General features: G+C 60.2%; 52 protein-coding genes (1 of these 52 only partly in view). 19 read left to right on the plus strand and 33 right to left on the minus strand.

The features are described 5' to 3' along the window. The 5 genes in view from LIS66_RS22880 to LIS66_RS22900 are tightly spaced (at most 10 nt apart) and all read right to left on the minus strand, a layout consistent with a single transcriptional unit that may run on beyond the window. Positions 1-2,474, minus strand: the 5' portion of a protein-coding gene (locus LIS66_RS22880; protein ID WP_227973094.1) for a pilus assembly protein. The gene continues 616 nt to the left of window position 1, outside the view; the window shows 2,474 of its 3,090 coding nt (coding positions 1-2,474); its start codon is at positions 2,472-2,474; the stop codon falls past the left edge of the window. Beyond that, positions 2,461-2,940: a pilus assembly PilX family protein gene (locus LIS66_RS22885; RefSeq protein ID WP_042610495.1), complete on the minus strand. Its 480-nt coding sequence runs from the start codon at positions 2,938-2,940 to the stop codon at positions 2,461-2,463. Before LIS66_RS22885 ends, LIS66_RS22880 begins: the two co-directional genes overlap by 14 nt. Before the next feature lie 10 nt (positions 2,941-2,950). Beyond that, positions 2,951-3,664, minus strand: a complete 714-nt coding sequence (locus LIS66_RS22890; RefSeq protein ID WP_227973095.1) for a PilW family protein — start codon at positions 3,662-3,664, stop codon at positions 2,951-2,953. Further along, on the minus strand, positions 3,661-4,110 hold the full coding sequence (pilV, locus tag LIS66_RS22895) for a type IV pilus modification protein PilV (RefSeq protein ID WP_064364111.1): 450 nt from the start codon (positions 4,108-4,110) through the stop codon (positions 3,661-3,663). Before pilV ends, LIS66_RS22890 begins: the two co-directional genes overlap by 4 nt. Next, complete coding sequence (locus tag LIS66_RS22900; protein WP_042610498.1) at positions 4,107-4,580, minus strand: GspH/FimT family pseudopilin; 474 nt, start codon at positions 4,578-4,580, stop codon at positions 4,107-4,109. The genes pilV and LIS66_RS22900 overlap by 4 nt, the downstream gene beginning before the upstream one ends. Positions 4,581-4,710: 130 nt before the next feature. On the opposite strand from LIS66_RS22900, the gene LIS66_RS22905 reads away from it, so the two are divergent. Then, positions 4,711-5,280 carry a GspH/FimT family pseudopilin gene (locus tag LIS66_RS22905; RefSeq protein WP_065615654.1) on the plus strand — a complete coding sequence of 190 codons (570 nt, stop codon included), beginning with the start codon at positions 4,711-4,713 and terminating at the stop codon, positions 5,278-5,280. On the opposite strand, the gene ispH is transcribed toward LIS66_RS22905, so the two are convergent. The 6 genes from ispH to murJ form a co-directional block, all read right to left on the minus strand. Beyond that, a complete protein-coding gene (ispH, locus tag LIS66_RS22910) occupies positions 5,237-6,181 on the minus strand; it encodes a 4-hydroxy-3-methylbut-2-enyl diphosphate reductase (RefSeq protein WP_042610500.1) in 945 nt (314 codons plus the stop codon). The genes LIS66_RS22905 and ispH overlap by 44 nt on opposite strands. 174 nt (positions 6,182-6,355) lie before the next feature. After that, positions 6,356-6,808, minus strand: coding sequence for an FKBP-type peptidyl-prolyl cis-trans isomerase (gene fkpB / locus LIS66_RS22915; RefSeq protein WP_016773128.1), 453 nt, complete (start codon positions 6,806-6,808; stop codon positions 6,356-6,358). Further along, positions 6,801-7,313, minus strand: a complete 513-nt coding sequence (lspA, locus tag LIS66_RS22920; RefSeq protein ID WP_042610501.1) for a signal peptidase II — start codon at positions 7,311-7,313, stop codon at positions 6,801-6,803. The genes fkpB and lspA overlap by 8 nt, the downstream gene beginning before the upstream one ends. Then, the gene (ileS, locus tag LIS66_RS22925) at positions 7,306-10,137 is read right to left on the minus strand and encodes an isoleucine--tRNA ligase (RefSeq protein ID WP_042610502.1); all 2,832 of its coding nucleotides are present in this window, start codon (positions 10,135-10,137) and stop codon (positions 7,306-7,308) included. Before ileS ends, lspA begins: the two co-directional genes overlap by 8 nt. Positions 10,138-10,150: 13 nt before the next feature. Further along, the gene (ribF, locus tag LIS66_RS22930; RefSeq protein WP_016773125.1) at positions 10,151-11,089 is read right to left on the minus strand and encodes a bifunctional riboflavin kinase/FAD synthetase; all 939 of its coding nucleotides are present in this window, start codon (positions 11,087-11,089) and stop codon (positions 10,151-10,153) included. Between the two features lie 129 nt (positions 11,090-11,218). Further along, positions 11,219-12,757, minus strand: coding sequence for a murein biosynthesis integral membrane protein MurJ (gene murJ / locus LIS66_RS22935; RefSeq protein ID WP_227973096.1), 1,539 nt, complete (start codon positions 12,755-12,757; stop codon positions 11,219-11,221). 252 nt (positions 12,758-13,009) lie between these two features. On the opposite strand from murJ, the gene rpsT reads away from it, so the two are divergent. Continuing rightward, a complete protein-coding gene (rpsT, locus tag LIS66_RS22940; protein WP_003228351.1) occupies positions 13,010-13,282 on the plus strand; it encodes a 30S ribosomal protein S20 in 273 nt (90 codons plus the stop codon). Positions 13,283-13,463: 181 nt separating this feature from the next. Here the strand turns inward: rpsT and LIS66_RS22945 are convergent, their stop codons facing one another. The 5 genes from LIS66_RS22945 to rplU form a co-directional block, all read right to left on the minus strand. Continuing rightward, entirely contained in the window at positions 13,464-13,931 is a 468-nt protein-coding gene (locus LIS66_RS22945; protein WP_227973097.1) for a CreA family protein, read from the minus strand. 10 nt (positions 13,932-13,941) lie between these two features. Continuing rightward, on the minus strand, positions 13,942-15,060 hold the full coding sequence (proB, locus tag LIS66_RS22950) for a glutamate 5-kinase (protein ID WP_042610505.1): 1,119 nt from the start codon (positions 15,058-15,060) through the stop codon (positions 13,942-13,944). 137 nt (positions 15,061-15,197) lie between these two features. Beyond that, entirely contained in the window at positions 15,198-16,421 is a 1,224-nt protein-coding gene (gene cgtA / locus LIS66_RS22955; protein ID WP_227973098.1) for an Obg family GTPase CgtA, read from the minus strand. A gap of 193 nt (positions 16,422-16,614) precedes the next feature. Continuing rightward, the gene (rpmA, locus tag LIS66_RS22960; protein WP_016773121.1) at positions 16,615-16,872 is read right to left on the minus strand and encodes a 50S ribosomal protein L27; all 258 of its coding nucleotides are present in this window, start codon (positions 16,870-16,872) and stop codon (positions 16,615-16,617) included. A gap of 35 nt (positions 16,873-16,907) precedes the next feature. Continuing rightward, complete coding sequence (gene rplU / locus LIS66_RS22965) at positions 16,908-17,219, minus strand: 50S ribosomal protein L21 (protein WP_007924746.1); 312 nt, start codon at positions 17,217-17,219, stop codon at positions 16,908-16,910. A 379-nt stretch (positions 17,220-17,598) separates the two neighbouring features. Here rplU and LIS66_RS22970 point away from each other — a divergent pair, with 379 nt between their 5' ends. From LIS66_RS22970 to LIS66_RS22980, 3 genes are all read left to right on the plus strand, one after another. Next, positions 17,599-18,567, plus strand: coding sequence for a polyprenyl synthetase family protein (locus LIS66_RS22970; protein WP_016773120.1), 969 nt, complete (start codon positions 17,599-17,601; stop codon positions 18,565-18,567). A 182-nt stretch (positions 18,568-18,749) separates the two neighbouring features. Beyond that, positions 18,750-19,091, plus strand: a complete 342-nt coding sequence (locus LIS66_RS22975) for a zinc ribbon domain-containing protein YjdM (protein WP_016773119.1) — start codon at positions 18,750-18,752, stop codon at positions 19,089-19,091. A gap of 204 nt (positions 19,092-19,295) precedes the next feature. After that, the gene (locus LIS66_RS22980) at positions 19,296-19,553 is read left to right on the plus strand and encodes a hypothetical protein (protein ID WP_016773118.1); all 258 of its coding nucleotides are present in this window, start codon (positions 19,296-19,298) and stop codon (positions 19,551-19,553) included. A 130-nt stretch (positions 19,554-19,683) separates the two neighbouring features. Here the strand turns inward: LIS66_RS22980 and LIS66_RS22985 are convergent, their stop codons facing one another. The 3 genes from LIS66_RS22985 to LIS66_RS22995 form a co-directional block, all read right to left on the minus strand. Next, positions 19,684-20,301, minus strand: a complete 618-nt coding sequence (locus tag LIS66_RS22985; RefSeq protein ID WP_016773117.1) for an FKBP-type peptidyl-prolyl cis-trans isomerase — start codon at positions 20,299-20,301, stop codon at positions 19,684-19,686. Between the two features lie 120 nt (positions 20,302-20,421). Then, entirely contained in the window at positions 20,422-20,727 is a 306-nt protein-coding gene (locus LIS66_RS22990) for a DUF6482 family protein (RefSeq protein ID WP_042610506.1), read from the minus strand. A gap of 132 nt (positions 20,728-20,859) precedes the next feature. Then, positions 20,860-21,348, minus strand: coding sequence for a TIGR00645 family protein (locus tag LIS66_RS22995; protein WP_016773116.1), 489 nt, complete (start codon positions 21,346-21,348; stop codon positions 20,860-20,862). A gap of 160 nt (positions 21,349-21,508) precedes the next feature. On the opposite strand from LIS66_RS22995, the gene LIS66_RS23000 reads away from it, so the two are divergent. Then, the gene (locus LIS66_RS23000) at positions 21,509-23,338 is read left to right on the plus strand and encodes a hypothetical protein (protein WP_227973099.1); all 1,830 of its coding nucleotides are present in this window, start codon (positions 21,509-21,511) and stop codon (positions 23,336-23,338) included. On the opposite strand, the gene LIS66_RS23005 is transcribed toward LIS66_RS23000, so the two are convergent. Next, positions 23,335-23,655 carry a hypothetical protein gene (locus tag LIS66_RS23005; protein WP_016773114.1) on the minus strand — a complete coding sequence of 107 codons (321 nt, stop codon included), beginning with the start codon at positions 23,653-23,655 and terminating at the stop codon, positions 23,335-23,337. The genes LIS66_RS23000 and LIS66_RS23005 overlap by 4 nt on opposite strands. A gap of 321 nt (positions 23,656-23,976) precedes the next feature. Then, the gene (locus tag LIS66_RS23010) at positions 23,977-26,415 is read right to left on the minus strand and encodes a Lon protease family protein (RefSeq protein ID WP_042610508.1); all 2,439 of its coding nucleotides are present in this window, start codon (positions 26,413-26,415) and stop codon (positions 23,977-23,979) included. A 302-nt stretch (positions 26,416-26,717) separates the two neighbouring features. On the opposite strand from LIS66_RS23010, the gene LIS66_RS23015 reads away from it, so the two are divergent. The 4 genes from LIS66_RS23015 (at position 26,718) to LIS66_RS23030 (ending at position 30,383) form a co-directional block, all read left to right on the plus strand. Continuing rightward, on the plus strand, positions 26,718-27,206 hold the full coding sequence (locus LIS66_RS23015) for a DUF3015 domain-containing protein (RefSeq protein WP_007909797.1): 489 nt from the start codon (positions 26,718-26,720) through the stop codon (positions 27,204-27,206). 191 nt (positions 27,207-27,397) lie between these two features. After that, a complete protein-coding gene (locus LIS66_RS23020) occupies positions 27,398-29,251 on the plus strand; it encodes a DUF4105 domain-containing protein (RefSeq protein ID WP_227973100.1) in 1,854 nt (617 codons plus the stop codon). Between the two features lie 210 nt (positions 29,252-29,461). Beyond that, positions 29,462-29,818 (plus strand): hypothetical protein, encoded by a 357-nt coding sequence (locus LIS66_RS23025; protein WP_064364103.1) that lies wholly within the window; start codon positions 29,462-29,464, stop codon positions 29,816-29,818. 70 nt (positions 29,819-29,888) lie between these two features. Further along, positions 29,889-30,383 (plus strand): GreA/GreB family elongation factor, encoded by a 495-nt coding sequence (locus LIS66_RS23030; protein ID WP_042610511.1) that lies wholly within the window; start codon positions 29,889-29,891, stop codon positions 30,381-30,383. Here LIS66_RS23030 and gdhA read toward each other — a convergent pair. Both gdhA and ettA read right to left on the minus strand, forming a co-directional pair. Beyond that, a complete protein-coding gene (gene gdhA, locus LIS66_RS23035; protein ID WP_065615650.1) occupies positions 30,380-31,717 on the minus strand; it encodes an NADP-specific glutamate dehydrogenase in 1,338 nt (445 codons plus the stop codon). The two genes, LIS66_RS23030 and gdhA, sit on opposite strands and share 4 nt — an antisense overlap. Positions 31,718-32,065: 348 nt before the next feature. Next, on the minus strand, positions 32,066-33,730 hold the full coding sequence (gene ettA / locus LIS66_RS23040) for an energy-dependent translational throttle protein EttA (RefSeq protein WP_016773108.1): 1,665 nt from the start codon (positions 33,728-33,730) through the stop codon (positions 32,066-32,068). Between the two features lie 286 nt (positions 33,731-34,016). On the opposite strand from ettA, the gene morA reads away from it, so the two are divergent. The 5 genes from morA to LIS66_RS23065 all read left to right on the plus strand — a co-directional run bounded on the left by morA (position 34,017) and on the right by LIS66_RS23065 (position 42,472). Then, positions 34,017-37,865, plus strand: a complete 3,849-nt coding sequence (morA, locus tag LIS66_RS23045; protein WP_227973101.1) for a cyclic di-GMP receptor MorA — start codon at positions 34,017-34,019, stop codon at positions 37,863-37,865. A 234-nt stretch (positions 37,866-38,099) separates the two neighbouring features. Then, positions 38,100-39,353: a serine hydroxymethyltransferase gene (gene glyA / locus LIS66_RS23050; protein WP_039761726.1), complete on the plus strand. Its 1,254-nt coding sequence runs from the start codon at positions 38,100-38,102 to the stop codon at positions 39,351-39,353. A 328-nt stretch (positions 39,354-39,681) separates the two neighbouring features. Further along, positions 39,682-40,995, plus strand: coding sequence for a C4-dicarboxylate transporter DctA (locus LIS66_RS23055; protein ID WP_227973102.1), 1,314 nt, complete (start codon positions 39,682-39,684; stop codon positions 40,993-40,995). A 49-nt stretch (positions 40,996-41,044) separates the two neighbouring features. Beyond that, entirely contained in the window at positions 41,045-41,749 is a 705-nt protein-coding gene (locus LIS66_RS23060; protein WP_227973103.1) for a FadR/GntR family transcriptional regulator, read from the plus strand. Between the two features lie 18 nt (positions 41,750-41,767). Beyond that, positions 41,768-42,472 carry a GntR family transcriptional regulator gene (locus LIS66_RS23065; RefSeq protein ID WP_227973104.1) on the plus strand — a complete coding sequence of 235 codons (705 nt, stop codon included), beginning with the start codon at positions 41,768-41,770 and terminating at the stop codon, positions 42,470-42,472. Between the two features lie 98 nt (positions 42,473-42,570). Here LIS66_RS23065 and yjiA read toward each other — a convergent pair whose 3' ends face one another. From yjiA to LIS66_RS23080, 3 genes are all read right to left on the minus strand, one after another. After that, entirely contained in the window at positions 42,571-43,542 is a 972-nt protein-coding gene (gene yjiA, locus LIS66_RS23070) for a GTPase (RefSeq protein WP_064364097.1), read from the minus strand. Between the two features lie 151 nt (positions 43,543-43,693). Beyond that, positions 43,694-43,891 (minus strand): YbdD/YjiX family protein, encoded by a 198-nt coding sequence (locus LIS66_RS23075; RefSeq protein WP_003228401.1) that lies wholly within the window; start codon positions 43,889-43,891, stop codon positions 43,694-43,696. 15 nt (positions 43,892-43,906) lie between these two features. Beyond that, on the minus strand, positions 43,907-45,973 hold the full coding sequence (locus LIS66_RS23080; RefSeq protein WP_042610518.1) for a carbon starvation CstA family protein: 2,067 nt from the start codon (positions 45,971-45,973) through the stop codon (positions 43,907-43,909). A gap of 160 nt (positions 45,974-46,133) precedes the next feature. Between LIS66_RS23080 and LIS66_RS23085 the strand changes: the two genes are divergently transcribed. Beyond that, the gene (locus tag LIS66_RS23085) at positions 46,134-46,502 is read left to right on the plus strand and encodes a PilZ domain-containing protein (RefSeq protein WP_065615646.1); all 369 of its coding nucleotides are present in this window, start codon (positions 46,134-46,136) and stop codon (positions 46,500-46,502) included. Positions 46,503-46,621: 119 nt separating this feature from the next. On the opposite strand, the gene radA is transcribed toward LIS66_RS23085, so the two are convergent. Genes radA through katB form a run of 3 tightly spaced genes read right to left on the minus strand, consistent with a single transcriptional unit; the run spans position 46,622 to position 50,184 of the window. Beyond that, positions 46,622-47,989 carry a DNA repair protein RadA gene (gene radA / locus LIS66_RS23090; protein WP_003228407.1) on the minus strand — a complete coding sequence of 456 codons (1,368 nt, stop codon included), beginning with the start codon at positions 47,987-47,989 and terminating at the stop codon, positions 46,622-46,624. A 47-nt stretch (positions 47,990-48,036) separates the two neighbouring features. Then, on the minus strand, positions 48,037-48,582 hold the full coding sequence (locus tag LIS66_RS23095; RefSeq protein ID WP_042610520.1) for an ankyrin repeat domain-containing protein: 546 nt from the start codon (positions 48,580-48,582) through the stop codon (positions 48,037-48,039). A gap of 60 nt (positions 48,583-48,642) precedes the next feature. Further along, positions 48,643-50,184, minus strand: a complete 1,542-nt coding sequence (katB, locus tag LIS66_RS23100; protein WP_042610521.1) for a catalase KatB — start codon at positions 50,182-50,184, stop codon at positions 48,643-48,645. Positions 50,185-50,469: 285 nt separating this feature from the next. On the opposite strand from katB, the gene mscL reads away from it, so the two are divergent. Next, positions 50,470-50,883, plus strand: coding sequence for a large-conductance mechanosensitive channel protein MscL (mscL, locus tag LIS66_RS23105; protein ID WP_024014404.1), 414 nt, complete (start codon positions 50,470-50,472; stop codon positions 50,881-50,883). A 45-nt stretch (positions 50,884-50,928) separates the two neighbouring features. On the opposite strand, the gene LIS66_RS23110 is transcribed toward mscL, so the two are convergent. Next, positions 50,929-51,705, minus strand: a complete 777-nt coding sequence (locus tag LIS66_RS23110; protein ID WP_083353606.1) for a ferredoxin--NADP reductase — start codon at positions 51,703-51,705, stop codon at positions 50,929-50,931. Positions 51,706-52,020: 315 nt separating this feature from the next. On the opposite strand from LIS66_RS23110, the gene LIS66_RS23115 reads away from it, so the two are divergent. Then, positions 52,021-52,731, plus strand: a complete 711-nt coding sequence (locus LIS66_RS23115; protein ID WP_064364093.1) for an autoinducer binding domain-containing protein — start codon at positions 52,021-52,023, stop codon at positions 52,729-52,731. 174 nt (positions 52,732-52,905) lie between these two features. Next, entirely contained in the window at positions 52,906-54,030 is a 1,125-nt protein-coding gene (locus tag LIS66_RS23120; protein ID WP_227973105.1) for a methyltransferase, read from the plus strand. A gap of 71 nt (positions 54,031-54,101) precedes the next feature. On the opposite strand, the gene LIS66_RS23125 is transcribed toward LIS66_RS23120, so the two are convergent. The 3 genes from LIS66_RS23125 to LIS66_RS23135 form a co-directional block, all read right to left on the minus strand. Beyond that, positions 54,102-54,269, minus strand: coding sequence for a DUF2474 domain-containing protein (locus LIS66_RS23125; protein ID WP_016773090.1), 168 nt, complete (start codon positions 54,267-54,269; stop codon positions 54,102-54,104). An 84-nt stretch (positions 54,270-54,353) separates the two neighbouring features. After that, positions 54,354-55,361, minus strand: coding sequence for a cytochrome d ubiquinol oxidase subunit II (gene cydB, locus LIS66_RS23130; protein ID WP_042610525.1), 1,008 nt, complete (start codon positions 55,359-55,361; stop codon positions 54,354-54,356). Between the two features lie 3 nt (positions 55,362-55,364). Then, the gene (locus tag LIS66_RS23135; RefSeq protein WP_042610526.1) at positions 55,365-56,810 is read right to left on the minus strand and encodes a cytochrome ubiquinol oxidase subunit I; all 1,446 of its coding nucleotides are present in this window, start codon (positions 56,808-56,810) and stop codon (positions 55,365-55,367) included. Between the last annotated feature and the right edge of the window lie 54 nt (positions 56,811-56,864).

The raw sequence follows: 56,864 nt of genomic DNA on the forward strand, positions 1-56,864 counted from the left end.
CCCTGAGCGTTATCCGCCAGCAGCGGTTGCGCGGTGATCGGCTGCGTTGCCCCGCCCGGCGCGGTGAACAAAGGCTTGCCGGCAAACGCCACGCCCCAGCTTTCCGGCGCCGTCGCGCTCAGGTCGAATTTCCACATGCGTCCTTTCAGGTCGCCAGCGTAGGCCGCCTGTACCACGTTCGAAGAGTTCACCCTGAGTTCCACGGATGACAGACCGTTGCTGGTTTCCGTGCTGTCGACGACGATTTTCCTGATCAGCGAACCATCCAGCGCATCCAGTACATACAACGCTGCAACCCCCGAATTGCTGCCGTAGCCATTGGCGATGAAAGTCGCCCAGCGACCATTGGCCAAGCGTGCCACTTCCGGCCTGGCATAGGCGTAACCCAGATCATTGAACGCATTCGCCGTGTTGGCCGTGGCCGGCGCACTGACTTCCCACAGTGCCCTGATCACGTTCCCTGCCGAGGCATCGAACAGTTGCAGCCCATAGAAGGTTTTGCCGCCGGCCCCCGTTCCGCCAATGGCCAGGGTTTTCCAGGTGGTACCGGCCTGCGCATCGAACACGCCGACCTGACCATCCACCAGAAATTTGTGGCTGACGCCGTTGACGTAGTTGGTGTCCGCGATCAGTCGCAGGGACGGCAGCACGCTGGAGGGCATATAGGCATAACGACGGGTGCCGTTCGCCGAATTGATCACATTGACGAAACCGTCGTTGGCGTTGACCACCAGACTGGTGTTCATGTTCGCAGCCTTGGTCGTCAGGTAGTTGGTGTAGCTGCTGTCACCCGTCAAATCGGATGCGGTCTTGTCCGAAGGCGACGCGAGCACCAGCGGCGAATTGATGATGTCGCCGAGCAGCGCACTACGCACCTTGAGCCCGGCCTTGTTGGTACCTTTGCTCCACTCGACCAGATCATTGCCGCTGATACCGGTGGGCAGGCCCTGATTCAGCGTGGTCTGCTGGGCTGGGGAAAAGCTGCCGAATGCCAGAGCAATTGGCGCATTGCTCGCGGTGTTCCATGACTGGAAAGTCGGCGCCGTGGCAGAGGGCACGATCGTGGTGTCGGTCGACCATTGCGCCGCCGAGGTATTTACCGTGCCGGTCGAGGTAAACCCGAACCACCTGATCGTGCCGCGCCAATCCTTGGGATCGTAAGTGGTCTGGTAAAAACTGCTGCCACTGCTCAAGGTGCTGCTGCTGGCGACGCCGGCGCCACCGGAGCCGGCCTTGGAAGTGATATCGCTCAATGCCGACGATAACGCCGCATTGAGCCCGGAGCTGTCGGTCGCCTGGTAGTACCTGCCCTGCCCATAACTGGCGGCGTCGGACAACATGTCGTTATCCGCAGCGAAACCCACGGTGTAGGTGTTCATGTTCTGCCGGGGAAAATCCACCGCGTTCCAGCTCTTGCCGGCGGCGTCGGTACCGGTCGAGCGCATGTCGATGTCGAAGGCGAATTTGGCAATGTCATCCAGATACAGGGTGTCGCCTTCGCCGTCACCGTTGAGGTTGTCGCCATCGTTATTCACGCCATCCCAGTTCGGTAAGCGACTGCCTCCCAGCGGATCGTTAGTCGGGAACGTCCGGTCGTAAGTCGGCAAGCCATCGGTGATTACCACGCCGTAGTTTTTCTGGCAGCGATATTGAATCGGGCTGGTATAGGTCGCCGGCGTGACGTTGTAATACGGCGCCAGGCCACGCATATAGCGAGTCACTTCGTAATAGCTCTCGGCCAACGGTGTATTGGCCACGGCATTCAAGCCGTTGATCGATGAAATCAGCGCATTGTAGTTAGCGTCCGCCTGGGCCTGGGTCACACTGCCGGTAACCGGCGACAGATCGGTGATCGAGCGCGCGATGAAGCCACCATTGCCCGGGTTGCTGCTGGTGGCCGGGTTGAACGTCGACAGGCCCATGCGCAGGGTGCGGTTGCTGCTGACCAGTGCGGTGGAAACGTTGCGCGCGACGTTCATCCGGTAATCGTTGGGAATCGCCCCCGTGGTGAAGTCGCGGGTGCCGGTGCTGTTGGCGAGGCTGACTATGTAGGAAATGTAATCGGCGGAATACCGAGTGTTCTCGTTGCCTACGGGGTCGGGGAGCTTGAGGCACAAGGGCGCCACGCTGTTGTTGTAGAACGCATAGGCGCCTCCCGAGCACCCGGAGGTCGGCAGGCTCGATAGAAACACTGTGTCGCCGGTGATCTGTGGAGCATTGAGTGCAGAGCACAATCCGAGAAAAGCATTGCACTGCCGGGCGGGTGTGCGGTTGACGTTCGGGTCGAATCCGGCGGCGTAGATAATGCTGTTCATACTGCCGGAGTCGTCGATCAGCAGCATCACGTTCGGCGCCACCGCAGCCGCGCTCAGCAGCGGCGAATCGGAAGGCGTGAATGCCCACGCCGGCGCCGCCAGATAGAAACTCAGGAGCATGCCGATCAGCAGCGAGGCGCAGCGCTCAATACTTCGCATAGATACTCTCCACCACGCTACGCGAATTGCCGGCGATGCCGACTGCGGTGACTCGATACAACGTCGCCGAGGTGTTACTTGGCACGTTCACTGCCGTCAGGGTCGTGCCGATGTTCTGCACGCCATAGAAGCCATTACCGGCGGCGACCCAGGTCACCCCCGAGGTCGAATTGAAGCCGGCCGAACTGACCACTGACGACTCCGCCGGCGGCAGGCATTGGGTCGTGCCGCTGCACACGGCCAACGAGTAACTGTCCAGCTGCACCGCGCTTTCGCCAACACGCAACGCCGCTTCCGCAGACTGGAACGATTGATTGCGCAGGCTCACGCTGCCGGCCATTTTTTCTTGCAGGTTGGCGCTCTGCATCGACGACAAGCCAATCAACGTGAGCAACAGCAGAAACACCAGACTGACCAGCAAGACCATGCCGCGCTGTGCCTGACGTTGTTGCAAGGAAATCCTCATCACCGCCCCCTCACTGCAAGCGATTGCGCAATGCCGCAACCACGTTGAAGGTTTGATTGCGCACCCGGTTGTTCGGGTCGGTGAGGGTCAGGCTCAGACGCACACTGCGGATGCGCGCGGGATCGCCGGGATTGCTGCTGTAAGTGGAGGCCGCCACGTCGGTCGCGGAGCTGGCCAGGCCGAAGGTGACGTTGAAGGCGCTGACGTTGTTCACCAGCACTTGCTGCGCGGGATTGCCGCTGCCGGTGCCCATGAGGATCTGGTTATTGCTGAAGCTGTAGATCAGGCGCCGGATCGGGAAAGCGATTTGCCCCGTGGTTGGGCTGCGCAATCCGCTGTAGGCGACCGCGCTGTTGCGACAGTCTGAAATCACTGTCCAGGTCGGCGTTCCCCCGCCGCTGCCGACATCGGCGGTGACCATGGTCAGCTTGAGACTGGCGTTATCCCAGCTGATCGGGGTGAGCTGCGCGGCGTTGAAGTCGCCCGCGCTGCTCGAATCAGTGATGGTGCCGAGACAGCCGAACATGCCGACCATGCGGATTTCCTGAATCATCTTGCTGAGGACGAAACGCGCGTCCTCCTGCATCGCCGCGGCGCTGTTCTGACTGACGTAGGTGTTTTTCGCGGCAATGAAGATCTGCACCACACCCAGCACGACAATCAGCCCCAAAGCCAATGCGATCAGCAACTCGATCAAACCGAAACCACGGCTGGCATGCTTCATGGCGTGGCCACCGGATCGACCGCCGCCCGACTGGTCAGCACGAAACTGCGCTGGGCACTGGCAGCGTTGGCGGCGCGCGCATCGCTCCAGGTAATGGTGATGGTATAGACACGCTGGTTGAGGGTGATGCTGCCCGTCGCGGTCGGACCGCCAAAGTTGGCGATGTTGGTGGTGAAGTCGTAGAGATCCTGATCCCGCGCCACGCTGAGGTTGCCCGAGGTCGGCGGTGTAGTGGTGTAGTCGGCGCCGGAATTGGCGCGAATGCGGTCCATCATGTCGTAGGCAATGAAGCTCGCCTGACTGGTCATCCGCGAACTGTCGGTGTACTTCAGCGCATTGAGTTGCACTGCCGCCGCCCCCAACAGGCCGACAGTGAGAATCAGCAACGCGACCAGCACTTCGATCAGCGTCATGCCCTCCTGTGCGATTTTGCTCCCTGCCCTCATCCGCAATTTCCACCCAGTTGAATGCGTCCGTTCAAACACACGTTCAGCGTCCTGCTTTGCGTGCCCAGCGTGTAACCGATGACTACCGCCGTCGACGGTGCCGCCAGACCACCAAGATTGTTGAAATCCAGTGCGGTCACTCCTAAAGGTAGCGTCAGAGTCGCCCCGCTGCTCATCGCTGGAACAACCCGCAACACATTGGCTGGATTGCCAGTACTGTCGTAGACCGCCAGCTCACCGGTCCAGACGCTGCCGCCAGCGGTCGGACGCAAACGCGTGGTCACGCCGCGATTGATCGCTTCGAGGCGAGCAAAATTGATTGCGCGCTGCAGGTCGCCGACTTCGGTATCCGCCTTGCTGCTCTGAATCGTACGGGTAAAGGCCGGCACCGCCAGCGTGATCAGTACCAGGAACACGGCGATGGCGACCAGCAACTCGACCAGCGTGAAACCTTTTGTACGAAGATCCATCGATGCCCTCCGTTGCCGTCGGCTATACCTGCTTCTACACGCTAGAACATTCGCTCGGCACATGCCGACTGATTTGCCCTGCGCGGCGCACGGATTGCGCTGCTCACACCACTCCACGGAGGGATTTTTCATGCCGCAACACGGTTTCAGCCTGATTGAACTGCTTATGGGACTGGCGATTGGCGCAATTGTTCTGCTGCTGGTCAGCCCGGCGTTCGCTGCGCTCAAGGAAGCAACTCAACGCGATCATGCAGCGCAATCGCTGATCGAAGGTATTCGCCACGCCCGCACACTGGCTATGACACACAATCACAACGTGGTGATCCATGGCATCGACGGCGACTGGAGCCGTGGCTGGCGAATCATTCTGGATCTGAGCGGCAAGGGTTCGGAGGACAGCAGCAATCCGCTGCTGGTTGAACGTGCCAGTGAGGCGAAGGTGCCGATTGTCGGCAACTGGTGGGTGAGCCGCTATGTGCGGTTCAGTCATCTGGGGCAACCGCTGATGCCGGGACGGCGATTTCAGGCGGGGACAATACACATCTGCTCGCCGCGCGCACCGGTCAGCCAGCGGCAGATCGTGCTGGCGGCGACCGGTCGCGTGCGCCTGAGCAGTCAGGAGACCGAACAGGCGCTGTGCGACAGCAGCAGGAACGTCAGATCGAGCGGACGCGCAGCTCTTTCGGCATCGAAAACGTGATGTTCTCTTCACGGCCGGCCAGCTCATCGGCACCGGTCGCGCCCCAGGCCTGCAATTGCTGAATGACGCCACGCACCAGCACTTCCGGTGCCGAGGCGCCGGCGGTGATGCCGATGCGCTCGACGCCGTCGAACCAGCTCTGTTGCAGGTCTTCGGCACCGTCGATCAGGTAGGCCGGGGTCGCCATGCGTTCAGCCAGTTCACGCAGACGGTTGGAGTTGGAGCTGTTCGGGCTGCCGACCACCAGTACCACGTCGCACTCGTCGGCCAGTTGCTTGACGGCGTCTTGACGGTTTTGCGTGGCGTAGCAAATGTCGTCCTTGCGCGGACCGCCGATCGCCGGGAAGCGCGTGCGCAGGGCATCGATGACGCGGCTGGTGTCGTCCATCGACAACGTCGTCTGGGTGACGAAGGCGAGTTTTTCCGGGTTGCGCACTTGCAACTCGGCCACGTCCTTCTCGTCTTCGACAAGATAGATCGCACCGCCATTGCTGGCATCGTACTGACCCATGGTGCCTTCGACTTCCGGGTGACCGGCGTGGCCGATCAGGATGCACTCGCGACCGTCTCGGCTGTATTTGGCGACTTCGATGTGCACCTTGGTCACCAGCGGGCAGGTTGCATCGAAAACCTTCAAACCACGACCGGCGGCTTCGTTGCGCACGGCTTGCGAAACACCGTGGGCGCTGAAGATGACGATGACGTCATCGGGCACCTGATCGAGCTCTTCGACGAAAATCGCGCCACGGCTGCGCAGGTCTTCAACGACGAACTTGTTGTGCACCACTTCGTGACGCACGTAGATCGGCGGCCCGAAGACTTCCAGGGCGCGGTTGACGATTTCGATCGCCCGGTCCACACCGGCGCAGAAGCCACGGGGGTTGGCGAGTTTGATTTGCATGCTGTGCCTCGTGTCTTGCGCGCAAGAAATAACGAATTCTGTGGAAAACAGTGTGGGAGCGACGGTGCGACGATTCGACCTGCTCGCGAAAGCGGTGTGTCAGACAACACCAACGTTGAATGTCATTCAGCATTCGCGAGCAGGCTCGCTCCCACATTGGTTTTGCATTATTACTCAGATCGCTTTGACGCTGATGATCTCGACGTCAAAGGTCAGCGTCTTGCCGGCCAGAGGGTGGTTGAAGTCGACGGTCACCTGCGTGTCGTCGAATTCCTTCACCACACCTGGCAATTCAGTATTGGCCGCATCGTTGAAGATCACCAGCAGGCCCGGTGACAACTCCATGTCGGTGAACTGCGAACGCGGGATGGTCTGCACGTTCTGCGGGTTCGGCTGACCGAAGGCGTTTTCCGGCTCGACGGTCAGGGTGCGCTTGTCGCCGGCCTTGAAGCCGAACAGTGCGGCTTCGAAACCCGGCAGCAGGTTGCCGTCGCCGACCTTGAAGGTGGCCGGGGCCTTGTCGAACGTACTGTCGACGGTATCACCGTTTTCCAGGCGCAGGGCAAAGTGCAGCGTGACTTCGGTGTTCTGGCCGATGCGTTGCTCAGTCGATAGCGGTTCAGTCATGAGCGGCCTCTTCGGTTTTCTTCGATTTGAACATGTCCAGCGCCAGCATGATCGCGCCGACGGTGATCGCGCTGTCGGCAATGTTGAACGCCGGGAAATACCAGCGGTTCTGCCAGTGCACCAGAATGAAGTCGATCACATGGCCCAGGGCAATGCGGTCATACAGGTTGCCCAGCGCGCCACCCAGCACCAGCGCCAGGGCGACGGCCAGCCAGGTGTCGTTGCGGCCCAGGCGCTTGAGCCAGACCACCAGCACGGCACTGACGACAATGGCGATCAGGGCAAACAGCCAGCGCTGCCAGCCGGAGCTGTCCGCGAGGAAGCTGAAGGCGGCGCCGGTGTTGTAGGCCAGGGTCCAGCTGAACAGATCGGGAATGATCACGATCTGCTGGAACATTTCGAGCTTGCTTTCGAAGTAGAACTTGCTGGCCTGGTCAATGACCAGGACCAGCAGGCTCAACCACAGCCAGCTCAGCCGTCCGAAACGGCCAACGGCATCAGGCATAGTGACGAACCTCGCCAGCGCCGCTGATGTTGTCGACGCAACGACCGCAGATTTCCGGATGCTCCGGGTTCACGCCGACGTCTTCGCGGCAGTGCCAGCAACGTGCGCATTTCGGGAAGGCCGATTTGACGATCTTCAGTTTCAGACCACTGACTTCGGTGACCACGGCATCGGCCGGAGCCTGCACGAATGGCGCAACGCTGGCAGTCGAGGTGATCAGGACAAAGCGCAGCTCGTTGCTCAGCTTGGCCAGATCGGCGCTCAGCGCTTCTTCGGCAAACAGCGTTACTTCGGCCTGCAGGTTGCCACCGACGGCTTTCGCCGCACGCTGGATTTCCATCTCTTTGTTGACCGCGACTTTCACTTCCATGATGCGATCCCAGTAGGCGCGACCCAGCTCGAAGCCTTCCGGCAGCTCGGTCAGACCTTCGTACCAGGTGTTGAGCATGACGGATTCGTTACGCTCGCCTGGCAGGTATTGCCACAGCTCATCGGCAGTGAAGGCGAGGATCGGCGCGATCCAGCGCACCAGCGCTTCGGAGATGTGGAACAGCGCGGTCTGGCACGAGCGCCGTGCCTTGCTGTCGGCGCCGGTGGTGTACTGGCGGTCCTTGATGATGTCGAGGTAGAAACCACCCAGCTCCTGCACGCAGAAGTTGTGGATCTTCGAGTAGACGTTCCAGAAACGGTATTCGCCGTAGTGCTCTTGCAACTCGCGTTGCAGCAGCAGCGTGCGATCCACCGCCCAGCGATCCAGCGCCAGCATGTCTTCGGCCGGCAGCAGGTCGGTGGCCGGGTTGAAACCGGTCAGGTTGGAAAGCAGGAAGCGCGCGGTGTTACGGATACGACGATAAGCGTCGGCGCTGCGCTGCAGGATCTGCTCGGACACCGCCATTTCGCCGGAGTAGTCGGTCGAAGCGACCCACAGACGCATGATGTCGGCGCCCAGGGTGTCGTTGACCTTCTGCGGCGCGATCACGTTGCCCAGCGATTTGGACATCTTGCGGCCGGACTCGTCGACGGTGAAGCCGTGCGTCAGCAGTTCGCGGTACGGCGCGTGGTTGTCGATGGCGCAACCGGTCAGCAAGGACGAGTGGAACCAGCCACGGTGCTGGTCGGAACCTTCCAGGTACAGGTCGGCACGCGGGCCGCTCTCGTGACCCATCGGGTGCGAACCGCGCAGGACGTGCCAGTGCGTGGTGCCCGAGTCGAACCAGACGTCGAGGGTGTCGCTGATCTTGTCGTACTGAGGCGCTTCATCGCCGAGCAGTTCGGCGGCGTCGAGTTTGAACCAGGCCTCGATGCCTTCGACTTCAACGCGTTTGGCGACTTCTTCCATCAGCTCGACGGTACGCGGGTGCAGCTCGCCGCTTTCCTTGTTGAGGAAGAACGGGATCGGCACGCCCCAGTTGCGCTGACGCGAGATGCACCAGTCCGGACGGTTGGCGATCATCGAGTGCAGGCGCGCCTGGCCCCAGGCCGGGACGAACCTGGTGTCTTCAATGGCTTTGAGCGAGCGCACGCGCAGGGTGTCGCCGCTGGTTGGCTCCTTGTCCATGCCGATGAACCACTGCGCGGTGGCGCGATAGATCAGCGGGGTCTTGTGGCGCCAGCAGTGCATGTAGCTGTGTTCGATGACGGTGGTGTGCATCAGCGCACCGACTTCGGTCAGTTTTTCGACGATGGCCGGGTTGGCCTTCCAGATGAACTGGCCGCCGAAGAATTCCAGCGACGGCACGTACACGCCGTTGCTCTGTACCGGGTTGAGGATGTCGTCGTTGACCATGCCGTATTTCTTGCAGGTCACGAAGTCGTCCACGCCATAGGCCGGGGCGGAGTGAACCACGCCGGTGCCAGCGCCCAGTTCGACGTAGTCAGCCAGGTACACCGGCGACAGGCGATCGTAGAACGGGTGACGGAAGTTGATCAGCTCCAGTTCTTTACCGGTGGTGGTGGCGATGACCGAACCTTCCACGCCATAGCGCGCCAGGCAGGCTTCGACCAGCTCTTCAGCCAGCACCAGCAGCTTGTCGCCGATATCGACCAGCGCGTAGTTGAATTCCGGGTGCACGTTCAACGCCTGGTTGGCCGGGATGGTCCACGGGGTGGTGGTCCAGATCACGATCGCAGCAGGTTTGCCCAGCGAGGCCAGACCGAACGCGGCAGCCAGTTTGGCCTCGTCAGCGATCGGGAAGGCCACGTCGATGGTCGAGGACTTCTTGTTCTCGTACTCGACTTCCGCTTCAGCCAGGGCCGAACCGCAGTCGAAGCACCAGTTCACGGGCTTCAGGCCCTTGAACACGAAACCACCCTTGACAATCTCGGCGAGGGCGCGGATTTCACCGGCCTCGTTCTTGAAATCCATGGTCTTGTACGGGTTGGCGAAGTCGCCCAGCACGCCGAGGCGGATGAACTCGGACTTCTGCCCTTCGATCTGCTCAGTGGCGTAGGCACGGCACAGCTCGCGGGTTTTATCCGCGCCGAGGTTCTTGCCGTGGGTCACTTCAACCTTGTGCTCGATCGGCAGGCCATGGCAGTCCCAGCCCGGGACGTATGGCGCGTCGAAACCCGACAGGGTTTTCGAGCGGATGATCATGTCTTTGAGAATCTTGTTCAGTGCGTGACCGATGTGGATCGTGCCGTTGGCGTACGGAGGGCCGTCGTGCAGGACGAACTTCGGACGATCCTTGCCAATCTCGCGCAACTTTCCGTACAGGCCAATACTGTCCCAGCGCTGCAGGATCTGCGGTTCGCGCTGTGGCAGGCCGGCCTTCATTGGGAAGGCGGTGTCCGGAAGGTTTAGCGTGGCTTTATAGTCGGTCATTTAAGGCTCTTCATTAGCGATGGGCGCTAGGTGCGGCTAGTGCACGGGCGGTGGCGACATCCGCATTGATCGCCGTTTTCAATGCCTCCAGAGAGGCGAAGCGCTGCTCTTCACGCAGCTTTTGGTGGAAAACCACCGTCAAACGCCGGTCATACAGATCGCCGGCAAAATCTAACAGATGGACCTCGAGGTGGGCTTTGCCATCCCCTTGCACCGTGGGGCGCACGCCGATATTGGCGACGCCGGGCCAGGTCTTGCCGTCGATGTCGACATTCACCAGATACACCCCGGTGAACGGCACGCGACGACGCTTGAGTTGAATGTTGGCAGTGGGTGTTCCCAATTGCCGGGCCAGTTTCTGGCCATGCAGCACGCGACCGGCGATGCGGTACGGACGACCGAGCAAGCGTTCGGCCAAGGCAAAATCGGCGGCGGCCAAAGCATTGCGCACTTGCGTGCTGCTGACGCGAATGCCATCCAGCTCGACGGTTTGCGCGGCTTCGACGGTGAATCCGTGTACCTGCCCGGCCTGCATGAGGAAATCGAAATCGCCGAGGCGGTCGCAGCCGAAGCGGAAATCGTCACCGACCTCCAGATGCTGCACGCCAAGGCCATCGACCAGAATGGTATCGACGAATTCACTGGCGCTAAGCTTGCTCAACCGCTGGTTGAAAGCCAGGCACAACACCCGGTCGACGCCTTCGGCAGCCAGCAACTGCAGCTTGTCACGCAACCGCGCCAGACGCGCCGGTGCGGTGTCGGGAGCAAAGAACTCCCGTGGCTGCGGCTCGAAAATCACCACGCAGCTGGGTACGCCCAACTCGAGCGCACGCTCACGCAGCCGGGCCAGGATAGCCTGGTGACCACGGTGAACACCGTCAAAGTTGCCAATAGTGGCGACGCAGCCCCGATGCTGGGGGCGCAAGTTGTGGAGGCCTCGAACCAGCTGCATAACGCGCTTCTTGCTCATAAAGTGGTCGATTATAACCACACCCGACGGCCGACGACAGGCAACACCGTAACGCAAAGTGAACGAGCCGACAAAACCGTCGACCCGTGCCTGTCGATAAAGGCTGAAACCTTAGCTCAAGGCCTTGCGATTGAAGTCGCGCAGGCGGAAACCCAGCAGCAGCAACATACCGAAATACGCCACCACCCCGGCCACCACCAGCGCGCCCAGGCGCAAGAAGCGCTCGAGCATGTGCCCCTCATCCCAGGCGGGCATGAAATGCATGCCGGCCAGCAACACCGCGGACATCACCGTCACCGCAACAACCAGTTTGAAACCGAACTTGCCCCAGCCCGGCTGCGGTTGATACATCTTCTGCTTGCGCAGTTGATAGAACAGCAACCCGGCGTTGAGGCAAGCACCGGCACTGATCGCCAGCGCCAGACCGGCGTGGGCCAGCGGCCCGATCAGCGCCAGGTTGAACAACTGGGTGCAGACCAGCGTGAAGATTGCGATTTTCACCGGCGTACGGATGTTCTGTTGCGCATAAAAGCCCGGCGCCAGCACCTTGATCACGATAATCCCGAGCAGGCCGACCGAATAGGCGATCAGCGCACGCTGGGTCATCTCGGCATCGAAGCCACTGAACTGACCGTACTGGAACAGCGAAACGGTCAGCGGTTCGGCGAGAATTCCCAGCGCCAGCGCGCACGGCAGCACCAGCACAAAGCACAGGCGCAGCCCCCAGTCGAGGATGCGTGAATACTCGTGGCGATCCTTGCTCGCGTAGGTCTTGGCCAGCGTTGGCAGCAGAATCGTACCGAGCGCCACACCCAACACGCCCGAGGGCAACTCCATCAAACGGTCGGCGTAGTACATCCACGACACTGAACCTGCGACCAGAAACGAGGCGAAGATGGTGTTGATGATCAGCGAGATCTGACTGACCGACACACCGAGAATCGCCGGCAGCATCTGCTTCATCACCCGCCACACGCCGCTGTCGCGCAGGTTCAGGCGCGGCAGCACGAGCATGCCGATCTTTTTCAGGTGCGGCAGCTGATACAGCAATTGCGCCAGACCGCCGACCAACACCGCCCAGCCAAGGGCCATGACCGGCGGATCGAAGTACGGCGTGAGGAACAGCGAAAACACGATCATGCTGACGTTGAGCAGAGTCGGCACGAACGCCGGCACCGAGAAGCGGTTCCAGGTGTTGAGGATCGCGCCGGCCAGCGACGACAGCGAGATCAGCAATATATAAGGAAAGGTCACCCGCAACAGATCGGAGGTGAGCTGGAATTTATCCGGGGTATCGGTAAAACCCGGCGCCGTGGCCCAGATCACCCAGGGCGCGGCGATCATGCCCAGCGCCGTCACTACCGCCAACACCAGCGTCAACAGGCCCGACACATAGGCAATAAAGGTGCGCGTCGCCTCTTCGCCCTGCTGACTTTTATATTCGGCCAGAATCGGCACGAAAGCCTGGGAGAAAGCGCCTTCGGCAAAGATCCGCCGCAGCAGGTTGGGCAGTTTGAAAGCGATAAAGAAGGCGTCCGTGGCCATCCCGGCGCCGAATGTCCGCGCGATCAGCGTGTCACGAACAAAACCCAGAATCCGGGAAAGCATCGTGATAGAGCTGACGGCGGCCAACGATTTGAGCAGATTCATTGAGAGAGTTTGTGCCTGTCGATAAACAGCAGGCGAACAATGCGCCCACTTGTGCGATACTCCGCGCCGCAACAGCACAGAGCCAAAGCTCGCGAGTTTACAGGTCAAGCGCCGGAAATAAATATCCCGCCTCTTTATACCTACCACTTAGCGGAACGATTCAAGTGCCCTTGACAAGACAAGTCTTCATCGGCATGATTCGCGGCCTATTTTGTTTGCTATTTCCTAAAAAGTCTTTCGAGGAGCTCGACGGTGGCCAACTCACCTTCCGCCAAAAAACGTGCAAAACAGGCTGAGAAGCGTCGCAGCCACAACGCCAGCCTGCGTTCCATGGTTCGTACCTACATCAAGAATGTAGTTAAGGCCATCGACGCAAAAGACGCTGAAAAAGCTCAAGCTGCATACGTTCTGGCTGTGCCAGTTATCGACCGTATGGCCGATAAAGGCATCATCCACAAGAACAAGGCTGCTCGTCATAAGAGCCGTCTGAATGGCCACGTCAAAGCGCTGAAAGAAGCCGCTTAATCGACGTAGTCATTAAAAAACCGACCTCAGGGTCGGTTTTTTATTGCCTGGGATTCAACAAGCTACAGGCAAAAAAAGTAGGAGTGAGCCTGCTCGCGATGGCGGCGCATCAGTCGATGCAATTGTTGACTGATACACAGCTATCGCGAGCAGGCTCACTCCTACAATTGGTTTTGCTGTGTTATGGCTGCACAGGCACCCACGGCAGAATCGGGATGGCAGTGACCGCATTCTGCGGACTGCCTTCGATCAGGCGATCGCTGTAGACCAGATACACCAGGGTGTTGCGCTTCTTGTCGAGGAAACGCACGACCTGCATGGTCTTGAACACCAGCGAGGTGCGCTCCTTGAATACCTCGTCGCCATCCTTCAGCTCGCCCTTGAACCTGATCGGCCCGACCTGACGACAAGCGATCGATGCCTCGGCGCGATCCTCTGCCAGACCGAGACCACCCTTTACCCCGCCGGTCTTGGCGCGTGACAGGTAGCAGGTCACGCCCTCGACTTTCGGATCGTCGAACGCCTCGACCACGATCCGATCATTCGGCCCGACAAATTTGAACACCGTCGACACCTGACCGATCTCCTCGGCCGAGGCCAGCAGTGGCATGGCCATCAGCAGACCCAACAATCCTTTCGCTACACGCATCGAATTTTCCCTAGACCAGAATCAGGTTGTCACGGTGAACCAGTTCCGGCTCCGCCATGTAACCGAGCAAACCGACAATCGCATCCGACGACTGACCGATGATTTTTTGCGCCTCCAGGGCGCTGTAATTGGCCAGCCCCCGCGCGATCTCACGACCGTCCGGCGCCACGCAGACCACCATCTCACCACGCCGGAAACTGCCCTGAACCAGTTTCACCCCTACCGGCAGCAGACTTTTGTTGCCCTTGGACAACGCCGACACTGCCCCCTCATCCAGCACCAGAGTGCCACGGGTTTGCAGATGCCCGGCCAGCCACTGCTTGCGCGCAGCGAGCATGCCGCGCTCAGGCGACAGCAGCGTACCGATGCGCTCGCCCGCCTTCAGGCGATCGAGCACGCGCTCAAGCCGCCCACCGACGATGATGGTGTGCGCCCCGGAACGCGCCGCCAGGCGCGCCGCGCGCAACTTGGTCTGCATGCCGCCGCGCCCTAGGGCACCGCCGGTACCGCCGGCGACCGCATCGAGCGTCGGATCATCGGCGCGCGCTTCATAAATCAACTGCGCATCAGGATTGTTGCGCGGATCGGCGTCGAACATGCCGTCGCGATCGGTGAGGATCACCAGCAGATCGGCCTCGACCAGATTGGCCACCAGCGCCGCCAGCGTGTCGTTGTCGCCGAAACGGATTTCGTCGGTCACCACGGTATCGTTTTCGTTGATCACCGGAATGACTTTCAACTCGACCAACGCACGCAAGGTGCTGCGGGCGTTGAGGTAGCGCTTGCGGTCAGACAGGTCGTCGTGGGTCAGGAGAATCTGCGCGGTGTGCCGGCCATGCTCGGCGAAGCTCGATTCCCACGCCTGCACCAGGCCCATCTGACCGATCGCAGCGGCCGCCTGCAACTCGTGCATGGCACTGGGTCGCGAGGTCCAGCCCAAGCGGCTCATGCCGGCCGCCACCGCCCCGGAGGACACCAGCACCAGCTCGACGCCCGCTTCATGCAGCGCCACCATCTGCTCGACCCAGACACTCATTGCCGCGCGATCCAGCCCTTTGCCATCAGCTGTCAGCAAAGCGCTGCCGATCTTCACGACCCAACGCTGCGCACCTGTCACCTTGCTCCGCATCATCTTCAACCTTAGCTTGAGGGCAGCGCGACCTGGCACTGCCCGTGACGTTAATCGTGGCGATTGCTGACCAACGATCGATTTCCGGATACTAAAACGCCGCTCGATTGAGCGGCGTTCAAGTTTATCGCAACGGATCAGTCACGCACGTAAATGATTTCCGGGCCGTCTTCGTCATCCACATCTTCTTCGTCCCAGTCATCGTCGCCGATGTCATGGACCGACTTCACGCCACTGCGGCGCAGGGCACGCTTGTCGTCCAGCGCCTGCAACTGCGCACGGGCTTCGTCTTCGATGCGCTGATCGAGATCGGCCAGCTCTTCCTTGTACGCAGGATCTGCGGCCAGGCGATCGGCACGGTCTTCCATATAACGCATGATGTCGTGGCACAGACGCTCGGTACCGATCTTGGCGATGGCCGAGATCACGTACACCGGACCGGTCCATTCCAGACGATCGACGATTTCCTTGACGCGGGCATCGTGCTCTTCTTCAAGGATCTGGTCGCACTTGTTCAGCACCAGCCAGCGATCACGCTCGGCCAGCGAAGGGCTGAACTTGATCAGCTCGTTGACGATCACTTCAGCCGCGTCCGGAGCACTGGAATCATCCAGTGGCGCCATGTCGACGAGGTGCAGCAGCAGACGCGTACGCGCAAGGTGCTTGAGGAAGCGAATGCCCAGGCCGGCACCGTCGGAAGCGCCTTCGATCAGACCCGGAATGTCGGCAATGACGAAACTCTTCCAGCGATCGACGCTGACCACACCGAGGTTCGGCACCAGCGTGGTGAACGGGTAGTCCGCGACTTTAGGCTTGGCCGCCGAGACCGAACGGATAAAGGTACTTTTACCGGCATTCGGCAAACCCAGCAGACCGACGTCGGCCAGCACTTTCATTTCCAGTTTCAGGTCGCGCTGCTCGCCCGGCTTGCCCGGCGTGGTCTGACGCGGCGCACGGTTGGTACTGGATTTGAAACGGGTGTTGCCCAGACCGTGCCAGCCGCCCTGCACTACCATCAGTTTCTGGCCGGCCTTGGTCAGGTCGCCGATCACTTCCTGAGTGACGGAGTCGATCACGGTGGTGCCGACCGGCACGCGCAGGATCAGATCTTCACCCTTCTTGCCGGTGCAGTCGGTGCTGCCGCCGTTGGAGCCACGCTCGGCATCGAAGTGGCGGGTGTAACGGTAGTCGACCAGGGTGTTGAGGTTTTCGTCGGCCATCATGTAGATGGAACCGCCGTCACCGCCATCACCACCGTTCGGGCCACCGTTCTCGATGAATTTTTCCCGACGGAAACTCATGGCACCGTTGCCACCGTCACCAGCCTTTACGCGAATCGATACTTCATCAACAAACTTCATAACCAACGCCTCTCGCCGTACGGACGAGCCGAAAAACAATCAAGACATAAGACTCTTGCAAAAATGAGCGCAGCGACCCCAAGACACGACCTGCATCGCACGCCGACAGCCCATACAAACAGCTTTGCAAGAGACTCACCCCACAAACGAAAAAGCCCCGTCGCAAGACAGGGCTTCTCCAGCGATCTCGCGATTAAGCCGCGATTACGCTCACGTAACGACGACCGAAGGCGCCCTTTACTTCGAACTTGATCACGCCTTCGATTTTAGCGAAGAGAGTGTGATCCTTACCCATGCCAACGCCGTAGCCAGCGTGGAATTGGGTGCCGCGCTGACGCACGATGATGTTGCCGGCCTTGATGACCTGGCCGCCATACATCTTCACGCCAAGGCGTTTGGCTTCTGAGTCGCGACCGTTACGGGTACTACCACCAGCTTTTTTGTGTGCCATGAGTTCAATTCTCCTAGTGAGGAATTAGGCTGTAATTAAGCCTGAATACCGGTGATTTTGATCTCGGTGAACCACTGGCGGTGGCCCATACGCTTCATGTGGTGCTTACGGCGACGGAACTTGATGATGCGGACTTTATCGTGACGACCTTGGGAGATCACTTCAGCCTTGACGGTTGCGCCAGCAACAACTGGTGCGCCGATGTTCACGTCGTCGCCATTGGCGACCAGCAGAACGCGATCAAAAGTCACGGATTCGCCAGTAGCGATTTCCAGTTTTTCGATCTTCAGGTATTCACCTTCAGCGACCTTGTATTGCTTACCGCCGGTAACGATTACTGCGTACATGGTATTTCTCCGATAATCCTGCTCACCCAGCTCTTTATAAGAAGAGGTATTGGCTGGCATGGCTGCATGGGGCTGGAACGGCCCAAGTGCAATTGCGTAAGGCAGGTGCTGCCCAGGAAGTTCAGGGTGCGCGATTGTACGCAAGCAATCTGCGTCGCGCAAGTGGCCGACAGGCACTGTGAAAGCGTCGCGAGCGAAGGCAAGACAAGGAAAAAACAGGCGAGGAAGCGGAGTTTACGGGTTGTAAATGAGCATTCCGAGCCTGTTTTTGACGCAGGATTGCCGAGCGCAGCAGCTTTCACAGTGCCTGATCGTGCCTTGACAGGTCTGGGTGGGGGTCCTAGCATGCCGCGCAACCCTTCTGGAGCGACTCTCGCTGATGCAACCCCAAGCTTTCTACCGCGCGGTGGCGGACGATTTTAGCGCCGTCGACGGCATCATCAAGAAGCAGCTGACGTCTCGAGTGCCGCTGGTATCGAAAATCGGCGATTACATCACTTCGGCCGGCGGCAAACGCCTGCGTCCTTTATTAGTGTTGCTGTGTGGCAAGGCCCTGGGTCGCGAAGGCGACGACATGCGCCTGCTGGCCGCCACCATCGAATTCCTGCACACCGCGACCTTGCTGCATGACGACGTCGTCGACATGTCCGGCATGCGCCGTGGCCGCTCGACCGCCAACGCCATGTGGGGCAACGCTCCAAGCGTGCTGGTCGGCGATTTCCTGTATTCGCGCTCGTTCGAAATGATGGTCGAACTGGGCTCGATGCCGGTCATGAAGATTCTGTCGCAAGCCACGCGCATCATCGCTGAAGGCGAAGTGTTGCAGCTGTCCAAGGTGCGTGACGCCAGCACCAGCGAAGAAACCTACATGGAAGTCATCCGCGGCAAGACCGCGATGCTCTTCGAAGCATCGACCCACAGCGCCGCCGCCCTGGCCGGCGCCACCGCCGAGCAGAGCGAAGCCCTGCGCACCTTCGGCGATCACCTGGGTGTGGCATTCCAGCTGGTTGATGACCTGCTTGACTACAAAGGCGACGCGGAAACCCTGGGCAAGAACGTCGGTGACGATCTGGCCGAAGGCAAGCCGACCCTGCCGCTGATCTACACCATGCGCGAAGGCACGGCCGAACAGGCAGCACTCGTGCGTCAGGCGATCCAGAAAGGCGGAATCGAAGACCTCGAAAGCATCCGCATCGCCGTCGAAGCGTCGGGATCGCTGGAATACACCGCGCAACTGGCCCGCGATTACGTGGCCCGTGCAATCAAGTGCCTGGAAGCGCTGCCGGCCAGCGAATATCGCGATGCACTGGTTGAACTGAGCGAGTTCGCGGTCGCCCGCACGCACTGATTCATCCCCTGTGGGAGCGAGCCTGCTCGCGAAAGCGTTCTGCCAGCTGACAGTTATGTTGTCTGGCAGGACGCCTTCGCGAGCAGGGTCGCTCCCACAGTTGTTTCTGCGCTATGCCCTTCGCAGCCTAAAACCCTATACAATGTGCGCCCTTTAGCCCTCCTGATACCCAAGGAACCTTAGTGAGCACGTTGCCACCCTGCCCGAAATGCAATTCCGAATACACCTACGAAGACGGCACCCAATTGGTCTGCCCCGAGTGCGCCCACGAGTGGTCTGCCAGCGGCGAAGCCGAAGTGGCGGCCGATGATGCCGTGAAGAAAGATTCGGTCGGCAACGTCCTGCAGGACGGCGACACCATCACCGTGATAAAGGATCTCAAGGTCAAGGGCACCTCGCTGGTGGTCAAGGTCGGCACCAAGGTCAAGAACATCCGCCTGTGCGATGGCGATCACGACATCGACTGCAAGATCGACGGCATCGGCCCGATGAAGCTCAAATCCGAGTTCGTCAGAAAAGTCTGAGCCTTGTGTCATCCATCCCGCGCCAGCCGTGGGATGGAGCGTTGCCCTCCCCGCTTCAGCTCAATGAATCCGCGCATGGCCATCAGCCAGCCATTTTGACCTGACACAACCTTTACCTGGAAAAATCCACGATCCGCCAATAGGCACTTGCTATTTGATGAATAAGAATTATTCTCATTGAAACCTTTCAAGGAGATGAGACCCATGACTTATTTGATCGACGCCTGGCTGGATCGCCCACACCCGTACCTCAGAATCCTCCATCGGGAAACCGGCGAAGTCTGTGCGGTGCTTGAAGAAGAAGCCTTGCATGAACTGCAGGATCAAGGTGATCTGGACGTCAGCAGCCTCAATTCCAGCGAGCCGCTGGTGCTCAAGGAGCTGGTGCGCAATCTGTTCCTGTTCTGCTATGCCCGGGCATTGCGCCCGACCAATGAGCTGCACAACAAGATCGAAATATGAACCGCGGTCAAAACTGTAGGAGTGAGCCTGCTCGCGATAGCGGTGTGTCAGCCAGCCAATCAACAACTGACACACCGCGTTCGCGAGCAGGCTCACTCCTACATTGGTCTGCCATCAAGCAGGCTGGGGATTACAGAACGTCCAGCAGCTCGACGTCGAACACCAGAACGCTGTGCGGCGGGATGCTGCCCACGCCTTGTGCGCCGTAAGCCAGTTCGCTCGGCACGTACAGGCGCCATTTGCTGCCGGCGTTCATCAGTTGCAGGGCTTCGGTCCAGCCAGCGATCACGCCGCCAACCGGGAACTCGGCAGGCTGGCCGCGCTCGTAGGAGCTGTCGAACACAGTGCCGTCGATCAGCGTGCCGTGGTAGTGCGTGCGCACCTGATCTTCACGGGTCGGCTTGGCGCCGTCGCCCTGGGTCAGCACTTCGAATTGCAGGCCGGAAGCCAGGGTGGTGATGCCGTCACGCTTGGCGTTTTCCGCGAGGAAAGCCAGGCCTTCGCCAGCCGCGGCCTCAGCCTTGGCAGCCGCTTCGGCTTGCATGATTTCGCGGATCACCTTGAAGCTGGCGGACATTTCTTCCTGGCCAACACGGCTTGGCTTGCCGGCGAAAGCGTCGGTCAGACCGGCCAGGATCGCGTCCAGGCTGACACCCGGTGGCGGGTTGTCGCGCAGCTGGTCGCCAAGTTGACGGCCGATACCGTAGCTGACGCGGGTTTCGTCGGTGGACAGATTTACTTCGGACATGACACTGCTCCGCTGTGCGGACGGCCACAGGACTTGCCGTGCGTGCACAGCGCGTCCCGGCGCGCCCGGAACCAAAAGGGCGAGCAGACTAGCACAGATACCCCGGGCCTGGGGCCGGCCCTACAGCGCCGAGCGCCAGGCCAGCGGCACTTTCAGGCTTTCATTGATGCCACCGCCCAAACCGCACATTTCGTCGTGCACCGAGGTGTGCACCAGATTGAACGGCAGCACCGGAAACGCATGCAGCATGTCCCGCGCGTGCTCGACGGAACGAAGAGTCAAGGTTTTGCCCAGCGGATCATGCAGCGGATGAGCCGCCCCGTGCATGCGCGCTTCCAGCAGATAGATCCCGCCTTCCATGGAAATCAGATTCAACTCATCGACCTTGCCGGCGATGGCATACGCGTTCAACTCTTGCAGGTTCATGGAAGCACCTCAAACGGTGGAGAATCGCACCATTACAGAGTTAGGCCGCTGCGCTTGAAAGCACAAGCCACAAACGAAACCGCCCGTCTGTTTCGCAACAGACGGGCGGTTCTTTGTAACTCGAAGGGTTGATCAGTGCTTGGTGACCTTGTCGAGGTAACCCATGGCGAACGCGGACACCACAAATGTCATGTGAATGATCACGTACCACATCAGGTGCTCGGGATCGACATTCTTGGCGTCCATGAAGATACGCAGCAAGTGGATCGAGGAAATCGCCACGATCGACGCTGCGACTTTCATCTTCAGCGACGACGAGTCCATGGTGCCCAGCCAGCTGAGCTTCTCTTTGCCTTCGTCGATATCCAGTTGCGAGACGAAGTTCTCATAACCGGAAATCATCACCATCACCAGCAGACCACCCACCAGCGCCATGTCGATCAGCGACAGCAGCACCAGAATCAGGTCCGATTCGGCCATCGCGAAGACGTTGGGCAGGATATGGATGATTTCCTGGAAGAACTTCAATGCCAGCGCCAGCAAACCGAGGGACAGGCCGATGTAGATCGGCGCCAGCAGCCAGCGGGTGGCGTACATTGCATTTTCAATAAAGCGTTCCATTGAATCTCACACAAGGGGCTGGAAATGGCGGCGAGTATAACAGCCCGCTGTGACAGCCAGAAACCGCCGGAAAATCCGCCACCTGCGTGTGTGTGACAAAGTTTTTCTGCTAGTGTCCAAGGCATTGACAGCCCAATGACAGTGGACAGGACGCGTGGAAATGGATGTGCGATCAGCCTTGACGACTGCCGGAATCTGCCTTGCCTTGCTCATCGGTGGTTGCTCGCCCGGCGATGAAAAGCACGTCGCCAACCTTGATGAAAAGACCGCCACCTTCGAACAGTCGCTGGACGCGATCAGCGATCCGAAGCTCAAGGACGCCATCACCGAACTCGGCGGTTCGCTGCTGTTGCTGGAACGGGCCCGACTCAAGCTCGACGACATCACGCCGCACACTGAATACGGCGCCGACGCCCTCGCCGTGCTCAAGCACTACCCTACCCCGCAGGCGCTGGTCGATACGTTCATCAATGGCCTGTTCGTGCTGCACAAGGACGCCAGCTCGGATTACCTCACCGACCTGCAACCGGTGTTTCCTTTCAACCTGAACATTCCCGGCGGTTTTCTGTTCCCGCACGGCATCGAGTGGCACTCGGTGACGCTGAGCAACAAACGCGTGATCGCCTGGCAGCCGGAGTGGTCGGAAACCGATCCGGGCATTCAGCTCAGCCCGTCCAGCTCCAACGTGACCAACCCCGATGATCTGACGGTGACCTACCCGTTCATCGATGGCCTCAACGTCGACAAGAAAAGCCTGCCACAACCGGTCAGCCTGCAAGGCCAGGTCGAAGTGATCGCGCCCCGGCGGCTGTACAGCTTCGACCTGACGCAGAAAGACGTCGGCCAGACCCGCAGCAATGACAACCTCAGCGTCAAACTGCTCAAGCTGGAGAAGAACTACGCCGAGGTCGAAGTCAGCAACAGCCTGCCATTGGCCGCAGAGGTCGCTGAGGCCCGCATCAATCCGCTCATCGTTCAGGCCCGCGACGCCAGCGGCCAATACCTGGTGCGCGCCGGTTCGATCAACGAGAGCCCGGAGCAGGTCGAGTTTTATCAGCACCAACTCACCCAGCTACAGAAGCAGAAGAGCTGGAGCGACGCCCTGGAAAAACAGCTCAGCGACGATCAGCAAGCCTTCGAGAAAGAGCATCCGCGCCGTTACAACAAGGTGTATTTCCACGGCCCGATCGACACACTGGAAGTCAGCGTGCTCGACTTCTCCTCGGCGACAGTGACGCGCAAACCGCTGGACCTGCCGGTTCGCACCTTCGATCCGCACACCACGGCCAAAGCCGTGCAGCCGCTTGACCTGCCGGTGGTGGTTTACGACGATCTCGCCGCGAACTGGCTCAAAGGCGCGGACCTGACCGAAGAACAACTGAAGGCCGGCGTGCGCATTCATCAATCCGTGGAAGAGCCGAGCGCGGCGCGTATCGAGTTTTCCCACCGCCGCACTTTCAACGACGAACTGCTTGGCGACGAACTCAACCCCGGCGTCAGCCCGGTAACCTTCTTCACGGAAAAGCGCGGCGGCAAACTCGACGAGCCGATCGAGCTGCCACCCGAGGCGTACCAGGTCGATCCGCTGCAAGCGACGATTACTTATGATCTGAATCTGTTTCCGGAAACCCCGGCGATCGCCGTGGGCTCGATGCCGCTGTTTCTGGCCACGGTGGCGAAGCAATCCTACGACGCGCAGTCATTGCCCAAAGGCCTGGCGATCAAGGACAACACGCTGGTGGTCGACCTGAAAGCCTTCCCGCCCAACGAGTGGCGTTTCTTCGTCAAGGACGACAGCGGCCATTATCTCAAGCAGATTCTCTCGGTCAGCCACGACGCCAGCACCGAAGGCCCGGCGCTACTCGGCGTGCACTACTTTTACGGTCGCCCGACTCGCGTGGAAACCTATCAGCGCACCGACCTCGTCACCGTGCAATACGGCTTCGAGGTCAAGCTCGACAAGGCGCCGGTGGACCAGACGGCGCCTTAACCGTTGAGGCTGCGCCCACGGCCGCCGTTGATCTGCCGCAACTGAGCTTGCAGATGCAGGCTCCAGATCTGCGGGTCATCGGCCAGTTCGTAGCCATGCAAGGTCAGGCTTTCAACGATGGTGTCGAGAATAGACTCGGCCGCCACCGGGCCGTGGAACGGGCCTTGGGCTTTGATCGCGGAAGGTTGTTCGCCGGCCATGCCGGCCGCGAAGAGCAGCGTCCACATGCCGTTGTCGCCGGCCAGCGGCTTGACGGCGCATTCGATCCGGGTCACCAGACCCAGGCATTGACGGGTGAGACAGAGGTTGCGCGACATGGCGGCGACCCTCGGTAAAGCCGGTATTCAGCCCCACGGGAGGACTGGCTCGATCCAGTGATACTGTCGATATCCTTGACCTGAGAATAGAAGAAAAGTGTCCCGCGCAAGCCAAATGGAACCAGAAGGCGCCGAATGGTCATTGTGTGAAGTTTGGCGCCAGAGTCGTGACGCATTCCCCGAAGATCAATGCAAAACCTGATCTGCAAAACAAATGTAGGAGTGAGCCTGCTCGCGATGGCGGAGTGTCAGGCGACTTTTTGTCGACTGATACTCCGCCATCGCGAGCAGGCTCACTCCTACAGTTTGACCGCGCTTGGCTTAAGCGGGTTTGGCTTCGGCGAGGGCCTCTTGCGCCAGTTCCTTCTCGGCCTCTTTCAGGTCCTCTTCGCTGATCATCTCGGCGATATCGCGCAGGCGCTCGACCACGCGGGCATTGATGCTGCCTTCGGGGAATTCGCCATCGGCATTCGGCTCACCGGCCGGCTCGCCAACCAGCAGGCTCAACGCCTCATCGGCCTGCCGCACTGCGTAGACATGGAACTGCCCGGCGCGTACGGCGGCGAGGACTTTCTCGTCGAGCATCAGCGTGGCGACGTTGGCCTGAGGAATGATCGCGCCCTGCTCGCCAGTCAGGCCGCGCGCTTCGCAGAGGCGGAAGAAGCCTTCAATCTTCTCGTTGACCCCGCCGACCGCCTGCACCTCACCGAACTGGTTGATCGAACCGGTGATGGCGAAGCACTGTTTGAGCGGCGTTTTCGACAGCGCCGAAATCAGCGTGCACGCCTCGCCCAGCGACGCACTGTCGCCATCGACGTAGCCGTAGGACTGCTCGAGGGCGATGCTCGCCGAGATCGCCAGCGGGAATTCCTGCGCGTAACGGCTGCCCAGATAGCCGGTGAGAATCATCACGCCCTTGGAGTGGATCGGCTGGCCGAGGTTGACCTCACGCTCGATGTCGACGATACCGCTGCCGCCCGGGTACACCGTGGCGGAGATCCGCGCCGGCACACCGAACGCCGAGTCGCCGACTTCCAGCACCGTCAGACCGTTGCACTTGCCGACCGCCGCACCATCGGTGTCGATGAGGATGATCCCGGCGAGCATGTCGTCGAGGATCCGCGCCGAGACGCGCCCGGTGCGGGTGGCCTTGGCTTTCAAAGCTCGCTCGATATGCCCGGCATCGGTCATCTCATCGCCGGCCAGATGGCGGATGAAATCGGCCTCGCTGACCAGTTGGAACAGATCGCCGATACGCGCCGACAAGCGTCCCTGATGCTCGGCCAGCCGTGCGCTGTAGGTCGCCAGCCGCGCCACCGCATCGGCGGTCAACGGCGCCATGCCTTCTTCCGAAGTGCGGGTTTTCAGCAGTTGGGCGAACTGCTCGAGGCTTTCGTCGACCATCGGGATGTCTTCGTCGAAGTCGACCAGAACGCGGAACATCTCCTGGAAGTCCGGATCGAGGTCCTGCAGCGTGTAATACAACTGCCGCGCACCGATGATGATGACTTTGACCTGCAACGGAATGTGCTGCGGATTGAGGGTCACGGTGGCGAAGCGGCCCATCTCGCCCAGCGGCGATTCCATTTTCAGTTTGCGCGATTGCAGGGCGCGTTTCAGCGCATCCCACACGAACGGCTCGCTGAGCATTTTTTCTGCTTCGAGAATCAGGAAACCGCCATTGGCGCGATGCAGCGCGCCCGGGCGCAACTGTCGATAGGTTGTATAGAGCGCACCTTGATCGGTGGTGTACTCGATGCGACCGAACAGGTTTTCATAGGTCGGATGCGGCTCGAACACCACCGGAGCACCGCCGCTGGCCGGATGCCCGACCACCAGGCTGGGTGCGTATTGCTCTTCCAGCAACTTGCGCGCGACGGCGTCGGTCTTGCTGTCATCGACCAGTTGCTCGACCACGGTTTTCAGCAGGTAGACCTGCATGGCCTGCAGGTAACCGCAGACCGCAGCGTTTTCCGCGTACTTCTCCGACAGCGGCGCCAGCAACGGCTGCAACGCCAGGGTGATGGTTTCTTCGTTGAGCTGACGCAGTTGATTGTTCGACTCGCGCTTCCACTGCGGCAGGCTGGCGAGTTCTTCGTTCAGGCGCTCTTCGAGGCCGGAAATGTCGTCGTGGAAACGCTCGCGCTCGGCTTCCGGCAACTGCGCGAATTCAGCTTCGTCCAGGGCCTTGCCGTCGAGCATCGGCGTGAAAGCGATGTTGCTGCTGTCGCGGTACAGGGCGACGTCTTTTTCCAGGGCTAGGCGCTCGATGATGTCCAGCGCCTTGTCGTAGCGCTGGTTGAAAGCGCGGTCGATGGCGCTTTTTTTCTGCTGATACGAAGGGTGTTCGAAGACGGCCGGGAAAGTCGCCAGCAGGTTGTCGATCAAGCCGTTGATGTCGCCGATGAACGAGCCCGCCGTGCCCGATGGCAGCTCCAGTGCGCGCGGTTCGCGCGGCTCATCGAAGTTGTTGACGTAGACCCAGTCTGCCGGGGTCTGCAGGCGCTTGCCCTCGGCTTTCAGGTAGCGTTTGACGAACGAGAAGCGGCCGGTGCCCGGCTCGCCCATGACGAATACGTTGTAACCGGGGCGTGGCATCGCCACACCGAACTGCAAGGCTTCGACCGCGCGTTCCTGGCCGAGCACACCGCGAAAGGGCTCCAGATCATTGGTGGTAGTGAAGCTGAACTGTTCAGCGGAAAACGGACGAGTCAGCGCTTCGGGCGCAAGACGCAGGCTGGCAGCAACAGGATCAGGCATCGGGCTTCCTTAACAATCAGGCGGGGCAGGTAGCGGCATTCTGGCGCTGCCCGTGCCCCACTGGCAAGGCGCGCCACATGACAAAGCATAGACAAGCGCGCGGCGGGTCGGCGCGTCCCGATAAATCAGAGGTTTATTCCAAATATTTTGCAAAAAGTCACGGAACCGCTGGAACGTGCCTAAACTCCAAACTGCGCGGCTGGAACTAATACCGGCCCACTGACACTTTCGGCGCTGTCCTCGGGCAGAGTACGAAAGGCCAGAACCCTGTCCATTGGTATGCACATAAAGAGAACAAAGCTATGAAACGGATTCTTCTCGGTACTCTCTTCACCGCTGTATCCATCAACGCAATGGCGCAAGCCCCGGGCGGCCCGGATTGCGGTTGGGGCAACATGCTGTTCGAAGGTCAGCGTGGCACCCCGGCGCACTTCCTTGCTTCCACCACCAACGGCACTTCCGGTAACGCCACGTTCGGTATGACTTCCGGCACCAACGGTTGCTCGACCAACGCGTCGCTGACCTACGGCGGCAAATCCTGGTTCGCCATGAATGGCATGATGAACGAGCTGTCCGAAGACATGGCCAAAGGCAACGGCGAAGCGCTGACCACCTATGCCGTGGTACTGGGCGTAGCACCGGAAGACCGCGCGCATTTCGCGGCCGTGACCCACGAGCACTTCCAGCAGATCTTCAGCAAAGCTGACGTGACCGCTGAAGACGTGCATACCAACACCCTGGCGGTACTGAAATCGGACCCACGTCTGGCCAAGTACGCAACTCAGGCTTAAGCTCGACCCCGCCCGCTTCCTTCGGGGAGCGGGTTTTTATTTTTTGCCAAATGACGCGCTGCAGGAGCTGACGAGTGTGACGAGGCTGCGATCTTTGCTTTTGAAGATCAAAAGATCGCAGCCCCGTTGCACTCGTCAGCTCCTACAGTTTGTTGGTATTGAATTTTTTCTTTCGACTTAAGTTGCCGACTATGCTCAAACGCCTTGCCTGGCTGGCGCTCTGTGTCTGCGCCCCGCTGTCCGCCGCGCCTCACATCGATCCTCAACGTTTGCAGCAACTGGCCAACGACCGCTTCTGGATTTCCCTCGGTCATTACGAAACCGCCAAGCTCGGCGGCTGGCGCAGCTATGTCAGCGACAAGAAATTCTTTCTCGCCCCCGATGGCAACGAACATCCGGACCGCGAACTGGCCGCCACCGTGCAGGCGCTGTACGCCCCGGCCAGCCTCGGCGAGCAACACGCCCAATGCGTTTACCCGGCGCGTACACGCTGGCTGAAAGCACAGCTCAATCTCGCCGACCTGCCCGCGCCGGAGTGCGCGGAATATAAAAAATGGTTCAAGGACGTCTCGCCGCACAGCGCGGTGATGATTTTCCCGGCGGCGTATCTCAACAGCCCTTCGTCGATGTTCGGCCACACCTTGCTGCGCATTGACCAGGCGGACGTGCAGGCCGACAAGACCTCGCTGCTCAGCTACGCGATCAACTTCGGCGCCTACATCGAGGGCTCGGACAACAGCATTCTGTATGCCTGGAAAGGCTTGATGGGCGGCTACCCGGGGCTGTTTGCACTGGTGCCGTATCAGGAAAAGCTCTCTGAATACCGCAGCCTGGAAAACCGCGACCTGTGGGAATACCGGCTCAACCTGACCCAGGAAGAAACCGCACGCATGGTCGAGCATGTGTGGGAGCTCAAGCAGATCCAGTTCGACTATTTCTTCTTCGACGAAAACTGCTCGTATCGCTTGCTTGAGCTGCTGCAAGTGGCGCGGCCGAGCCTGCGCCTGACCGAACAATTCCCGCTGACCGCAATCCCGACCGACACCGTCAAAGCGGTGAAAGAGGCCGGGCTGGTCGAACACATCGAATATCGCCCGTCCCGCGAACGTGAACTGCTCAGCCGCGCCGAACCGTTGAGCGATGAAGAACAGCAATGGGTGCTCAAGGTCAGCGCCGATCAAAAAGTCCTGCAAGAGTCAACGTTCAAAGCCCTGCCCCGCGCGCGTCAGGCGTTGATCGTCGATGCCGCCTATCGTCTCGAGCGCTACCGCGCCAACGGCCAGGAACGCGACCCGCAGAGAGCGCAGCGCAGCTTCGAACTGCTGCGCGCGATCAACAAGAACCCGGCGCCGGAGCTGGAAATTCCGCAACCCGGTCTGCCCGAAGATGGCCACGAGTCCCGCACCTGGCAGGCCGGCCTCGGTACGCGCGGTGATCGCGCCTTTGGCGAATATGGCCTGCGCATGGCCTATCACGACCTCAACGACAACGCCGAAAGCTTTCCCCTCGGCGCACAGATCGAGATCCTGCAACTGAAGCTGCGTCAGTACGAAGGCAATGACTGGCAGTTGCAGCAACTGGATCTGGCGACCATCCGTTCGCTGACACCGCGCAACGAGCTGCTGCAACCGCTGTCCTGGCAGGTCACCGGTGGCCTTGAGCGTGTACCGGGCAAGCATGATGACGAAACACTGGTCAGCCACGTCAACGGTGGCGGCGGCGGTACCTGGCAGTTGGGCGAAGACGTACTCGGCTTTGCCCTTGGCACGGTACGCGTGGAACACAACAACGACTTCGCCGAGTTTGTTTCCCCGGCCGGTGGCTTCAATACCGGCGTGCTGTGGAAAAACCCGCTGGGCAACCTGAGCCTGGAGGCCAAGGGCGATTATTTCTTCAACGGCGAAGTGCGCCGCAGCCTGAGCCTGAACCAGCAATGGGAGCTGTCGCGCAACCTCGGTTTGCGCTTGAGCGCGCAGCGCGAGTTCAGCCACCTCGCCACACCCGAAACCGAAGTCATGCTCGAAGTGAAGTGGTATCACTACTGATCCCAGACATGCCCCTGTAGGAGTGAGCCTGCTCGCGATAGCGGTATTCCAGTCGCTATATCATCGACTGATAGATTGCTATCGCGAGCAGGCTCACTCCTACAGGGGATCTGTGCTGTTCAACGAATTACTCACACGCCTTTCACCGACACCTGACCAATACCCTTCTAGACTTCCCGTATCAGCCGAAAACCGGCGCGGGAGAGTGCGATGTGGCGGTGCGTGGGGTTGTTGGGCGTTGTCCTGGCGCTGGGCGGTTGCCAGACCACTCATGAAGACTTGATCGCCAAGGGGTATCCACCGGCCTTCGCCGACGGCTTCGATGACGGTTGCGTCAGTGGCCGGCAAGCGGCGGGTTCGATCAGCGGCGAGTTTCGCAAGAACGTGCCGCGCTATCTCAAAGACCAGCAATACGCCGAAGGCTGGGTCGATGGCTTTCGCCAATGCCAGGCGATGCTGGAAAACAAGGATCGCGAGCAATACCGCAACGAGCATTGGGATGAGCGCGAACGCGCCTGGCAGCAGCAGAAGGATCAGGACGTCGGGCGGGCTTATCGCTCGCAATAGGTCGCTTGCAGACATCCGTTGAAACCAAATGCCGGCAACCATGGCCCAAATCCTTTAACAGGAGGACTTCATGAGTCGCGCATTCGTCAACGAAGACAACGCCGCCGCGCAGGCCGATCAGCCGGTCGAACGCCAGGTCAGCACGCAGCCCAACTACGTCACCCCGCAGGGCCTGGCGCAGTTGCAGGCGAAGGTCGCCGAACTGCAAAGCCTGCATGCCGAGCAAACGGCCAAGGGCGAGCAGGCCGACAAGCAACGTCTAGCGGATCTGCAACGGGATCTGCGGTATTTCACTCAACGCCTGAGCAGCGCCCAAGTGGCTGTCGCCGCGACTTCCACCGACAAGGTGCAGATCGGCAGTTGGGTGACTTTTGCTGACGAGCACGACACAGAACACCGCGTGCAATTGGTCGGTGAGGATCAGGCCGACGCCAGTCAGGGCCTGATCAACTGGGCCTCACCGCTGGGCCGAGCCTTGCTCGGCGCCCGGCTCAACGATGAAGTGTTGTGGCAGCGGCCTGCCGGCGATCAACTGATCGAAGTGATCCGCATCGAACCGGCTTAAACCACGCCTTGCGCCAGCATCGCATCGGCGACTTTGACGAAACCGGCGATGTTCGCGCCCTTGACGTAATTGACCTGACCGTTGTCTTCGCCGTAATGCACGCAGGCGTGGTGGATCGATTGCATGATCGCGTGCAGCTTGCTGTCTACCTCTCCCGCTGTCCACAGCAGGCGCATGGCGTTCTGCGACATCTCCAGACCGCTCACGGCCACGCCGCCGGCATTCGAAGCTTTGCCCGGCGCAAAGAGAATGCCCGCCTCGATAAAGATATCCACAGCCTCCAGCGTGGTCGGCATGTTCGCCCCTTCGGCAACGCACACGCAGCCGTTGCCCAGCAGCGTGCGCGCGGCTTCGGCATCGAGTTCGTTCTGCGTCGCGCAAGGCAGTGCGATGTCACAGGGCAGCGACCATGGATGCTGTCCGGCGCGGAACTCCAGGCCATGAGCGCTCGCCAATTCGCTGATGCGCCCGCGTTTGACGTTTTTCAGTTCCAGCAGCGCCCGCCACTGTTCTTCGCTCAAACCGGCTTCGCAATACAGCGTGCCTTCGGAGTCGGACAAGGAGATCACCTTGCCGCCGAGGTCCATGACCTTGCGCGCCGCGTATTGCGCGACGTTACCGGAACCGGAAATCGCCACACGCTTGCCTTCCACGGTCTGCCCGCGGCGCTTGAGCATTTCTTCAGCGAAGTACACGCAACCGAAGCCGGTGGCTTCCGGGCGAATCAGGCTGCCGCCGTAGGTCATGCCTTTGCCGGTGAGGACGCTGGTGAACTGGTTGCTCAGGCGTTTGTACTGGCCAAAGAGGAAACCGATTTCCCGCGCCCCGACGCCGATATCGCCGGCCGGCACGTCAACGTCGGCGCCGATGTGGCGGTACAGCTCGCTCATGAACGCCTGGCAGAAGCGCATGACTTCGGCATCGCTCTTGCCCTTCGGATCGAAGTCCGAACCGCCCTTGCCTCCGCCCATGGGCAGCGACGTCAGGGAGTTCTTGAAGGTCTGTTCGAAGGCGAGGAATTTCAGCACGCCAAGGTTCACTGACGGATGAAAACGCAAGCCGCCCTTGTACGGGCCAATTGCGCTGTTCATCTGGATACGGAAGCCGCGATTGACCTGCACCTTGCCCTGATCATCGACCCACGATACGCGAAACACCACAGCGCGCTCTGGCTCGCAGATGCGCTCAAGAATCCCCGAGGTCAGGTAATGCGGATTGGCTTCGAGAAACGGCCACAGACTGCGCAGGACTTCTTCGACAGCCTGGTGAAATTCGGGCTGGTCCGGGTCACGTTTTTTCAGGCGCGCGAGGAAGGATTCGACGGATTCGATCATGGGAAAAGTCTCGGCAAATTTATTGTCGTTGGAGGAGATTGGGCCGGACTGTAACAAACGAGTTGCGCACAGGAACAGAGCAAAATGTCGCAGTTATGAAATTAAATGGTGCACAGGATATAAATCAGGCGGTTTTTTGAGCTGATTTTGCACCTGAGTGGGGAGTCTGGATTCAAGCAATGCACCACCAGTTATACAGCTATCGCGAGCAGGCTCACTCCTACAGGGGAACGCATTTCAAATGTAGGAGTGAGCCTGCTCGCGATGGCCACACCTCGGTCCCGCTGAAAAAACCGGGCAAAAAAAACGGAGCCCGAAGGCTCCGCTCTTTCTGCAACCAACCCGATATCAGGCCAGTTTCTTGTGACGTACCCGGTGTGGCTGGGCCGCTGCTTCGCCGAGGCGTTTCTTGCGATCGGCTTCGTACTCGGTGTAGTTGCCTTCGAAGAACACCGCTTGCGAGTCGTCTTCGTACGCCAGGATGTGCGTGGCGACACGGTCAAGGAACCACCGATCGTGGGAGATCACAATGGCGGCGCCCGGGAAGTCCAGAAGGGCTTCCTCCAGCGAACGCAGGGTTTCCACGTCGAGGTCGTTGGACGGTTCGTCGAGCAGCAGGACGTTGCCACCCTCCTTCAGGGTCAGCGCCAGGTGCAGACGACCGCGCTCACCGCCGGACAGATCCTTGACGAACTTCTGCTGGTCGCCGCCCTTGAAGTTGAAGCGGCCGACGTAGGTGCGCGACGGGATCTCGTAGTTGCCGATGCGGATCTGGTCGGAACCGTCGGAGATCTGCTGGAACACGGTCTTGCTGCCGTCGAGGTCTTCGCGGCTCTGGTCGACGCAGGCCAGTTGCACGGTTTCGCCGATTTCGATGCTGCCCGAATCCGGGGTTTCCTTGCCCATGAGCATGCGGAACAGCGTCGACTTACCGGCACCGTTACCACCGATCACGCCGACGATGGCGCCCTTCGGCATGGAGAACGACAGGTTGTCGATCAGCACGCGATCGCCGTAACCCTTGGTGACGTTCTTGAACTCGATGACCTTGTCGCCCAGGCGCGGACCGGCCGGGATATAGATCTCGTTGGTTTCGCTGCGCTTCTGGAACTCCTGCGATTGCATTTCCTCGAAGCGTTGCAGACGTGCCTTGGATTTCGACTGGCGGGCCTTGGCGCCTTTGCGCACCCACTCCAGTTCTTCTTTCATGGCTTTTTCATGAGCCGACTGCTGCTTGGACTCCTGGGCCAGACGATCGGACTTGGCTTCGAGCCAGCCCGAATAGTTGCCCTCGTAAGGAATGCCCGCGCCGCGGTCGAGTTCCAGAATCCAGCCGGCAACGTTGTCGAGGAAGTATCGGTCGTGCGTGATCGCGACCACGGTGCCCGGGAAGTCGTGGAGGAAATGCTCCAGCCACGCCACGGAATCGGCATCCAGGTGGTTGGTCGGTTCGTCGAGCAGCAGCATGTCCGGGGCGGACAGCAGCAGACGGCACAGGGCGACACGACGCTTTTCACCACCGGACAGGTGTTCCACTTTCGCGTCCCAGGCCGGCAGGCGCAACGCATCGGCGGCGACTTCCAGCTGGCGCTCGAGGTTGTGACCGTCGCTGGCCTGCAGGATCGCTTCGAGCTTGGCCTGTTCAGCGGCGAGCTTGTCGAAGTCGGCATCCGGGTCGGCGTAGGCGGCGTAGACCTCGTCCAGGCGCGCTTGCGCATCCTTGATCACGCTGACTGCTTCCTCGACCACTTCACGTACGGTCTTGGCGGGGTCGAGCTGCGGCTCTTGCGGCAGGTAACCGATGTTCAGGTCCGGCATCGGACGGGCTTCGCCTTCGAACTCGGTATCGACGCCGGCCATGATTTTCAGCAGCGTGGATTTACCCGAACCGTTGAGGCCGAGCACGCCGATCTTGGCGCCGGGGAAGAAGGACAGCGAAATGTTCTTGAGGATTTCCCGCTTCGGCGGAACAACTTTGCCCAGCCGATGCATGGTGAAGACGTATTGAGCCATGGAGAACCTTGGGTCAGTGACAGATGAATGATTGGAGCGCAGGCGATGCCTGGCCAGACTGTGCGCGTCGTTCACTTGATCACGATCAATGCGTGCGCGCTGGAAAAAGTCTGATTGTAGGGGCTGGAACGCCCCCGTCTAACCGGCAAAGCTACCTGAATGACCGGTGGCAGTCCAGCCGAGAGGGGCTGGCACTTCGCCACAACTCAAGGCATGCTAGCCGCCCTTCGGGCGTCCGGCTTATAGTGCACGTCGCGCCAGTCCAGCCAAATCGCAGGATCACAGCTTGACCAATGTCACTCCGCCAGCCTCTGTGAGCAGCACCCCACCGGCGCCCGGCTCGCCCCTGCGCGGGACATTGAAGGGGGCGCTGGCCACCCTCGTGCTGTTATTGCTCGCGTTGCTGTTCTGGCAACTGCTCGATCAATTGCGTGAAACCCAGAAGAACCAGCGCCAGTACACCATCGACTACACCGCCGACCTCGCCGCGCAAGTCAGCCTGAACATGGCGCTGAACGCGCAAATCGCCCTCAATCTGCTACCGATCGTCGAGCAACCGCAAACCGCCGACGAACAGCAGATGCTCTTGCGCAAACTGCAGCGCTCGCTGCCCGATCTGCGCAGCATGGCCCTGCTCTCGCCCTCCGGCCGGATCATCAGCGACAGCGCCAGCGACAGCTCCGACGCCGATTACCTGACCGAACTGGTACGCCGCAGCCGCGCCCAGGCGCATTACTTCAGCAACGCCGATGACGGCTCGGTGGTGCACCTGCTGTTGCATCAGGCCAGCGGCAGCAGCCGCGGTTACTGGGCGTTGCGCCTGACGCCGACGTTCTTCGACTCGCTGACCAAACAGGACGCCACCGCCCTGCGCCCATTGTGGCTGGTGGAAAACCGCCTCAATCACCAGATCATCAGCCGCGAAGCCGGATTGCCCTCGGCCAAGGCTGGCGGGCTGACCCCCGACGATGTCGCCAACACCGTGCTGACCGTGCCGCTGAGCAGCAGTGACTGGCAACTGCGTGGGCTGTTCGACCGCCAGCGCGTACTGGAAGAACTGCTGCCGGCGTTCATTGGCAAATGCCTGCTCGGCCTGGCGTTTTCGATGCTGCCGGTGATCGCGCTGCTGAACATGCGCCGCCGCCAGCGCCAGGTGCACGAAGGTCGGCGGCGCTATCAGGATATTTTCGAAGGCACCGGTGTGGCCTTGTGCGTGCTTGACCTGTCCGGCCTCAAGCAGATGTTCGACAAGGCGCAGATCCAGACCAGCGACCAGCTAAAAGCCTGGCTCGACCAACCACATCAGCGCCAGCAACTTCTCCAGGAAATGCGCGTCACCGAGGTCAATCAGGTCGCCCTGCAACTGCTCGATGTGCATTCCTGCGACGATGCCTGGCAACTGCTGATCGACGGCCAGCGCCATCCGCAGTGCGCGATCGGTCAGCAGATCCTCGACGCCGTGCTGCAGCAGCAGAAGCAGCTGGAACTGGAAATCAAGCTGCCCAACAGCAATGGCCGCGACCAGCACCTGTGGATGGTCCTGCGCCTGCCGAGCGAGCAGCACGACTATAAAGCGGTGATCCTCAGCATCAGCGACATCACCAGCCGCAAGCTGATCGAACTGTCGTTGCTGGAGCGCGAAGGTTTCTGGTCGGACGTGGTGCGCACCGTACCGGATCATCTGTATGTGCAGGACGTGATCAGCCAGCGAATGATTTTCAGCAACCACCACCTCGGCCAGACCCTCGGCTACAACCGCACCGAGCTGCATCAAATGGGCGAATACTTCTGGGAAATCCTCCTGCACCCGGAAGACGCCGACTACTACCATCGCTCGCGGCAGTTGCAGCGCCACGCCGGTTACAGCCAGTTGTTGCAATGCCAGTTGCGCTTCCGTCATCGCGACGGCAAGTGGCGGCGCTTCGACATTCGCGAACAGGCACTGGCGCGGGACAAGCACGATCAGGTCACGCGGATCATCGGCGTGGCCAAGGACATCACCGAACAGATCGAGGCCAGCGAATCGCTGCGTGACAGCGAGCAGCGCTACCGCATGCTCGCCGAAAGCATCAGCGACGTGATTTTCTCCACCGACTCCAAGCTTTCGCTGAACTACGTCAGCCCGTCGGTGCAGGCTGTGCTTGGCTACAACGCCGAATGGATTTTCCAGAATGGCTGGCAATCGACCATCGCCAACCCCGGGCAGTTGAACGGCATCTACACGCTGATGGACCGCGTCAGCAAAGCGCTGGACAAGCCCGAGCAACTGGCGTTGCTGCGCAGTCAGGTGCAAACCCAGCTGTTCCTGTTCGATTGCCTGCGCGCCGACGGCCGGAAGATTCCGATCGAACTGCGCCTGGTGCTGGTCTGGGACGAACACGGCGCGTTCGAAGGCGTGCTCGGCGTCGGCCGCGATATCAGTCAGCAGCGCCGTGCCGAGAAAGACCTGCGCATGGCTGCTACGGTATTCGAGCACTCGACCTCGGCGATCCTGATCACCGACCCGGCCGGCTACATCGTCCAGGCCAACGAAGCGTTTAGTCGGGTCAGCGGTTACACAGTCAGCGAAGTCCTCGACCAATTGCCGAACATGCTCACCGTCGACGAGCAGCAGGACGCGCACCTGCGCTACGTGCTCAAGCAGTTGCACGAGCACAGCACCTGGGAAGGCGAAGTGTGGATGAAGCGCCGCAACGGCGAGCATTACCCGGCGTGGGTCGGCATCACCGCCGTGCTCGACGACGAAGGCGATCTGGCCAGTTACGTGTGTTTCTTCAGCGACATCAGCGAGCGCAAGGCCAGCGAGCAGCGCATCCACCGCCTCGCCTACTACGACGCCCTCACCCACCTGCCGAACCGCACGCTGTTCCAGGACCGTCTGCACACCGCACTGCAAGCGGCCGAACGGCAGAAGTCGTGGGTGGTGCTGATGTTCCTCGACCTCGACCGTTTCAAACCGATCAACGACTCCCTCGGCCACGCCGCCGGCGACCGCATGCTCAAGGACATGGCCACGCGTCTGCTGGCCTGCGTCGATGACGACGACACCGTGGCGCGCATGGGTGGTGACGAATTCACCTTGCTGTTGCAGCATCGCTCCAGCCGTGAACTGGCGCTGAACCGGGCGATTCATGTCGCCGAGCAGATCCTCGCCAGCCTGGTGCGGCCGTTCGTGCTGGAGGGCCGCGAGTTCTTCGTCACCGCCAGTATCGGCATTGCCCTGAGCCCGCAGGACGGCAACGAACTCAGCCAGTTGATGAAGAACGCCGACACGGCGATGTACCACGCCAAGGAACGCGGCAAGAACAACTTCCAGTTCTATCAGGCCGACATGAACGCCAGTGCGCTGGAACGTCTGGAGCTGGAAAGCGATTTGCGTCATGCGCTGGAGCAGAACGAATTCGTCCTGTATTACCAGCCACAGTTCAGCGGCGACGGCAAACGTTTGACCGGCGCCGAAGCGCTGCTGCGCTGGCGCCATCCCCGTCGCGGACTGGTGCCGCCGGGGGATTTCATTCCGGTGCTGGAAGAGCTCGGGCTGGTGGTGGACGTTGGCGACTGGGTCATCAGCGAGGCCTGTCGACAGCTGAAAACCTGGCACCAGCAGCGGGTGCGGGTGCCGAAGGTCTCGGTGAACATTTCCGCACGGCAGTTCTCCGACGGCCAGTTGGGCACCCGGATTGCCACCATCCTGCGGGAAACCGGCCTGCCCCCGGCGTGTCTGGAACTGGAACTGACCGAAAGTATCCTGATGCGCGAAGTCAGCGAGGCGATGCAGATTCTTGCCGGACTGAAAAACCTCGGCCTGAGCATTGCAGTCGATGACTTCGGCACCGGTTATTCATCGCTGAACTACCTCAAGCAATTCCCGATCGACGTGCTGAAGATCGACCGCACTTTCGTTGACGGCCTGCCGTCCGGCGAACAGGACGCACAGATCGCCCGTGCAATTATCGCCATGGCCCACAGCCTGAACCTGGCGGTAATTGCCGAGGGCGTGGAAACCCACGAGCAACTGGACTTCCTGCGTGAGCATGGCTGCGATGAGGTGCAGGGTTATCTGTTCGGACGGCCGATGCCGGCGGGGCGGTTCGAGGCGCAGTTCTGTAACGATGCGCTCTTCATGTTCGACTAGAACACGCAATTGTGGCGAGGGAGCTTGCTCCCGCTTGAGTGCGCAGCGCTCACAGGGTTTTGGGGCCGCTGCGCAGCCCGGCGGGAGCAAGCTCCCTCGCCACACAACCACCCGATCACCGCTGATCCCGTCATGAACGCCACTTGTCTGCGACATGATGTCGTTTCATATGTCATCCAAAAGCGGTTGAGTTAGAATGCCCCCCTTTTCTGCCCCCGATCCTTGAGGACCGCCATGTTCAGCCGTGATTTGACTATTGCCAAGTACGACGCCGACCTTTTTGCCGCCATGGAGCAAGAAGCTCAGCGTCAGGAAGAACACATTGAGCTGATCGCTTCGGAAAACTACACCAGCCCAGCGGTGATGGAAGCTCAAGGCTCGGTCCTGACCAACAAGTACGCTGAAGGCTATCCGGGCAAGCGTTACTACGGTGGTTGCGAATACGTCGACGTGGTTGAACAACTGGCCATCGACCGCGCCAAGGAACTGTTCGGCGCCGATTACGCCAACGTTCAGCCGCACGCCGGTTCCCAAGCCAACGCTGCTGTCTACCTGGCCCTGCTGTCGGCCGGCGACACCATTCTGGGCATGAGCCTGGCCCACGGCGGTCACCTGACCCACGGCGCCAGCGTTTCCTCCTCGGGCAAGCTGTACAACGCCATCCAGTACGGCATCGACGCCAACGGCCTGATCGACTACGACGAAGTCGAGCGCCTGGCAGTCGAGCACAAGCCGAAAATGATCGTCGCCGGTTTCTCTGCCTACTCGCAGATCCTCGACTTCCCGCGCTTCCGCGAAATCGCTGACAAGGTCGGCGCCTACCTGTTCGTCGACATGGCTCACGTTGCCGGTCTGGTTGCCGCTGGTGTCTACCCGAACCCTGTGCCGTTCGCTGACGTCGTGACCACCACCACCCACAAGACCCTGCGCGGTCCACGTGGCGGCCTGATCCTGGCCAAGGCCAACGCCGAGATCGAGAAAAAGCTCAACTCCGCAGTATTCCCGGGCGCCCAGGGTGGCCCGCTGGAGCACGTGATCGCGGCCAAGGCGATCTGCTTCAAGGAAGCGCTGCAGCCTGAGTTCAAGGCTTACCAGCAACAAGTGGTGAAAAACGCCAAGGCCATGGCCGAAGTGTTCATCGCGCGCGGTTTCGACGTGGTGTCCGGCGGTACTGAAAACCACCTGTTCCTGCTGTCGCTGATCAAGCAGGACATCTCCGGTAAAGACGCCGACGCCGCACTGGGCAAAGCGTTCATCACCGTGAACAAGAACTCCGTGCCTAACGATCCTCGCTCGCCGTTCGTCACCTCCGGCCTGCGCTTCGGTACCCCGGCTGTGACCACTCGCGGCTTCAAAGAGGCCGAGTGCAAAGAGCTGGCCGGCTGGATCTGCGACATCCTGGCTGACCTGAACAACGAAGCGGTGATCGATGCCGTTCGTGAGAAAGTCAAAGCCATCTGCAAGAAACTGCCGGTGTACGGCGCTTAAGTGCGACGTTAAACCTGCAGCATGAAAAACCGGCCAAGTGATTGGCTGGTTTTTTTTTGCCTGTTGAAAAGATCAAAAGATCGCAGCCTTCGGCAGCTCCTACGGGGAATCGCATTTCAAATGCAGGAGCTGCCGGAGGCTGCGATCTTGGCTTCTGGACCACCGGTCAGACCGGTCATGCCAATTTCATGCTGCCCGCTTGTAATCAGGAAAAACCCAAGCCTAGACTGCGCCTGCACTGGACATACCGGTAAGACCACAACAATTAAGTCCTGAATCCGATGCGCAACGCGTGCGGCAGCCAGGACACCGACCCAGGATTCCTCCCATGCTCAGATGGTGCTCGCGTTCAATCTTCCTTCAAGTGGTTCTCGGACTGATGCTCGGCATCGTCTGCGGGCTGACCCTTCCCGAATACTCCGCCCAACTGAAACCGCTCGGCGATGGCTTTATCAAACTGATCAAGATGCTGATCGGCCTGATCGTGTTCTGCGTGGTGGTCAGCGGCATCAGCGGCGCGGGCGATCTGAAGAAGGTCGGGCGCATCGGCCTCAAATCGGTGATCTACTTTGAAGTGCTGACCACCATCGCCCTGGTGATCGGCCTGGTATTCGCCTTCGGTACCGGCATCGGCAGCGGCGCGAATATCCATCTTGAGCAACTCTCCAGCGCCGACATGGGCGACCTCGCTGAACGCAGCCAGCACATGCACACCACCACGCAATTCCTGATGGACCTGATCCCGACCTCGGTGATCGGTGCCTTCGCCGACAACAATATTCTGCAAGTGCTGCTGTTCTCGGTGCTGTTCGGCAGTGCGCTGAATCTGGTCGGCGAAGCGGCGTCCGGGATCTCGCGGCTGATCAACGAACTCAGCCATGTGATCTTCCGCATCATGGGCATGATCGTGCGGCTGGCGCCGATCGGCGTGTTCGGCGCCATCGCCTTCACCACCAGCAAATACGGCCTCGATTCGCTGCAACACTTGGGCAGCCTGGTCGGTCTGTTCTACCTGACCTGCGTCGCCTTCGTCGCGCTGATTCTCGGTCTGGTGATGCGCGTTTCCGGCCTGCGCATGTGGCCGCTGCTCAAATACCTGCGTGAAGAACTGCTGATCGTCATGGGCACCGCTTCTTCCGACGCCGTGCTGCCGCAGATCATGCGCAAGCTTGAACACCTCGGTATCGGCAGCTCCACCGTCGGGCTGGTGATCCCGACCGGGTACTCGTTCAACCTCGACGGGTTCTCGATCTACCTGACCCTGGCCATCGTGTTCATCGCCAACGCCACCGGCACACCACTGGCGATGACTGATTTGCTGACGATTCTGCTGGTGTCGCTGATCACCTCGAAAGGCGCCCATGGCATTCCCGGATCGGCGCTGGTGATTCTCGCGGCGACTTTGACCGCAATCCCGGCGATTCCCGTGGTCGGTCTGGTGCTGGTGCTGGCCGTGGACTGGTTCATGGGCATCGGCCGCGCGCTGACCAACCTGATCGGCAACTGCGTCGCCACCGTGGCCATCGCCCGCTGGGAAAAGGACATCGACGTGCAGCGCGCGAACAAGGTGCTCAACGGCGAACAGGGCTATAACTTTCAACCGCGAAAAACCGTCGCCCAAGCGGCGGCCAAAGAATTTTGAATGAGTGCCGTGCCTGCTGATTGGCAGGCACGGCGCAGGGAGCCAATACGTGATTACAACTTCAACCGTCGTCAATTCAGTGGTGGAAAAGCTCCGCGCCGCGTTGGCTTGTGGCCAGTGGCGTTCAGGCGACATGCTGCCGGGCCAGCGCGAACTGGCTGAACAAATGGGCATCAGCCGGCCGAGCCTGCGCGAAGCGGTGATCGTGCTGGAAACACTCGGCCTGGTGCGCTCGATGCCGGGCAAAGGCGTGGTCGTCCTCGATGCGCAACTCAGCGACAGCCAGAGCCACGACAGCGCGGTGGCCGGCGCCAGTCTCGAAGACGTGCTGCAACTGCGCTACACCCTCGAACCGTTCATCGTCGGGCTGGTCGCGCAATCGATCAGCAGCAAGGAAGTCGGCCAGTTGCGCCTGACCCTGATGGACATGCGCGAAGCCCTCGAGGCCGGCGACAGCGAAGCCGGGGTCAGCGCCTACATTGCCTTCCACGAAGAACTGTTCACCCTGACCTCGAACCCGATTTTCCAGAGCGTGGTCCAGCAGACCAGCAATGCCCTCAAGCAAAGCGCTGACGTGTTGCGCAATTCCCCGGAGCATCTGGCTGAGCGTCTGGAAGAAAACGAAGCCGTGGTCCGCGCGATCCGCAGCAAGAACAGCGCTCAGGCCAGCGCCGAGATGCGCCGGCACATTCTGCGCGAAGGCCAGCGCATGGGCGTCGAGCTGAATATCCCGGATGACAACCTGCCCACCTGATTTGCCAGGAGAACGGCCATGAACAGTTTTGCTTCAGCCTCGCATGCGCACTCCACTGCCCTGCCCTTTCCTGGCCTGCGCACGCCGGTGGAGGATCTGTATCCGCGAGTGTTCGACGCGATCCTCGAGCAGCGTATCGATGAACACAGCCGGTTTACCGAGGACAGTCTGAAGGCGATGTTCAGCGCCAGCCGCGCCGATGTGCGGCGGGTACTGACGCAGTTGTCCCATGAACAGATCGTGGTGCTGCGCGCCAATCATCGGCCGCGAGTGGCGGCGCCCGATCGAGAGCTGATCCGGCAGACGCTGCATGCGCGGCGGCTGGCTGAAAGCACCCTGGTGCGGTTGGCGTGTCAGCGCTCGCGTGCAGATGAGTTACAACGTCTGCGCACGTTGATCGAACGCGAGAAGCGCGCCGTCGAGCAGGATCGGCGCGGGGCGGCGATTCGCTTGTCGGGGGAGTTTCATCTGCAGTTGGCGCGGATGGCGGGGAATGCACCGTTGGCGCATTTTCTTGACAGTCTGGTGCCGCTGACGTCATTGGCGATTGCGCGGAGTCGGTGCCCGACGCGCAGCTGTTGCGCGTGGCAGGAGCATTTGGCGTTGGTTCAGGCCGTCGAGCGAGGTGATGCTGCCAAGGCAGAGGAACTGATGAATCGACATCTGGATCATCTTGAGCAGACACTGCTCGGTCCAGATCTTGAGCATTGTGTTGTTGGTTAGATTGCTATCGCGAGCAGGCTCACTCCTACATTTGAAATGCGTTCCCCTGTAGGAGTGAGCCTGCTCGCGATGGCGTCATCATTGACACTACAAACCCATCAGGCAGAGGCCACCCTGGCAAACCCCGCCCGAATCTTCTCTTCCGGCAAGTCATCGGCGATAAACACGATCACACTCTCTCGCGCTTCGCCTTCGGCCCATTCGGTGTCCCAGTCGAAACCATACAGCTTCAACACCCCCTGAAACACCAGCCGTCGATCTTCCCCGGCGATATTCAGCACACCTTTGTAGCGCAGCAATTGCTTGCCATGCTCTTCCAGCAGTTCGTTCATGAACTCGCTGAGCTGATCGATATCCAGTGCCTGATCGGTGCGCAGCACCAGGCTGGAGATGCGATCGATCGAGGGTGCCTTGCTCACCGGACGCAGGCTCAAACCGCCGCCCAGATCAGCATTGAGGTTGAAGCCGCGCACATCCAGCAGTTCGGCCAGATCAATGTTGCCATGTTCGACCACGCGGATCGGCGCGCGACGGTTGATTCGCGTAAGGCGTTCGCTCAATGCGGTGAACGTCGCCTCATCGACCAGATCGGTCTTGCTCACGAGCAAGCGATCGGCGAAACCGATCTGCGCCTGGGCGATGGTCTGGGTCAGGTGCACATCGGCGTGAGCGGCGTCGACCAGGGTGATGATGCCGTCGAGCAGATAACGCTCGCGCAGTTCTTCATCGATGAAGAACGTCTGCGCCACCGGCGCCGGATCGGCCAGACCGGTGCATTCGATCACCAGACGATCGAAGGCGATTTCGCCACTGTCCAGGCGCTCGAGCAGCAAGTACAGCGCCTTGGTCAGGTCGGTGTGAATAGTGCAGCAGACGCAGCCGTTGGCCAGGGTCATGACCTGCACCGGCTCGTCACCGAGCAGTTGGGTGTCGATCCCGGCGTCGCTGAATTCATTTTCGATCACGGCGATTTTCAGGCCGTGCTCGGCTTTCAATAAATGACGCAGCAAGGTGGTCTTGCCGGCGCCGAGGAAACCGCTGAGTACCGTTACCGGAATGGGAGAAGACAAAACCTGATCTCCTTAAAGAAACACAAAAACAAATGTGGGAGCGAGCCTGCTCGCGAAAGCGGTGTGCCAGTCAAATCACTCATCAACTGACTCTCCACTTCGCGAGCAGGCTCGCTCCCACAGGGGATTACCTCAACCGCAGGCTGTCAGCTCAACAGCACTTCGGCCCACCCTTGCCACCGTAACGCGCTTCCTGACGTTCGCGGAAGAACATCTCGTAGCTCATCACCGGTTTGTCCGGGTGCTTGGTTTGCATATGCTCGACGTAGGTGTCGTAGTCGGGCATGCCGACCATCAGGCGCGCGGCCTGACCGAGGTATTTACCGAGGCGACTCAGGTCATTGAACATGCTGCAATCCTCTGGTTACGCATCCGGCAGGGCCTGAAATGGCGATTCTTTATCCGTGCGCTCTTTCTTGCCCCAGGCGGCGATGCCGACCTTGAGCGCGTAGAACAGGATGCTGAAGACCACGAACAGGAACAGCGCGGTGAGTGTGGCGTTGGTGTAGGCGTTGAAGATCACGTGCTGCATCTGCTCGACGCTTTTCGCCGGTGCCAGCACCTGACCGTTGGCCAGCGCATCGCTGTACTTCTTCGCCAGCGAAAGGAAGCCGATCGCCGGGTTAGCGTCGAACAGCTTGATGAAGCCAGCGGTGGTGGTGCAGATCAACAGCCAGGTGGCCGGCAACAGGGTGACCCAGATGTAGCGCTGACGCTTCATCTTGATCAGGACCACGGTGCCGAGCATCAGCGCGATACCGGCGAGCATCTGGTTGGAGATGCCGAACAGTGGCCACAAGGTGTTGATGCCGCCCAGTGGATCGATCACGCCCTGATACAGCAACCAGCCCCACATCGCCACACAACCGGCGGTGGCGATCAGGTTGGCTGTCCAGGATTCGGTGCGCTTCAGCGCCGGGACGAAGGAGCCGAGCAGGTCCTGCAGCATGAAACGCCCGGCACGGGTACCGGCGTCGACAGCGGTGAGGATGAACAGCGCTTCGAACAGGATCGCGAAGTGGTACCAGAACGCCATGGTGTTTTCACCCGGCAGGACACTGTGCAGGATCTGCGCGATACCGACCGCCAGGGTCGGCGCACCACCGGCGCGAGCCAGGATGGTGGTTTCGCCGATGTCATGGGCAACCGCTTGCAGCGCCTCAGGCGTGATTGCGAAGCCCCAACTGGTGACCATTTGCGCTACTGACGCGGCATCACTGCCGACCACGGCGGCCGGGCTGTTCATGGCGAAGTACACACCCGGCTCGATCACCGAAGCGGCAACCATGGCCATGATCGCTACGAACGACTCCATCAGCATGCCGCCGTAACCGATGTAGCGGGCGTTGGTTTCGTTATCCAGCAGCTTCGGCGTGGTGCCCGAAGAAATCAGTGCGTGGAAACCCGATACCGCGCCGCAGGCGATGGTGATGAACAGGAACGGGAACAGACCGCCCTTCCACACCGGCCCGGTGCCGTCGACGAACTGGGTCAGCGCCGGCATTTTCAGCTCGGGCATGGTAATCAGGATACCGATCGCCAGCGCGACGATGGTGCCGATCTTGAGGAAGGTCGACAGATAGTCACGCGGGGCGAGAATCAGCCAGACCGGCAGCGACGCGGCGACAAAACCGTAACCGACCAGCATCCAGGTAATCTGCACACCGGTGAAGGTGAAGGCCTTGGCCCATACCGGATCGGCAGCAATCTGCCCGCCCAGCCAGATCGAACCGAGCAGCAGCAACACGCCGACCACGGAGATTTCGCCGATGCGGCCCGGGCGGATGTAGCGCATGTAGATGCCCATGAACATCGCGATCGGGATGGTCGCCATCACGGTGAAGATGCCCCACGGGCTCTCGGCCAGGGCCTTGACCACGATCAGCGCCAGCACCGCGAGGATGATGATCATGATCAGGAAGCAGCCGAACAGCGCGATGGTCCCGGGAATCCGGCCCATTTCTTCACGCACCATGTCGCCCAGGGATCGGCCGTTGCGGCGGGTCGACATGAACAGGACCATGAAGTCCTGCACCGCGCCCGCCAGCACAACACCGGCAATCAGCCAGAGCGTGCCGGGCAGATACCCCATCTGCGCCGCCAGCACCGGACCGACCAGCGGCCCCGCGCCAGCGATGGCCGCGAAGTGGTGACCGAAAAGAATGTGTTTGTTGGTCGGCACATAGTCCAGACCATCGTTGTTGAGCACGGCGGGGGTAGCCCGACGCGGATCCAGTTGCATCACGTTGTTGGCGATGAACAGACTGTAGTAACGGTACGCAACCAGATAAATGGCCACGGCAGCGACCACAATCCACAAGGCGTTGATCGCCTCGCCGCGGCGCAATGCCACTACGCCCAGGGCGCACGCTCCTACGATTGCCAGCACGAGCCAGGGTAAGTGGCGCAGCAGGCTATTATTATTTTTCATTTTTTTATTCCAGCCAGGGTGGACAAGAAAGACAGCCACCCCGAGTTTAGCGCTTACGGCGCCAAAGGCCATACCCCGACATAGGTCTAGACGCGTGCGCGATTGGCTGGCGCACGCATTCGCAGTCTATAGTCAGCGAACCTTCATGAGGATTTGCGCCATGAACGATCACTCCGCCAATCGACGTCGCTTCAAACGTATTGCGTTCGATGCCCGAACCGAGCTGAAACAGGGCGAGTACACCTGGCCGGTCAGGCTGATCGACCTGTCACTCAAGGGATTGTTGATCGAACGGCCGGAGCCGTGGCTTGGTGATAAAGAGCAGGACTTTGCCGTCGACATTCATCTGAGCGATGACGTCGACATCGAGATGGATGTGCATCTGGCCCACGAGGAGAACGGCCATTTGGGGTTTATCTGCCGGCATATCAGCCTGGAGTCGATCCAGCGCCTGCGGCGGTTGATCGAGTTGAACCTGGCGGATGAGGCCGAGCTGGAGCGCGAGTTGGGTGCGTTGATAGAAATCTAGAACCCGCCACCGATCAACTGTAGGAGTGAGCCTGCTCGCGATAGCGGTCTGCCATTCAACATATCATTGACTGATTGACCGCTATCGCGAGCAGGCTCACTCCTACAGGGGAATGGTGGTTATTCGAAGAGCGCGTCTAGGGCTTGTTCGAGGCGAGTGACCGCAATGATCTGCAACCCCGCCGGCGCTTCCTTCGGTGCGTTGCCCTTGGGCACGATCGCGCGTTTGAAACCGTGCTTGGCCGCCTCCTTCAAACGTTCCTGGCCGCTCGGCACCGGGCGCACTTCGCCGGACAGGCCGACTTCACCGAACACCAGCAGATCATGGGGCAACGGCCGATTGCGCAAACTCGACATCACCGCCGCCATCAGCGCCAGATCCGACGCGGTTTCCAGCACCTTCACGCCACCGACCACGTTGAGGAACACGTCCTGATCGTGGGTCGGAATGCCGCCATGACGGTGCAGCACCGCGAGCAGCATCGCCAGACGGTTCTGATCCAGACCCAGCGTCACCCGACGCGGGTTGGCCAGATGACTGTCATCGACCAGCGCCTGCACCTCCACCAGCATCGGCCGGGTGCCTTCCCACGTCGCCATGACCACACTGCCGGGGACTTCTTCCTGGGCCCGGGTGAGAAAAATCGCCGAAGGATTGGAGACTTCTTTCAGGCCCTTGTCGGTCATGCCGAACACGCCCAACTCGTTCACCGCGCCGAAACGGTTTTTCACCGCGCGCAGCAGCCGCAGACGCCCATCGGATTCGCCTTCGAAATACAGCACGGTGTCGACCATGTGTTCCAGCACACGAGGACCGGCCAGAGCGCCCTCTTTGGTGACGTGGCCGACAAGGAAAATCGCCGTGCCGCTCTGCTTGGCGTAACGCACCAGCAACGCCGCGCTCTCGCGCACCTGGGATACGCCGCCCGGTGCCGATTGCAGTTGCTCGGTGAAAATGGTCTGGATCGAGTCGATCACCATCACCTTGGGCTTTTCCTGACGAGCGGTGGCGATGATGGTCTCGATGCAGGTCTCGGTCATTACCCGCAGTTGATCCTGCGGCAGGCCGAGACGGCGTGCTCGCATCGCCACTTGCTGCTGGGATTCCTCACCAGTGACGTACAGCGCCGGCATGCTCTTGGCCAGATTGCACAGGGTCTGCAGCAGAATGGTCGACTTGCCGATCCCCGGGTCACCGCCGATCAGCACCACTGAACCGTCCACCAGTCCGCCGCCGAGGACGCGATCGAGCTCACCGGAGGCGGTGGAAAACCGTGGAATTTCTTCGATGCTGACTTCGGCCAGGGTCTTGATCTGGGCCTGTTGCCCGGCCCAGCCGGTACGTCCGGTGGGTGCCGTGGCGCCGCCGCTTTCGATCATGGTTTCAGTCAGGGTGTTCCAGGCACCGCACTCACCGCACTGCCCGGCCCACTTGGGAAAGGTTGCGCCGCACTCGGTGCAGCCGTACATGCGCTTGGCCTTGGCCATCAGAACCCCCGGAACAAAAGACGCGATGATAACGCAGCCACCGCCGATCAGCGCGGCGCAGCGGTACGGATTTCGCCACTGGCCAGACGCGCGGCGCTGTTGCCCAGCGGATCCTCGGCGTTGAGGTCGGCACCCTTGGCTTGCAATGCATCAAGCAATTCCAGACGCTTGAACAGCCCGGCATACATCGCCGCCGTCTGTCCGGCGCCGTTACGCTGGTCGGGGCTGCAATCGGTCGCCATCAGGCGCCGGGCAATCTGCAACTCGCCCTTGAATATCGCGCCCATCAGCGCCGTGTTGCCACGTTGATCCTGAGCACAGGCGTCCGCGCCTGCTGCCAACAGTCGCTCAACCGCCGGCGCCTGACCGTGATAGGCGGCCAGAATCAGCGCGGTGTAACCCTTGCTGTCGCGGGTATCAAGGGCATAGCCGGACTCGATAAAGGTTTCGAGCATCGGCACATCCCCGCGGCGTGCGGCATCGAAGTAATAAGCCTGCAACTGCGCCTTGATTGCCTCGGGGCTTTGCTCGACCGGGGCCGCCCCCGCAGTGAACGACAGGCACGCGGCCAGGCATGAAAGAAAAATCCGCATCGGGCACTCTCCTTGAACACACGCGAGGCCGGGCTGGCCCTCGCGTGCGCCGCATCGCTATCAGTCGGTCAGTTTGGCCGCCAGTGCTTTCACCCGGCTGAGGTCGCCCTTGGCCACTTCGGTCACACCGCTGCCGTACTCAGGGTCGGCCTTGTACAGGAACGACAGGATGATGTGCTTGCTCTCGTCATCGGTGGTGGCCAGCGAGCCGCCGAAGCTGTCGATCAGGTCGCGACGTTCCTGCTTGCTGTACGAGCGATACAGATCACCGGCCTGCTTGAAGTTCTGCTCGCGCTGGATCTTCGCCTGCTGGGTGCTGCCGGACAGCGCCGACTGGCTGTAACGCGCCGCTGGCGTCTCTTCACGCGGTTGCAGGCGGCTCGGCTGGTAGTTGACGCCGGACTGGCTGGCGCCGAAATTCATCGCACCGTCCTGATTGCCATTGTTCACCGCAGTTTTCGGCGCATTGATCGGCAATTGCAAAGCGTTGGCGCCGAGACGGTACATCTGCGTATCGGCATAAGAGAACACCCGGCCCTGCAACAAACGATCTTCCGAAGGTTCTATACCCGGAACTACGTTGGCCGGCGCCATGGCTACTTGTTCGGTTTCCTGGAAGACGTTGGCCGGATTGCGGTTCAAGATCATTTGTCCAACTTTGCGTTCGGGAATACCCGGCCAGATCTTGGTCGCGTCCAATGGATCGAAATCAAACTTGGACAAATCCTGTGGCTTCAGAACTTGCACGTACAAGTCCCACTTCGGGAAGTTGCCTTTGTTGATATTGCTGACCAGATCATTGGTCATATGGCTGTAATCCTGACCCTGAACTTTTGCGACCTGCTTTGGCCGCAGGTTATTAATGCCCTGCAAGCTCTTCCAATGAAACTTCACATAATGAACTTCATTCTTTGCGTTGATCAGCTTATAGGCATGAACGCCATTGCCGTCCATTTCCCGGTAACTGGCCGGAGTGCCGTAGTTGGAATACAGCTCGGTCAGCGTGCGGGTGGCTTCGGGTACATGGGAGAAGAAATCGAACCGGCGCGAATCGTCGTCGAGGTTGGTGCGCGGATCGGGCTTGAAGGCATGCACCATGTCCGGGAATTTGATCGCGTCGCGGATGAAGAAGGTCGGGAAGTTGTTGCCGACCAGATCCCAGTTGCCGTCAGCGGTGTAGAACTTGGTGGCGAAACCGCGCGGGTCGCGCAGGGTTTCCGGGGAATGGTTGCCGTGCACCACCGCCGAGAAACGCACGAACACCGGGGTGCTCTGGCCTGCGGCGAACACCTTGGCCTTGCTCAGGTCGCTGAGGTCGTTGGTCACGGTGAAAGTGCCATGGGCGCCGGTGCCGCGCGCATGGACGACGCGCTCGGGGATGCGTTCACGGTCGAAACGCTGCAGCTTCTGGATCAACTGCACATCCTGCAGCAGCACCGGGCCGTTGGCGCCGGCGGTTTGCGAGTTCTGATTGTCACCGACGGCAGCGCCATTGTCGCGGGTCAGCGGAGCGGCGTTGACCGAAAAGGTCAGCAGGCTGGCGGTCAATACACCGAAAGTGCGGCGATGGGGAAAAGCCCCCAGTCCAGGAGTGGATGTCATATCAGGTTCCTCTGGTTTTATGGGGCGCATCCAGGTGCGCCACGCCAAGGCTAGAGGCCTGCGTCGCGGAACATAAATAGAAAGAACGTAACACCATGATTGAAGAAATTGGCTGTGCAATCAGCGCTTTACCGCGTATTTCGCGCGCGATTGCTGGCATTTTGCAAACTAATCGTCAATTGATGTGTCGATAAAAACGGGCATTGTAAGAAGGTGTGTCGCACAGGAGGCGTTTCGCTGATTTACACTGCCAACACCAAACTCATCTGTAACAAGGAAATAACTATGGGCGTGCTTAGCGAGTTCAAGGCCTTCGCGGTCAAAGGCAATGTGGTCGATATGGCCGTCGGTATCATCATTGGCGCGGCGTTCGGCAAGATTGTTTCGTCGTTTGTCGGCGACGTGATCATGCCGCCGATTGGCCTGTTGATCGGTGGGGTGGACTTCAGTGACCTGGCCGTCACGCTCAAAGCCGCCCAGGGCGATGCGCCCGCAGTGGTGCTGGCTTACGGCAAATTCCTGCAGACCGTGCTGGATTTCGTGATCGTCGCGTTCGCCATCTTCATGGGCGTCAAAGCCATCAACCGCCTCAAGCGCGAAGAAGCCGTGGCGCCAACCGCGCCGCCGATCCCGAGCAAGGAAGAGCAGCTGCTGGGCGAAATTCGCGACCTGCTCAAAGCGCAGAACGAGCGGCCCTGAAGCATCCGCTGGGCAATAAAACGGCACCCGCGGGTGCCGTTTTCGCTACCAGTAATTTTCCACCGCAACCTGCCCCGGCTTGCGCGTCAGGCTCAGGCGCATGTCGCGCTGCTTGAGCAAGGCGCGGGTGTCGTCGATCATCTGCGGATTGCCGCACAACATCACCCGCGAATGCTCTGGCGAAAGCTCGACGCCCGCTGCTCGCTCCAGTTCGCCATTTTCGATCAGCGCAGTAATCCGGCCCTGCAGCGCGCCGGGGTGCGCCTCACGGGTCACAGTCGGGATAAACCGCAATTTGTGCGCATGCTCGCTGAGGTAGTCACGTTGCGCCAACCCGGCAATCAACGCCTGGTAAGCCAGTTCCCGCGCTTCACGCACGCTGTAGACCAGAATGATGCGCTCGAATTTCTCCCAGACTTCGAAGTCCTGCAGGATCGACAGGAACGGCGCCACGCCGGTGCCGGTGGACAGTAGCCAGAGATCGCGACCATCGACAAAGCGATCCAGGGTCAAATAGCCGAACGCCTGGCGTTCAACCATCAGGCTGTCGCCCACCCTGAGCCTGCTCAACTCACTGGTGAACTCGCCCCCCGGCACCACAATGGAAAAGAACTCGAGAAACTCGTCGAACGGCGACGACACCATCGAATACGCGCGCCAAACGGTACTTCCGTTGGCCTTGGTGACGCCCAGGCGGGCGAACTGGCCGGCACGGAAGCGAAAGCCGGGATCGCGGCTGGTGCGCAGCGTGAACAGGTTCGGCGTCAACGGTTGGACATCGAGCAAAGTCTGGGTGGTGTACTTCTCGGCGCTGGCAGTCATGAGGCACTCCTTGAAACGATTGCCCACAGTGTCCCGCAAAATCGCCTTGCCTAACACTCGTGATTGGTAATGGTATTAAGCGGATCAACGCTGTTCATTCGGGACTGCCGCCAGCGTCAGTTATTGAGTAATAACTTTAAATGGCAATTAAAATATAACAGCCTGTATTGCTAAGAACGCTTTATGAAAAAACTTCCAAGTATCAATCTCGAAATAATGTAAGGCGACTCGCAGGAAAGATCCTACACTTCGATTCGTGCCGGATACTTTGGATCCATTCGGCGCCCGGATATCAGGTTATGGAGGCGATAGTTCATGGAAACGTGGAAGGAATCACAACTCAAACAACTGACGTTTGCCAAAGGCATAGAGGCGGCTTACCCGATACTGTTGAGATTCGCGGAGAACCTTGGGTTTAACTTCTGCGCCATTGCAGTCACCTCGCCGAATCGCGAAGTGCATCTGAATGCCTTGCAAATCAATAATTACCCGAAAGAATGGAACATTCAGTACAACAAAGAGAACTACCGGAACATCGACCCGGTAATAGCGCATTGCAATCACTCAATACTTCCAATCGTATGGGAAGAAAGAGTGTTCGGCGATGCACCCCAGCTGTGGCAGGCGTTGAAACACAATGGACTGCAGCATGGCTGGTCGCAGGCATTCCATGATGAAGCCAGTGGCTTGTGCAGCATCATCAGTCTGGCTCGAACCCACTGCCCGATCAGTCCGCTGGAGCTGTATGAGCATTACGGTTATATCTTTTTCGCCAACCGGCACTTCAGCGAACTGTATGCCCGCACCGTGCCCATACCGGCCAAGCCCAGCAGGCCGAGGTTATCGTCCAGGGAGCTGGAAATTCTGAAACTGTCGGCCTTGGGCAAGACCGCTCATGACATTTCGAGAATTCTCAGCCTGAGCGAACGTACCGTTAACTACCACGTGCAAAACGTCATCGAGAAACTCAACGTGTGCAACAAGATTTCCGCCGTGATTGCGGCTGCTCGTGCCGGGATCATCTGATAGCCGAGAGTGATCGCGCGACAATCCTGCGAGTATTTACCCGCAAAAAAACGTAACATTCAGGCCTCTCCGAGTGATGACGCACACCGCTTGCATCGCAGTCCACTCGGTAGGATCCCGTCGCACTACATGCTGACAACGGGATAACTGCCGAATATCCTGAGTCCCCGCCCCATGCCTTTGCTAGAGACACCCTTCGCCCAGCTCGACCTGATTCGCCAGCCCGAACAGCAGAATGAACCGCTGCAAGCGTTCGACGCGGCGGACGAATACCTGCTCAATCATCTCGCCAGCGAACAACCGGCAAGCAGCACCCGCGTGCTGGTGCTCAATGACAGCTTCGGTGCATTGGCCATCAGTTTGCTGGGCAAGGTCGAGGTCAGCAGCAGCGGCGACTCGTTCCTGGGTTTCGTCGGACTGGAAAAGAATCTGCTGCGCAACGGCCAGGCGTTCGATGCGATTCGTCCAATCCCGGCCAGTGAGCCCTTGGTCGGGCCGTTTGATCGGGTGCTGATCCGCGTCCCCAAAACCCTGGCGCTGCTGGAAGAACAGTTGATCCGCCTGCAAGGGCAACTGGCTCCCGGCGCGCAAGTGATCGCGGCTGCCATGGTCAAGCATCTGCCCCGTGCCGCCGGCGATCTGCTCGAGCGCTACATCGGCCCGGTGCAAGCGTCGCTGGCTGTGAAAAAAGCGCGCTTGCTGATTGCCACACCGCAAACCAAAACACCCGCAACGTCCCCCTACCCCACTCGTTATCGCCTGGATGAACCGGCGATCGAACTGCTCAACCACGCCAACGTATTTTGCCGCGAAGGTCTGGACATCGGCACCCGCGCGTTCCTGCCGCATCTGCCGAAGAACCTTGGCAACGCACGAGTCGCCGATCTTGGTTGCGGCAACGGTGTGATGGCCATTGCCAGCGCGTTGCAGAACCCGGACGCGCATTACACGCTGGTCGACGAGTCATTCATGGCGGTGCAATCGGCGGCCGAGAACTGGCGCGCGGCGTTGGGCGATCGGGAAGTGGTGGTGCGCGCCGGCGATGGTCTGGCCGGGCAGGCGCCGCAGTCGCTGGACGTAGTGCTGTGCAATCCACCCTTCCATCAGCAGCAGGTAGTCGGCGATTTCCTCGCCTGGCGCATGTTCCAGCAGGCGCGCGAGGCACTGGTGGTCGGCGGTGCGCTGTACATTGTCGGCAATCGGCACCTGGGCTATCACAGCAAACTGGCGCGCCTGTTCCGCGGCGTCGAGCAAGTGGCGGCAACGCCGAAATTCGTCATCCTCAAAGCCCGCAAATAAATCCCGGACAAAAAAAACCCTCCGTGAGGAGGGTTGCAAATCCATACCCGAAGGCGCCGGGACGGGATGTTTCAGTGGGTGGTCAAACCTGCGGCATTCATGAACATGCGCATCAGGCTGGCGGCGATGAACAGCACGCCGACACTGCCAACCCAGATCAAGGCCAACCAGCCGAGCCGCTGCCACAGCGGTTTTTTTTCAGCTTCTTCAATGTCGTGCAGGGAATGTTTGCCGGTCATTGCGTCGATCTCCGTTTAGCCAAGGCGTCACTGCGGACGCCTTCGCGAGCAGGCTCGCTCCCACAGGGCAAGCCCAGCATGGGATTAGTGGTAACCGTCTTCGTGGGTCACCTTGCCGCGGAATACGTAGTAGCTCCAGAAGGTGTAACCGAGGATGAACGGAATAATGAACAGCGTGCCCACCAGCATGAAGCCCTGACTTTGCGGCGGCGCGGCGGCGTCCCAGATCGAGATCGACGGCGGCACGATGTTCGGCCACAAGCTGATGCCCAGACCGCTGTAGCCAAGGAAAATCAGCACCAGGGTCAGCAGGAACGGCGTGTAGTTGGCATTGCGTGCCACCGCGCGGATCAGGCCATACAGGGTGACCAGCACCAGAATCGGCACCGGCATGAACCACAACAGATTCGGCATGCTGAACCAGCGCGAGGCAATTTCCGGGTGGGACAACGGCGTCCAGATACTGACAATGCCGATCACCGCCAACAGCACAAACGCCAGCGGCCGTGCCAGATCATGCATTTGTTCCTGCAACTTGCCTTCGGTCTTCATGATCAGCCAGGTGCAGCCGAGCAAGGCATACGCCACCACCAGCGCTGCGCCGCAGAACAATGTGAACGGCGTCAGCCAGTCCAGTGAGCCACCGGCGAACTGGCGATTGACCACAGGCAAGCCATCGATGAATGCACCCAGCGCCACACCCTGAAAGAACGTCGCCGCGATCGAACCACCGATGAAGGCCTTGTCCCACAGGTGACGTTTTTCGTCCTTGGCCTTGAAGCGAAACTCGAAGGCCACGCCGCGAAAGATCAGGCCCATCAGCATGAAGATCAGCGGCAGGTACAACGCCGACAGCACCACCGAATAGGCCAGCGGGAACGCGCCGAACAATGCCGCGCCCCCCAGCACCAGCCAGGTCTCGTTGCCGTCCCAGACTGGCGCAACCGTGTTCATCATCACGTCACGGTCGGTCTTGCCCGGCACGAACGGGAAGAGAATGCCGATGCCCAGGTCGAAGCCGTCCATGACCACGTACATCATGATGCCGAAGATGATGATCACGGCCCAGATCAGCGGAAGATCAATACCCATGAGTCAAATCTCCTTGGTCAAGCGAGTGTTGTCTTCGTGCTCGCCCTCGGCCGGATCGTCGGCTGCGGACAGCGGACGCGCCGGGGTGCGTTTCTTGCCTGGACCACCGTCCGGCGTTTCGCTGCCCTCGCTGATCTTCGGCCCCTTGCGCACCAGACGCATCATGTAGCCAAGCCCTGCGCCGAACAGCGCGAAATAGATCACGACGAACATGATCAGGGTGATGCTCATCTGCATGAAGCTGTGGTTGGACGAAGCATCTGCGGTGCGCATCAAGCCGTACACGACCCATGGCTGACGGCCGATTTCCGTGGTGAACCAGCCGGCAAGAATCGCAATCAGGCCGGACGGCCCCATCCACAAGGCCAGATGCAGGAACGGCCGCGAGGTGTACAGCGAGTCACGCTTGCGCAGCCACAGACTCCACAGACCGGTGAAGATCATCAGGAAACCGAGGCCGACCATGATGCGGAACGACCAGAACACGATGGTCGAATTCGGCCGGTCCTCCGGCGGGAATTCCTTGAGTGCCGGCACCTGCTTGTCCAGCGAGTGCGTGAGAATCAGGCTGCCGAGGTAGGGAATCTCCACGGCGAACTTCGTGCGTTCTTCTTTCATGTCCGGCCAGCCGAACAGGATCAGCGGCGTCGCTTCGTCGCCATGGTTTTCCCAGTGGCCTTCGATCGCAGCGATTTTTGCCGGCTGATGCTTGAGCGTGTTGAGACCGTGGAAGTCGCCGATCACTGCCTGGATCGGCGCAACGATCAGCGCCATCCACATCGCCATCGACAGCATGGTGCGGATCGCCGGGTTGTCCCTGCCGCGCAGCAAATGCCAGGCTGCCGAAGAGCCGACGAAGAATGCTGTCGCGACGAACGCGGCGGTGGCCATGTGCATCAGCCGGTAAGGAAATGACGGATTGAAGATGATCGCCAGCCAGTCAGTCGGGATGACCTGGCCGTTGACGATCTCAAAACCTTGCGGGGTCTGCATCCAGCTGTTGGAGGCGAGGATCCAGAAGGTCGAAATCAACGTGCCGATCGCCACCATCACCGTCGAAAAGAAGTGCAGGCCGCGCCCGACCTTGTTCCAGCCGAACAGCATCACGCCAAGGAAACCGGCTTCAAGGAAGAACGCCGTGAGCACTTCATAGGTCAGCAACGGCCCGGTAACGGCGCCGGCGAAGTCGGAGAAACGACTCCAGTTGGTACCGAACTGATAGGCCATGACCAGACCGGAAACCACGCCCATGCCAAAGTTGACGGCGAAGATCTTCGACCAGAAATGGTAGAGGTCACGGTAGGTATCGTTGCGGGTTTTCAGCCACAGGCCTTCGAGCACCGCCAGGTAACTCGCCAGGCCAATGGTGATGGCCGGGAACAGAATGTGGAACGAGATGGTGAACGCGAACTGAATTCGGGCGAGATCGAGAGCCTCTAAACCGAACATATGGCTTCCTCTGTCAGGTAGTACGGGTAGCGGACCCGGAGGCCTGCACCACTG

The sequence above is a fragment of the Pseudomonas sp. HN2 genome, from assembly GCF_020736465.1.
Taxonomy (GTDB): domain Bacteria; phylum Pseudomonadota; class Gammaproteobacteria; order Pseudomonadales; family Pseudomonadaceae; genus Aquipseudomonas; species Aquipseudomonas moraviensis_A.

What these genes read in the sequence shown, in the direction of transcription:
- LIS66_RS22885 (WP_042610495.1), bottom strand. Translation starts at nt 2,940, where the DNA reads ATGAGGATTTCCTTGCAACAACGTCAGGCACAGCGCGGCATGGTCTTG.
- LIS66_RS22890 (WP_227973095.1), bottom strand. Translation starts at nt 3,664, where the DNA reads ATGAAGCATGCCAGCCGTGGTTTCGGTTTGATCGAGTTGCTGATCGCA.
- pilV (WP_064364111.1), bottom strand. Translation starts at nt 4,110, where the DNA reads ATGAGGGCAGGGAGCAAAATCGCACAGGAGGGCATGACGCTGATCGAA.
- LIS66_RS22900 (WP_042610498.1), bottom strand. Translation starts at nt 4,580, where the DNA reads ATGGATCTTCGTACAAAAGGTTTCACGCTGGTCGAGTTGCTGGTCGCC.
- LIS66_RS22905 (WP_065615654.1), top strand. Translation starts at nt 4,711, where the DNA reads ATGCCGCAACACGGTTTCAGCCTGATTGAACTGCTTATGGGACTGGCG.
- ispH (WP_042610500.1), bottom strand. Translation starts at nt 6,181, where the DNA reads ATGCAAATCAAACTCGCCAACCCCCGTGGCTTCTGCGCCGGTGTGGAC.
- fkpB (WP_016773128.1), bottom strand. Translation starts at nt 6,808, where the DNA reads ATGACTGAACCGCTATCGACTGAGCAACGCATCGGCCAGAACACCGAA.
- lspA (WP_042610501.1), bottom strand. Translation starts at nt 7,313, where the DNA reads ATGCCTGATGCCGTTGGCCGTTTCGGACGGCTGAGCTGGCTGTGGTTG.
- ileS (WP_042610502.1), bottom strand. Translation starts at nt 10,137, where the DNA reads ATGACCGACTATAAAGCCACGCTAAACCTTCCGGACACCGCCTTCCCA.
- ribF (WP_016773125.1), bottom strand. Translation starts at nt 11,089, where the DNA reads ATGCAGCTGGTTCGAGGCCTCCACAACTTGCGCCCCCAGCATCGGGGC.
- murJ (WP_227973096.1), bottom strand. Translation starts at nt 12,757, where the DNA reads ATGAATCTGCTCAAATCGTTGGCCGCCGTCAGCTCTATCACGATGCTT.
- LIS66_RS22945 (WP_227973097.1), bottom strand. Translation starts at nt 13,931, where the DNA reads ATGCGTGTAGCGAAAGGATTGTTGGGTCTGCTGATGGCCATGCCACTG.
- proB (WP_042610505.1), bottom strand. Translation starts at nt 15,060, where the DNA reads ATGCGGAGCAAGGTGACAGGTGCGCAGCGTTGGGTCGTGAAGATCGGC.
- cgtA (WP_227973098.1), bottom strand. Translation starts at nt 16,421, where the DNA reads ATGAAGTTTGTTGATGAAGTATCGATTCGCGTAAAGGCTGGTGACGGT.
- rpmA (WP_016773121.1), bottom strand. Translation starts at nt 16,872, where the DNA reads ATGGCACACAAAAAAGCTGGTGGTAGTACCCGTAACGGTCGCGACTCA.
- rplU (WP_007924746.1), bottom strand. Translation starts at nt 17,219, where the DNA reads ATGTACGCAGTAATCGTTACCGGCGGTAAGCAATACAAGGTCGCTGAA.
- LIS66_RS22970 (WP_016773120.1), top strand. Translation starts at nt 17,599, where the DNA reads ATGCAACCCCAAGCTTTCTACCGCGCGGTGGCGGACGATTTTAGCGCC.
- LIS66_RS22980 (WP_016773118.1), top strand. Translation starts at nt 19,296, where the DNA reads ATGACTTATTTGATCGACGCCTGGCTGGATCGCCCACACCCGTACCTC.
- LIS66_RS22985 (WP_016773117.1), bottom strand. Translation starts at nt 20,301, where the DNA reads ATGTCCGAAGTAAATCTGTCCACCGACGAAACCCGCGTCAGCTACGGT.
- LIS66_RS22990 (WP_042610506.1), bottom strand. Translation starts at nt 20,727, where the DNA reads ATGAACCTGCAAGAGTTGAACGCGTATGCCATCGCCGGCAAGGTCGAT.
- LIS66_RS22995 (WP_016773116.1), bottom strand. Translation starts at nt 21,348, where the DNA reads ATGGAACGCTTTATTGAAAATGCAATGTACGCCACCCGCTGGCTGCTG.
- LIS66_RS23000 (WP_227973099.1), top strand. Translation starts at nt 21,509, where the DNA reads ATGGATGTGCGATCAGCCTTGACGACTGCCGGAATCTGCCTTGCCTTG.
- LIS66_RS23005 (WP_016773114.1), bottom strand. Translation starts at nt 23,655, where the DNA reads ATGTCGCGCAACCTCTGTCTCACCCGTCAATGCCTGGGTCTGGTGACC.
- LIS66_RS23010 (WP_042610508.1), bottom strand. Translation starts at nt 26,415, where the DNA reads ATGCCTGATCCTGTTGCTGCCAGCCTGCGTCTTGCGCCCGAAGCGCTG.
- LIS66_RS23015 (WP_007909797.1), top strand. Translation starts at nt 26,718, where the DNA reads ATGAAACGGATTCTTCTCGGTACTCTCTTCACCGCTGTATCCATCAAC.
- LIS66_RS23020 (WP_227973100.1), top strand. Translation starts at nt 27,398, where the DNA reads ATGCTCAAACGCCTTGCCTGGCTGGCGCTCTGTGTCTGCGCCCCGCTG.
- LIS66_RS23025 (WP_064364103.1), top strand. Translation starts at nt 29,462, where the DNA reads ATGTGGCGGTGCGTGGGGTTGTTGGGCGTTGTCCTGGCGCTGGGCGGT.
- LIS66_RS23030 (WP_042610511.1), top strand. Translation starts at nt 29,889, where the DNA reads ATGAGTCGCGCATTCGTCAACGAAGACAACGCCGCCGCGCAGGCCGAT.
- gdhA (WP_065615650.1), bottom strand. Translation starts at nt 31,717, where the DNA reads ATGATCGAATCCGTCGAATCCTTCCTCGCGCGCCTGAAAAAACGTGAC.
- ettA (WP_016773108.1), bottom strand. Translation starts at nt 33,730, where the DNA reads ATGGCTCAATACGTCTTCACCATGCATCGGCTGGGCAAAGTTGTTCCG.
- glyA (WP_039761726.1), top strand. Translation starts at nt 38,100, where the DNA reads ATGTTCAGCCGTGATTTGACTATTGCCAAGTACGACGCCGACCTTTTT.
- LIS66_RS23055 (WP_227973102.1), top strand. Translation starts at nt 39,682, where the DNA reads ATGCTCAGATGGTGCTCGCGTTCAATCTTCCTTCAAGTGGTTCTCGGA.
- LIS66_RS23065 (WP_227973104.1), top strand. Translation starts at nt 41,768, where the DNA reads ATGAACAGTTTTGCTTCAGCCTCGCATGCGCACTCCACTGCCCTGCCC.
- LIS66_RS23075 (WP_003228401.1), bottom strand. Translation starts at nt 43,891, where the DNA reads ATGTTCAATGACCTGAGTCGCCTCGGTAAATACCTCGGTCAGGCCGCG.
- LIS66_RS23080 (WP_042610518.1), bottom strand. Translation starts at nt 45,973, where the DNA reads ATGAAAAATAATAATAGCCTGCTGCGCCACTTACCCTGGCTCGTGCTG.
- LIS66_RS23085 (WP_065615646.1), top strand. Translation starts at nt 46,134, where the DNA reads ATGAACGATCACTCCGCCAATCGACGTCGCTTCAAACGTATTGCGTTC.
- radA (WP_003228407.1), bottom strand. Translation starts at nt 47,989, where the DNA reads ATGGCCAAGGCCAAGCGCATGTACGGCTGCACCGAGTGCGGCGCAACC.
- LIS66_RS23095 (WP_042610520.1), bottom strand. Translation starts at nt 48,582, where the DNA reads ATGCGGATTTTTCTTTCATGCCTGGCCGCGTGCCTGTCGTTCACTGCG.
- katB (WP_042610521.1), bottom strand. Translation starts at nt 50,184, where the DNA reads ATGACATCCACTCCTGGACTGGGGGCTTTTCCCCATCGCCGCACTTTC.
- mscL (WP_024014404.1), top strand. Translation starts at nt 50,470, where the DNA reads ATGGGCGTGCTTAGCGAGTTCAAGGCCTTCGCGGTCAAAGGCAATGTG.
- LIS66_RS23110 (WP_083353606.1), bottom strand. Translation starts at nt 51,705, where the DNA reads ATGACTGCCAGCGCCGAGAAGTACACCACCCAGACTTTGCTCGATGTC.
- LIS66_RS23115 (WP_064364093.1), top strand. Translation starts at nt 52,021, where the DNA reads ATGGAAACGTGGAAGGAATCACAACTCAAACAACTGACGTTTGCCAAA.
- LIS66_RS23120 (WP_227973105.1), top strand. Translation starts at nt 52,906, where the DNA reads ATGCCTTTGCTAGAGACACCCTTCGCCCAGCTCGACCTGATTCGCCAG.
- LIS66_RS23125 (WP_016773090.1), bottom strand. Translation starts at nt 54,269, where the DNA reads ATGACCGGCAAACATTCCCTGCACGACATTGAAGAAGCTGAAAAAAAA.
- cydB (WP_042610525.1), bottom strand. Translation starts at nt 55,361, where the DNA reads ATGGGTATTGATCTTCCGCTGATCTGGGCCGTGATCATCATCTTCGGC.
- LIS66_RS23135 (WP_042610526.1), bottom strand. Translation starts at nt 56,810, where the DNA reads ATGTTCGGTTTAGAGGCTCTCGATCTCGCCCGAATTCAGTTCGCGTTC.